The organism is Undibacterium sp. RTI2.2 (genome assembly GCF_035018705.1).
Lineage (GTDB): Bacteria > Pseudomonadota > Gammaproteobacteria > Burkholderiales > Burkholderiaceae_D > Undibacterium.
Genome location: NZ_JASJXN010000012.1, coordinates 57,672 through 115,342 on the forward strand (window position 1 = coordinate 57,672; position 57,671 = coordinate 115,342).

The following is a 57,671-nucleotide window of genomic DNA, read 5'->3' on the forward strand; positions in this document are numbered from 1 at the left end:
CGCCCAAGGTCGTCAGTGCGTGGATGTCAGAACGCGCAACACGGCTATGCAATACATCGCCGACAATAGCGACCGTCAGATTAGTAAAATCTTTTTTGTAGTGACGGATAGTGTACATATCCAACAAACCTTGGGTCGGATGCGCATGACGTCCATCCCCGGCATTGATCACATGTACATGATTTTGCTTAGTGTCATTGAGATGTTTGGCAATCAGAAACGGTGCGCCGGAGGTGGCATGGCGCACAACAAACATATCGGCATGCATCGCAGCCAGATTGTCTATCGTGTCTAATAACGATTCGCCCTTGCTGGTACTGGAGGCGGAAATATTAAGATTGATTACATCAGCAGACAAACGTTTTGAGGCAATCTCGAACGTGGTTCGGGTACGGGTAGAGTTTTCAAAGAACAGGTTGAAGACACTTTTACCGCGCATCAGAGGGACTTTTTTAACTTCTCTGTCGCTGATACTGACGAAAGAGGAGGCGGTATCCAAAATATGATTGACGATGGATTTTGGCAAGCCGTCAATCGTCAGCAGGTGCTGGAGTTCGCCATTTTTATTGAGTTGGGGATTATGCATGATCGATTGAGAAGCTAAGTTGTCCTGAATCTGCACGTCGCAGATTGACGGATGAAGAGGGTTCAAATTCGGCAGTGTGGGCGACGAAATCAGCGGCGATCGGTAGTTCGCGGCCACCACGATCCAGTAAAGCAGCCAGCATGATTTTTGCGGGGCGACCGTAATCAAAAAGTTCGTTAATCGCTGCCCGCGTGGTGCGACCGGTGTAGAGCACATCATCGACCAAGATAATGCTGGCACCGTTCACATCAAACGGAATTTGGGTCGGCTTGACCTCGGCGTGCAAACCTTTTTCGGCATAGTCATCACGATAAAACGAGACGTCGATAAATCCAGGTTTGATCTGCAGCCCCAAGTCGCCGGTAAGTCGCTCAGCAAGCCATGCACCACCTGAATAAATACCGACAATCGCAAGATGATCATCGTTGGCAACACGCGCCTTAATTTGTGCCAGCAATTGCTGGTAGAGCATCTCTGCTTCTGGTAACTGCTTCGTAGTGGTCATGGCAAGATTTATTTAGTAGAGTCAATTAGTGAGGTTAATTCGTGGCATCAAAATATTGTTGCAGTATGAGTGCCGCAGCTTGTGCATCAATACGCTCACCACGTTTAGCATGGATGACGGCGGAAGAATAGCGTTCATCAACCAACTCCACCTGCACGGAAAACCGGCCATGCAGTTGATTAGCAAACCGCCGGCAGCGCTGCGTCATTTCATGTTCGGCACCGTCGGGATGCATGGGTAAACCAATCACACATAAAATAGGTTGCCAGGATTTGATCAGCGCAGCAATTTCATCAAACTTAGCATCATTGGTAGCAGCGCTGATTATGGAGAGCGCCTGCGACTGTCTGAGCACGGTATTACCAACAGCAACACCAATACGCTTCAAACCAAAATCAAATGCCAATATCGTGCCTGTAAGAATGTTAGAGCAAGGTGCAGAACCGGGAACAATAACGGAGGAAGTAACGGAAGAATTAATCGATTCTGGAGCAGACATAGCGAGACTTGTCATCAGGCGTGTCCTGCCTCGGAGGCGAGCATCAGCGGATCAATGCCGAGTAATTTTATCGCTGCCAGAAATCGCTCTTCTATCGGCAAGTCGAATAAAATTTTGGCATCTGCTGCTACCGTCAACCAGCCGTTGGCTAAAATTTCTTGTTCAAGCTGACCCGCACTCCATCCGGCATAACCAATACTGACCATGACTTGTTCCGGCCCATCGCCAGAAGCTACGGCTTCCAGTACATCGCGCGATGTGGTGAAAGCAATCTCGTCGGTTACCTTGAGTGAGGAAGAAAACTTGCCAACCGGAGCATGCAATACAAAGCCCCGGTCATCCTGCACGGGGCCGCCGAACATCACAGGCTTCTCACGCATGGGATGGGAATTGGGGATAATTTCTAACTTAAGATCAATCCTGTCAAACAGGCCCGCGACTGTCAGATCAGTCGGCCTGTTAATCACTAAGCCCATAGCGCCGCGCTGATTATGTTCGCACAGGTAAATCACGGTTCCACCAAAAATCGGATCGAGCATGGATGGCATGGCGATCAAAAAATGATTGGTCAGATTTAATTCCGCTGCAGATTTTGCTTGCGGTTGGTGTTGCGGCTCAGAAGAGTTTGGAGCAGATGCGCCAGAAGACGCAGGAGACACTTGATCAGGCGCAATAGTAGCCTCGGGCTCTTGTCGCACTGGATTGTCGGACTTCGGGGGTTTAATTTGCTTCGCCATGGCGACATTTTAGCATTTTTGGCGTGCTTTTTCGATGTGTGCTAAGGTGCGCAAACACTCGCATTGCCACCTGAAAATCATGTCAATTAATTCATAAAATGACCTCTTCTTCCCCGACAACCCATCCTGCTTCCACCGATATTTTGCCCGTTTCTTTAGTCTGGTTCAGACGTGATTTACGCAGCTTTGACCATGCTGCCTTATATGCCGCGCTGAAACACAGCGCAGCGGTATATTGTGTTTTTATATTTGATGCCACGATTTTGCAAGGACTGCCTGCCAACGACAGGCGCGTCTGGTTTATCTACGAAAGCATCAAAGAATTAGCGAAAGAGCTGAAAAAAATGGGCGGGAGTCTGATAGTCCTGCATGGCGACTCTGAGGAAGAAATACCCAGACTGGCAGCGGAGTTGCGTGCCTCTGCCGTGTTCGCTAATCATGACTACGAACCGCAGGCAATTGCACGGGACAACATTGTTAAAACTCGGCTAGCCAGTTTTAACTGCGCACTCCACACCTGCAAGGATCAGGTGATTTTTGAAAAAAACGAGGTCTTGTCCTTGGCTGGCACAACTTTTTCAGTATTTACGCCTTACAAAAACGCGTGGCTAAAAAAATTCTATGCAGAAGGCAGCGACTTTTATAGCAAGCCTTATCCGCTTGAAACCTATGCTGACCGATTAAGAGCATTTCTGGATGAAAGCATACCAAGCTTGCAGGCAATGGGGTTCAGCGACACAAGCGACTCCCATATGAATATACCGGCAGGCATGTCCGGCGGAGCCAAATTGCTTGAGGATTTTTTACATCGAATTCATCGATATGATGTGGCGCGGGATTATCCGGCAGTTAAAGGTCCCTCGTATCTATCGGTACATTTACGGTTTGGGACTGTCTCAGTGCGCCATTTGGTCAGAGAGGCGATGGCTTGCGTGCGTACAGTGGCAGACCAATCGGGCGCACAAACCTGGTTGAATGAACTGATCTGGCGGGATTTTTATTTCATGATCCTGAATCACCATCCGCGCGTAGTTGGTCATGCTTTTAAACCTGATTATGACGCCATCCAGTGGGAAAGTGGCGCTCGCGCAGAATCCTTATTCGCGGCCTGGTGTGAGGGACGTACTGGCTATCCATTAGTCGACGCTGCCATGCTGCAACTGAATCAAACTGGCTATATGCACAACCGCTTACGAATGGTGACGGCCTGTTTTCTGATCAAAGACCTTGGGATAGACTGGCGCTGGGGTGAGCGTTATTTTGCGCAACATTTAAATGATTTTGATTTGTCGGCAAATAATGGTGGCTGGCAGTGGGCGGCCTCTTCTGGCTGTGATGCGCAACCCTATTTCCGCATCTTTAATCCTGTAACACAATCAGAGAAATTTGACGCAGAAGCTAAGTTCATTCGCAAGTATTTACCCCAATTAAGCAAGCTCAGTAACAAGCAAATTCACGCGCCCTGGACACAGACAACTGAGGTCTTGGAACTTGCTGGTATCCGCTTAGGTAAAAATTATCCTATGCCGGTGATTGCTCATGATCAGGCGCGTAAGGCGACACTGGCACGCTATGCCGTTGTGAAAAAACCGGACGAAAAAAATGCACCTGATTAGGGTGCATTTTTAAGACTCGTCAGAACATTTTTACTGAGAAGTTTAATCAAGAAGCTGATCTAAAATTGAACTTCTCAGGTGGAGAGAATTAAATGACAACGGCTTCTTTACCTACGAAGCGCACAATCGCTCCCAATAAATCATCCTCGCGGTACGGCTTACCAAAATATTCATTTACACCCAACTCCTGCGCGTAATTGCGATGCTTATCCGCAGTACGTGAGGTAATCATGATAATAGGGATATGACTGGTACGTGCATCACTGCGTACGTTGCGCGTCAAATCGAAGCCATCCATGCGTGGCATTTCAATATCTACCAGCATGACATCGGGAGTAACCGACTGCAATTGTTCCAGCGCATCAATGCCATCTTTTGCCAACACAACCTGGTAGCCTTCACGCGTCAACAAGCGTTGTGTCACCCGGCGTACAGTCAACGAATCATCCACCACCATAATGGTGTGCTGAGTCCGCAAACCTTGTACTGGGACCGATTGGACTTTACTTGGCTCGGTATTGAGATTAGCGACGGCACCCATTTCTGGATTTTCTGGCGTTGGTGTTGCACTAGGATGGCGAGCATGTTCGTGCTCCATTCTATATGCCAAAGGCACAGGATTAAGGATTAAAACAATTTCGCCTGAACCCAACACCGTTGCGCCAGCAATACCTGCCATACGCGCTAATTGTGGTCCAATATTTTTAACCACAACCTCGCGGTTACCGACGATATCGTCAACATGAATTGCGACGCGCTCAGCACCACTCTTCATAATCAATAAAGGAGTGTATTGTTGAGAAGTCGGTGCAACTTCATTCTCACCAAGCAAGGTAGACAAATAATGCATGGCAACGCGATTGCCTTGCCACATGATTGCGCCGTCGTTATAGGCATTAGCTAATACAGCCGATTTCAGTTGCTGTACTTGCTCTACCAAGACGGACGGCACTGCAAATGTTTTTCCACCTGACTTCAAAATAACCACTTGAGTCACAGCCAAAGTCAGTGGTAAGTGAATAGTAAAGTGCGCACCTTTACCCTCGACAGAAGTTACTTCAACCCGACCGCCTAAGGATGCCGCTTCGGAGCGAACTACGTCCATGCCAACACCACGCCCGGCTAACTCGGTTACTTCGTTGGCAGTTGAGAAGCCAGGCTCAAAAATCATGTTGACGGCTTCAGCATCACTAGCGCTTTCGTCATAGCCAAGCAAACCTACCGTTTTGGCTTTTTCGCGGATACGTGCCAGATTCAAACCTTGGCCATCATCAGTAAAGTGGATCACCACTTCGTTACCTTCCTGACGAATTTCAACTAGCAACTCACCTGTTTCTTCTTTTCCATTTTGACGACGTGATTCGCGTGACTCAATGCCATGGACAATAGCGTTACGTAACAAATGTTCGAAAGGTCCAACCATTTTTTCCAACACGCTACGATCGATCTCAACTGAGGTGCCACGAATATCTAAATTGACGCGCTTATCAACCTCTTTTGAAGTCTGACGTGTCACACGATATAAACGCTCAGAGATACTAGCAAAAGGAATCATACGAACACGCATCAGATCCTGCTGCAAATCACGCGTCAGGCGCGCTTGCACATGCAAGTCATTGGATGCATTGTCAATCGTACGAGTCAAGTTATTTTGCACAGTAGATACGTCGCTGACGCTCTCTGCCATCATCCGTGTCAGTTCTTGCAAACGGGTAAACCGGTCGAATTCTAATGGATCAAATTCACGATCACCGGACATCGCCATACGCGATGTAATTTGCGTTTCTGCCTGAATTTCTACTTCACGCAATTGATCGCGCAAGCGATTTACGTTATCGGTCAATTCAGTTAACGAAGTACGTAAGGTGCTTACTTCATTTTCTAGTTTGGAGCGAGAGATAGAAACTTCACCGGCCTGATTGACCAGACGATCCAGAATATCTGCCCGTACCCGCACCAACGGCACCGGTGCTGCGGGTGTTGTAGCCGCTGGCACAGTGGTACGAGGCGTGGAACTGACCGCTTTATTAAATGACGGACTGGAAGACTGCAGCGGCAAAATCGAGGTCAGGCTTACCAATTCTCTTGGTGTTTGCACTACTTCAGCAACTGGCGCACTCAAAGTCTCTTGGAACTGATCTAGCTCTTGCGCTGCTGTAAGTGGTGCTGCTGGCGCTTGTACTTCGACCGCATTTGGATTTTGCAAACGGTCAAACAATTGCATGCTGTAATCGTGTCGCATCAGCAGATCATCCATCAAGGATAATCGTGCCACCCCGCCAGCACCTGCGTGCATCAGGTTTTCAAGGCGAGTTTCCATATCATGAGTGTGCTGACCCAATTCCATCGCACCAGCCATCCGAGCACTACCCTTGATTGTATGCATCAAACGCAGAATAGATTGTGGTACCGCGATCTCTTCTGGTTGCTGCTTCCAAGTACGCAATAGCTGCCCAACCATAGGCAACAAATCGTGACCCTCTTCGATAAATACTGGCAGCAAATCAAGATCGAGATCATCTTTAATGCGTAGATCAGGATCTGAGCTCAATACCGCAGGTTCGTATGCGCTGGCAACAGTAGCGTCTACCAATAAATCTGCAGGCGCTGGGGTCTCCAGCGGCTGCGCTATAACTTCTATGATTTGAACTTCCGGCTCTGGGTCTGGCTCGCTCCACTCTAGAACTGGAGGTGAAGCCAAGGTAGCTTGATGAGTATCCTCAACTACCGGCATCTCAGCAACTTCTAACACGGGGTGCTCAGTAGCAACTAAGTCTTGATTGCCTAAAGATGCAGTTAATTCAGGGACATCATGCTGCGAAATATCAACAAGAGAAGTATCTGCATTTTCTCCATGTACTTCAGAGGCTTCAAATTCAGTGGTTTCAGCAGAAACATCCTCTGCAGTATCGATTGAATTTTCTACGAAAGAATCGGACTGAGCAGCTAAATCCTTAGTCTCAACAATATCAGGTGATTCGCTAAGGTCGTTTAAATCAAGTTTTTCATTTGTGGATGTAATGAACTCATCATCGGCACCAGCATCTGACCGCCCGATAATTGCTTGCAGCAATTTCTCTAATTGACGTACTTCAGTTGGCGCATGCTCAGCCATTTCTGATAAGGCAAACTTTTGCAGCATCGATTTAACAGCATCGACGCTGTGATCTACTACGTCATATTCAGCATTATCTAAAGTGACAGGGTGGCGTTCCAAGCGCTGCAAAACCATTTCTAAACAATGCGCTAATTCTTGCACCGCTTTCAATCCGACAGTAGCAGAACTACCAGCCAAAGAATGTGCTGCATGAACTGCGTGCTTAGATACTGGGCGATGTGGCTCGTGTCGCCATTCTGCAAAGTCCTGCGCCAAGAAACGAACAATTTCATCCGTCTCTGCCATGTAAATCGTGTGTAATGGCAAACTAATTTCGATATCGCCAATACGTTTGACATTATCATCTTGCGTCGATAAAGGCTTGGACAAATCAGGGAATTCAATAATTTGAGCACTGCTAGTGCCGATCAAATTATCAGTCAATGCAGTGGCATGAGCTGTATCTGCAGATTCGCTAACTTGATTAGTATCTTGAGTATCGGCGACCTGATCAGGAGCATCTAAATTCGTTACGTCTAGGTTGGCAGAATTTAAGCTTGTCGAATCTAACTTACTGTCGTCCAAGTGTTCGGCTAGTGGCAAAACAGGCAAAACATCGTCAACATTTAAATCAGGAAGATTGTCCGCATTCGGAGACGCAACCAGCAAATCATGCGAAGGCTCGTCTAATATTGGACTGTCCTGCTCTTGCAACTCGGCATGTGCAGGTATTTCTGCCACAAAAGCGGCCAAGTCAGCATGCTCAGTCAATGCCTCACTATGTAAATCGTCCGCCTCGTCCTCGAGTGCGATCGCTTGGATTACTTCCTCTACTGACTCGTGTTCAGTCGCAGAGGTATTTTCCTCTACAACCTGAGTAGCTACTATCTCAGAAACTTCAGGCTCAGCATCGATACTTTCTTGTAACGCTGGGGTGCCAACTACTTCATTTGCTATTTCACTTAATGGCGTAGCTTGCCGCTCTTCTATATATGAATAATCTTGTCCCGCCTTCATCCTCTCAGCAGCGGCAATAACAGCATGACCATTTCTCGTTGAGTAGCCAGATTGCTTTAAATCTTCTACCCATACAGTTAATTCATCCGCAGCTTTATCAAGCAATGCATATAAATTTTCATTACCGTTTCGCGACTCAGATAGCCACAGATTCATCACCTGTTCTATGCTCCAGGCGGCCTCACCAAAGACGGTCACACCAACCATCCGCCCACTTCCTTTTAGAGTATGGAAAGAGCGACGCAAGCTAGTCAGGTCTTCTTGATTATTTGGATTGTGTCTGGAGTGAGGCACAGTCTTGCGGACAAACTCTAATACTTCATCCGCTTCTGTCAGGAAAATTTCCAATAACTCGGCATCAATTGCCTCATCACCTTCAGGCAATTCAGGTACATAAGTTGGCGTAGATTCAGTGACTGTATGCGTCGTCGCTGCAACGATGTCGTTCAAAGAATCTTGCGACATCGTCGCACCGGCCTTATCTAACAAATTAATCGCAGCATTGGCTCTAGTATTCGCATTTGCATCGTCCAACAAAGCAGCAACCGAACGCTCAGACTCCAGTGAGTCTTTTAATTGTGCTTGAAGCTCGAAATTACTAGGCTGCTCCACCAAAGAAGCAACTAGCATGTCGGATTGATGCTGTTGATTTAACAGCTCTTGTTCCGCAGTAACGACGTCAGCTAAATGACTTGTACTATGATTGATTTCAGCAACTTTAGTTGAGTCAGAAGACGACAGAGCTATATTGAGTGAGGTAGGTAGTAATTCTTTGTCAGAATTTTTGTCTAGCAGTTTCGTACGCAGTAAACCTGCATCCGGATCGAAATTGAATTTTTTCTTTGCGGTATCAGGCTGCGATTGTAATATTTCGATAAAAAATGACAAGGCTCCAATGTTTTGAGCCACATTTTGATATGCATTCTTAGCATGCTCAGTGCCAGCAAGTCCGGCAAATTGTCCTATCACTTTACGCGTATGCTCTACAGCAAGCATCACATCATCTTGATCCAAAATAGCTAACGCGCCACCGATCTGGTGCAAAATTGGGTCTACTGGAGTCAGTGCCTCTAAACTATTAGGATCGCGGAAATATTCATCCAAGACTTTTTCAACCTGGCGCAAACTGGACTGCATCTCGGCAACCAAGACTGACATCGTCTGTCTTTGTTGGGCCTCTCTAGAAATCTCACCCATCCATGCCGCTTGGGTAGGTGGCTCGTCTCCAGACACTAACGACAATAGGCGCGCCGTAATTTCATCTGCACGCTCTGAGAAGTGAGCCGGTAAGCGAGTAATATGGTCTAAAGCATTCTCAACAAATAACAAGCTTGTAGCTAACTCAATGCCAATCTTACTATTATCTGAAGTATGCGCGGCGTGACGCGAAATACCGCTCAATTCGCGTAACAGCTTGGACAGTGAAGACGAATTAAGCTGCGAACAGCTATCCGCTAGATCTTTCATTTTTTGTGAAAAGCGATCCGCAACGCTCATGTCACCGTTAGCAATTCTGCTCCACAAATTTTTTAAATTTGCAACTTGTTCTTTGGCCGTTACCAGAATATTTGCAGGAATTTCCCCGTAGTTCTTTTGATCATAATCGAGCGGAACTTGATTATCTAATTGGTAGGCACGACGAATTTGCGCAACAAATTCAGAGGGCTGATCAACCTGCGCGATGAAAAACAGGGCATCGCGTAATAAGCGCTCAGGAATGCTAGAGACACCGTCAACCAAGCGACGTATCTGTAAATTAATACGTCCGAAAATTTGTTTTACATACTGTTCATTTTTTATCAGGCCTTTAGCTACCGCTTCTGTAAAGCCGCGCATTACCAACCAAAAGGCTTTCGTCTGAGGAGTTGTTTGTACTCGCTCTACCTCAGCAATCAAATCATGCATGGTTTGCACAGCTTGCAACTGCTGTACATTATCTTTGTTGGTTAATACCACAAGCAAAAGTTTCTCAAACCGCTGTCTGAGATGACTGTAATCAACCTTAACGATGTTAGAGCCTAGCGTCAGCTCAGGAATATGTTCTTGAACTGACAATGAAGGAAAAAACAAATCAGCAGGATGGATTCTTTCAGCACCTTTTAGTTGCAGCAAAGCACGGTAGTATGGAAACAAGCGCACAGGTTGGTGAGCACCGCCAGATAATAAGTCTTCCAGATAACGCAAAATAGCATGAAAAGCGTCGTTGATCACATCAACGTGCGGTTGTGACATACCTAACTGTCCTGTTTGCAGTCGTTCGACCAGGTCTTCTATTGTCTCCGTAACGATAGAGACACCGTCGATATCAACAATTTGCAAAGCGCCATGCGCCTGATGCAAGTAGCTTTTAGCATGCAAGAGCATAGTGGATTTGCTGTCGCTATCTTGGACAACCGCATCCGACAGTAATTTTCCAGCACTGGTTATGGCTTCGCGAACTTCCCCCATCACCCAAGATAGTGGGCCAATGTCAAACTGGTCATGGGAAGTTTCTTGCGAATTTGAAAAATCAGATGTCATGCGTACCCCGCAAACTCAAAGGGAGATAAACCTTCGCTTATCGCCGTGCATTTATGATTTGACTGCATATGCACATCAATACACATATTTATAAAACAGCCATTAGCTGAAGAAGTTAGCGAACAAAATTAGTTACGTAACTAAGCAGCAACTCGGAAGCGAGATACCGAGTTTCTAAGTTCTTCAGCCAACATCGACAATTCACTAATAGAATGCGCAGTTTGTTGCGTACCGCTCTGAGTTTGCTCTGTGATCGTCAAAATATGTTGAATATTTTGCGCAACGCCATTCGCAGAAGTCGCTTGCTGCTCGGTCGCCAAAGAAATGCCTTGAATCAGTTCCGCTAAACGATTAGAAACGCTCCGAATTTCAGACAAGGCCGTACCAGCAGCATCGGATAGCTTCGCTCCCTCAACCACACCTTGTGTTGATTTTTCCATCGCAGCAACCGCATCATGCGTATCCGTTTGAATCGTACGAACCAGCGCACCAATCTGCTTGGTCGCTTCAGCTGAACGTTCCGCCAGTCGCTGAACCTCTTCCGCAACCACCGAGAAGCCTCGACCTGCCTCACCTGCTGAAGCTGCCTGAATCGCCGCATTCAACGCCAAAACATTAGTTTGTTCGGTAATATCGGAAATCAGCTCTGTGATCTCACCAATCTCTTGTGAGGATTCACCCAGTCGTTTAATTCGTTTGGATGTTTCTTGAATTTGCTCGCGAATCTCGTTCATACCTTTGATCGCATTTTCCACCGCATGGGAACCTTGCTCTGCCGCAGCAACGGATTGACGCGCAACCTCGGCCGATTCATTAGCTGAGCGTGATACATCAGTAATATCCTGCGCCATTGTCACAACGATTTGACCCGCATCAGAAATCTCACGTGATTGTTGCTGTGATGCTTCCAGCAAATCGTTTGAAATACCTTGCGCATGATTCGATGCTGAAGTAACTTGCGCTGCTGTTGACGTTACACGACCAACCAGACCGCGCAACTCTTCCACCGTGTAGTTAACCGAATCGGCGATCGCGCCAGTAATGTCCTCTGATACCGTTGCCTGAATCGTCAAGTCACCATCCGCAACTTCTTGCAATTCATTCATTAACCGTAAAATCGCAGCCTGATTTTGGTCATTTGCAGCTTTTGCTTCTTCCTCTTGCTTTTGCGCCTGCAACATTTGTGCCCCAGCTTCAACCCGACGTTCATTCGCTTCTTTTGTACGATTACGACTATCTTGCAACAGCACTAACGCAATGCCAGCAGCCGATAACAACGCGAATACCGCACTAATCAACATCAATATAAAATAGATACTGGTTGAATCTTGCTGTGCGGTGTACGTTTTTTGCAACTTAGTAAGCTTTTGTTTTAAGTCTTCGTTCTCATTAAACAATAATTGCTCTGACTGTTTAGCAGCAATAAAATTTTGCAGATTACCTAGAATGCTGGAAACTGATGCTTGGTACTCCGCAAAAGATTTTTGCAGCTCTAGCAGTTTCTCATGTGTATCTGCATCTTTTGTTGCTGTAAGGCGTAAAACCTCACTGCCGTTCAAAAATCCATCCACTAGGTCGCGGAAAGTATTGGTATCTTTACTTAACAAGAATGCTGTTTCGGGATTAACACCCTCGGAGGTCAAGAATTCATTTGCGCTACGGGCAAGACGTTGCGTCAACATCACTAACTGACCAGAGGCAGAAATTTCACGGGAACTACCACCACCTTGCACTTTTAATGTAGAGATTTGTTCAGTTAATTCCAATAAACCACCAGATAACCCATTCAGTTTTTGTAACGTCTGGCCGAAACCTGTCAGCTCTTTACGCAACTTCATAATCGTATCAGCGGCTTTATCGGAGTTCTTCCAAGCTTTTTGAGTATCTTTCAATACCGGCTCAAGCGTTGAATCTGGCCTACTCACGTCACGGCCTTGATAAGAACCACCGTTCAACAAAATATTCAAATCGTTATTTAATTCCCGGCGGCTTTCATCCAATTGCTTAAACGCAGCTGGATTACCTTGGATCGAGTTTGGTGCGGCTTTACCGATACGCTGGGAATGCATCAGCGCCTCACCCGCAATTTGCGCTTGAGTAGAAATCAATGTCGACTGCGTGGAGTTTAAGTACACGAAAAGAGCAACAGCTAAGAGTGATGCAATCATCAAAATCAACAATACGCGAATCTGTCGTTGCAGAGGCAAACCACCAATCAGAGGCAGTCTTATATCGCCACCTTTTTCAATTACATCGCCGATAAAAGTTGCATCAGCATGCGCTACCGCAGATCGCTCAGCAGGTGCTACAGCGACTTGATCCGGCTGTAAATCTTCTTGCAAAGTTTCTGCAGTATCAGACGGGAGCATTTTTACATTACTTGCCTCTTCAATCGAATCGGCAGCATCATTTAACTCCCGAACGCCCGATTCAGCTAAGTCAAGCTCTTGATCTTGTTTTTTCTTTGACAAGGACGGTAGTTTAAATGCCATTACTAGGTCTCCTAAACGATTGAGAAGCGGCCAGCTATACTTTATGAGAGCTGACGAATTACAAAATTACAAACCAACCTGCAGAAATTCTTGGCTCTGGACCAAGGCAGCAAGACTCAGCGAGATCCAGACATTTGCATCTTTGTCACGATATTTCTTTACTACCCATGGTTTATCGCCGGGTTCACCACCATTATCTAATACCAGTTGCTCTTCCATATCAGTAGCGTTGCGCAAGCCCAACACTTGTGACACTAATAGCCCGCTATTGAAAGATAAGCTAGGTGCAAAAGCGACTACACGGCAACTATTATCAACATTGGTAACATCACGACCTTCGAACCGCCCCAAGTCGACGACACTGGTCAAGCTACCCCGTATGTTTGACAAACCCAAATACCAGTCTTTAGTCAGCGGCACCTTAGTCATCGTGCCAGCGGACACGATTTCACCCGCCTCACGCAGATCTAGCAAATAGCGTACCTGACCTATCATAACGCCCAGTTGACTAGCGCTGGTGCGAGTGCCAGTTTGTGCGGCTTGCATACGCTCAACCAACTGAGCTTGAAACTCCCGCAAACGGGTACGGCGTAAGGCCTTATCGGGTCTTACACCATCTAAGCGTGTCACCGCTGCAGGCGGGTCTATGTCACGAGGTGTTTGGTCCATAAATTTCTAAGGTGATTATCGGAAAAGTTCAATAACGTGAACGATTAACCAAGAGCGGCGATTTTCGCCAATAACTCTTGTGGGTCGATAGGTTTTACCAAATAGTCACGCGCGCCTTGGCGCAAACCCCAAATGCGATCGGTTTCTTGATTTTTACTAGTGCAAATGATCACAGGGACGTCTTGTGTCTCAGGATCGCGGGCAATTGCGCGCGTGATCTGAAAACCATTTTGACCTGGCATCACCACATCCATCAAAATCAATTGTGGCTTGTCCGCCTTGATTTTTGTCAGAGCTTCTTCGCCGTTTTCTGCGGTAGAAACTGAGAAGCCGTTTTTGACTAGAATATCAGTCAAGAAATAACGCTCAGTTGGAGAGTCGTCCACTACCAGAATTTTTTGTATAGCCATTTTATTTCTACCTCAATATTCTTACTTTGAAATCATTTGGATGGAGTACCAGAAGTGTAGTTACGAACTGTCTTGAGCAAACTGTCTTTCGTAAAAGGTTTGGTCAGATACTCATCGGACCCCACCATAGCGCCACGCGCCCTGTCAAACAAGCCATCTTTAGAGGACAGCATGATCACTGGCGTGTCACGGAATCTGGCACTTTTTTTGATCAATGCGCAAGTCTGATAACCGTCCAGTCTTGGCATCAAAATATCGCAAAAAATCAGATCAGGGTGTGAGTCATTAATTTTAGCTAAGGCATCGAAACCATCTTCTGCCAAAACAACTTTGTAACCCACTTGCCCCAAAAAAATCTCTGCCGACCGGCGAATCGTACTGCTATCGTCGATCACCATAATTTTCAAGCTTTCATTACCTGTCAAGGTTGACATAAGATTATCTCTAATAAACTGCGTTAAAAATCATCTACCACTGTAACAAAAAATAAGAAACTTGCGACACTTTTTCCGTGAATAAACATTCAACTACAACAGCAGGCGCCAAATGATTCAAAAATTTATCTTTTAAATAATTTTAAGTTAAGCTTGAGTAGCTTTACATCGCCACCATTTCGAAATCTTCTTTACGGGCGCCACATTCAGGGCAAGTCCAGTTCATCGGCACATCGTCCCAACGTGTTCCGGGCGCTATGCCCTCGTCAGGCAAACCGGCTTCTTCGTCATACACCCAACCACAAATCAGGCACATCCAAGTCTTAAATTCTGCAGTTGTTGTTTGTTTATCGCTCACGACCAAAACCCTTCAATCAAGTAAAATACGAGGACTGCCGTACGAATCTTTTGCTACTAAAGCACATCAAATACGTGCCATGAGTACAGAATATCGTGCAATCATCTCCACAAAGTCGCCTATATTAATCTACCCACCGTGCAAAACCAAATTTCTCCTCTCATTCTTACGTTTGGTGCTTCGGATCCCGTATCTGGTATCGGCATACAAGCAGATTTAGCCTCATTCGCTGCGATGGGCTGTCACGGCTTGCCTGTGATCACTGCGATTCTGGTTGGAGACACCTCACAAATTGACGATGTTCACCCGATGGAAGCCGATCTGGTGGTTGACCAGGCACGGACGATTTTGGAAGATATGCCAGTTATCGCGTTTAAAGTTGGCCAAATCACCAGCGTAGAAAATGTCACCGTCATTGCGGAGATCGTGTCTGATTATCCCGCCTTGTCATTGGTACTTGATCCGTTTAATTCTGGCATGCCAGACGACCCAGAAGCTGAGGATCTGTTATTAGCCATCCGTGAATTGTTGATACCTCAAGCGACCGTACTAGTGCTTTCCGCAGTAGAGCTATCTCGTTTAGCAGAAACCTGGCGCGAGCCAAACGAAGTAAGCGAATCCGTTGAATACGGTGGATCTGGTGACTCGAATACCGAAACTAATATCGACGACGAGATGTTCGCCGATGTCATGACCTTGATCGAATCCGGTTGTGAATACGTGTTTGTCACTGGCACACCGACCACCACCAATGAAGTAGCTAATATTTTGTTTAACGACGCAGGCATTGTCCGTAATGACCATTGGCAGAGGGTCACTGGCTCACACGTTGGCGCAGGTACGACTTTGTCAGCCAGTATTGCCGCGTTGTTAGCGAACGGACTTGAGATCCCCGAGGCAGTTTTAGAAGCGCAAGAATTTACGCTAGCTGCCATTAGTCACGCCCAACGGCTGGGTATGGGCAGGTTAATTCCAGATCGTTATTTTTGGGCTAAAGAGCCTGAATAATCTGAGGTCTTGCCATAACTTTCTTACGTCTGGATTTTACTGACTCACCATTTCTTTTTAATTGCGGCTCGCTTACCTCACATTAAATATTTTTTGCAGTAATCGCCGCTAACCTAATTACACCCTATTCATCTTTTTACGCAACTATGACAAATACCAACGACAGTCTCTTTTTACGCGCACAAAAAACCACTCCCGGCGGCGTCAACTCCCCTGTGCGTGCGTTCAAATCCGTGGGCGGTACACCACGCTTTATCAAACGTGCAGAGGGACCCTATTTTTGGGATGCAGAAGATCAGCGCTATATCGACTACATCGGCTCTTGGGGACCCGCCATCGTTGGTCATGCACATCCGGCTGTCGTCAAAGCGGTACAAGAAGCTGCTACACGCGGACTCAGTTTTGGTGCTCCAACCGAAGGCGAAATCGAGATGGCAGAAGAAATCTGTCGCCTCGTGCCCTCAATAGAACAAGTGCGACTGGTCTCCAGCGGCACCGAGGCAACGATGAGCGCATTGCGTCTGGCTCGCGGTGCGACCAAGCGCGATAAGATTATTAAGTTTGAAGGCTGCTATCACGGTCATGCCGATTCACTTTTGGTAAAAGCTGGCAGCGGCCTGCTCACCTTCGGCAATCCGACTTCCGCCGGCGTGCCAGAGGATTTCACCAAGCATACCTTGGTGCTCGACTACAACAATCCGCAACAGCTGGAAGACGCCTTCAAAGCCTACGGTAAAGACATCGCCTGTGTGATTGTTGAGCCGATTGCAGGCAACATGAATCTGATCAAAGCCACGCCAGCATTTTTACAAACCATGCGTCGCCTGTGTACCGAATACGGCAGCGTATTAATTTTTGATGAAGTCATGTGCGGCTTCCGTGTTGGCTTGGGCGGAGCACAAGCGCTGTACGGCATTGACGCAGACATCACGGCCTTAGGCAAAGTCATTGGCGGCGGGTTGCCAGTGGCGGCGTTTGGTGGACGCGCAGATTTAATGCAACACATGGCACCGATTGGCGGCGTTTATCAGGCAGGCACTTTGTCTGGCAATCCGGTTGCTGTAGCTGCCGGCATGACTACACTCAAACTGGTACAAGAGCCTGGCTTCTATGAAAATCTGACCGCGCAAACCCGCAAATTAGTGGAAGGTTTAAGCGCTGCGGCGAACGAAGCAGGCATCTCATTTTGTGCAGATTCAGAGGGCGGCATGTTCGGCCTTTACTTCGCCGCCGAGGTTCCAACGACTTATGCTGCGATGATGGCCAGCGATAAAAACCGCTTCAACCGCTTCTTCCATCTGATGTTGGACGCCGGCGTCTACCTGGCACCGTCAGCTTTTGAAGCAGGCTTTGTGTCAGCACAACATGACGATGCGGTCATCGCTGAGACGATTGCTGCGGCGAAAAAAGCGTTTGCGGAACTAGCGAAGTAATGGCCTCCGAGGTTACAGCCTTTGTTTAGCAAACTGAATAAAGTTAATATAAAACAGAACACTAAAATAAAAAGAGGACTAGGTTCATGCAGCATCCTGAAAACCTAAAAATCCAGGAACAAACACGCCAAAAGCGTATTGTCTATGTCATTACAGGCTTATTCGCTGCTGTAATGCTGGGTTTAGGTTTACTGGCGATTTTTTCTGGTCATTTTGCGGGTACTACTAAACGCGGCCAACTCTTTAGCGCGGATGGATTGACTGCCCAATGGATGGGCGGTGTGCAGATATCCTTGGGCATGATGATATTAACAATTGTTATGCCGAATAAAACCGCAGCATTGCGCTGGGGAGTTATTTGGGCAATATTATTTTTAAGCTGTTTATTTGCCGCGATCTGTAGCAAATGACATCGAGACAGCAATGAAGTATTAGTTTATTTTGTCTACTAAAAGCTAGTAATTCGATGTGGATATGTAGGTGAGGTTTTAACCCCCACGCGTTACACTCACAAAGGGAAATTTGAGTTAAACCGAGAATCCCCTTTTGTGTCGACAAAAAAATTAAGTCTCGCGTCAATCTGCATTACACAATAGATTAAATATATACTCCTAGTATGTATTTATTAGTTGTCCATATATTTACTGGACAATAAGGCATTTTTAGAAAAAATAATGGGGAGTATATTTAAATGACGCTAGATAGGTCCTTCGCATTTTGTACAAAATTCTTCAGTGCTTGATATAGAAAACCTCATATAAGTCTCTCAACCCTGGGGCCAACCATTTGTCTCTACGCAGCACGTTCCCACATACCCTCTGCAAACTAGCATTGCTGTTGCTCGCTTGCAGTGTGTTGCTGACGGTGAGTGCCCTTGATTTTCCGCGACTGCAATCTACGCTACGCGACATGGGTGGCAACCAGCAACTGCTGCTGGAATGGCGCAACCTGATTCAGACAAACATGGCGCTTGCGACCAGTGCCAAATTAGAAAAAGTGAATGATTTTTTCAATCAAAAAATCACTTATACCGAGGATCAGGAAGTCTGGGGTGTTGAGGATTATTGGGCGACGCCAATGGAACTTTTATCGAAAGAAAAAGGCGATTGTGAAGACTACGTCATCGCCAAGTACTTCACCCTGCTGAACATGAACGTACCCGAAAATCAGTTACGCCTGATTTACGTCAAAGCAAAAATCACCAATGCCGATGGCACTAGCACACAACAGGCGCACATGATCCTCGCTTACTACCCATCAAGTAGCGCCGAGCCATTGATACTTGACAGCCTGGTCAACGATATCCGTCCAGCATCACGCCGACCGGACTTAATCCCGATCTTCAGCTTTAACAGTCAAGGGATTTACTCGGGCGTTGCAGGTAATACCAAACCTGGTGCCAGCGGCACTAGTCGGCTATCGCGCTGGCAAGATCTGTTAGAACGTGCCAAACGAGAAGGTTTTTAAAGGAAAATTTATGTCCATGTATCGTCAACTCTGGCTCGCCATTATCCTCAGTACCGTGCTGGCATCGGTAGGAAGTTTGCTTGCCTCCACGCTGAGTTCACGAGCCTATCTAAATGAACAGTTACGCATGAAAAATGCCGATAACGCCAGCGTCTTAGCCTTATCACTGAATCAAAAAAACATCGATACCGTTGAGCTGGAACTGATCGTCACAGCTTTATTTGATCGCGGCTATTACGAAAATATCAGCATCATTAATCCAGAAGGAAAAAAGCTGGTTGAACGCGTTGCAGAACCCGAGCGAGCAAGTGTTCCGAACTGGTTTATCCGGTTATTCCCGATCAGCTCATTCCCCGGTCAGGCACAAATCAGCAATGGTTGGAAACAAGTCGGCACCATTTCTATCGTCACGCAAAGTGGTTTTGCTTATCAAGCGCTATGGGATTCTTCCTGCAAAATGCTGGCAGCGATTGGGCTGGCCGGTTTGATTTCTGGCTACCTCGGCACCCGTATTTTGCGCCGCTTGAAGCGGCCTTTAGATACCGTGATTGAACAAGCTAATGCATTATCTGAAAGACGCTTTGTCACCACGCCAGAATCCGATGTGCCAGAACTTCGCCAGCTCACGATAGCGATGAATGCCTCCGTCAATTTACTCAAATCCATGTTCGCAGAAGAAGCGTCCCGACTGGATGCATTGCAACGCGAAGCCAATACCGACGCCATCACAGGCCTAGCGAATCGTTCGCATTTTATGGCGCGCCTGCAAGTCATGATCGAAGAAGAACATACCGCAACTGGTAGTCTGATACTGATGCGACTGGCGAATTTTTCACAACTCAATCAACAACTGGGACGCGAGAAGACAGATTCCTTGTTAAGAACAATCGGTGGACAATTGACGGATAGCTTATCGGGATTACAGGAAGGATTTGCCGCCCGCTTAAACGGCTCGGACTTTGCAATACTGTGCAGGGAAAGTAATGCCGAGCCGCTGGCAACGACCCTACTGAAACGGATACAAGATACGGTCAACGCGGTCGCCGAAAACTCCTACACAATTTGCGTCGGCTATGGTGAGTTTAATTTTGGCATCAGCTCTGGCAAACTCTTATCCCAAATCGACAGCGCCGTCGCCAGCGTAGAAAGCACAGGTATCAGCGGCACCCATCGTGCGCTGCCTTTAGACATCACGCAGGCACCGAAAACTAAAGAAGAATGGACTAACTTAATCCAGCAAGCCTTACAGCAAGAGAAAGTCAAGATCGCGCTATTTCCTGTAGTGGATTTCCAGCAAAACATCGTCCATCAGGAATCAGCTTTACGCTTGATGTTTGATGATATCTGGTTTGCAGCGGGACGTTTTTTACCCGTTGCAGAACGCTTGGGTTTGAGCACACAGTTAGACCTCGCGGCGATGAATCTGGGCTTAAACGAGTTAAGAAAAAATCCAAGTTTGGCGGGGGTTGCCGTCAATTTATCCGCATTATCAATCCGGGATACGACATTCCGTGCAGCAGTACAAACGCTGTTGAAAAACAACACAGAACTATGCAAGCGCTTATGGCTGGAGATTCCAGAAAATGGCGTCTTCAACCATCTGGATGCCTTTAGAATTTTTGAACAAATCGTCCATCCTTATGGCTGCAAAATTGGCTTCAAACACGCCGGCCATCAACTCAGCCGTATGAATTTGATCCACGACATTAAACTGGATTACCTGAAAATTGATGCCAGCTTTATCCGCAACATTCACGCCAATGCCAGTAACCAGGCATTTATCAAAGGCATGGCAAATATCTTGAATCGTATCGATATCCAGGTATTCGCTGAAGGTGTTGGCTCTGCTGAAGAGATGCTGACTCTGACTAATTTAGGAATTGCCGGAGCGACGGGAGTTGGAGTAGTGGCGATATAGTGGCAAAGGAGCGCAGCGCCGCATGGGACGTTACACCGAAATTTTCCATTAAACCCAGATTTTCCATTGGAACAGCTGCAAGTGTGCCTATCGCGGACTGACTTGCTAGACGCAACGACGACGCAAGCTGCCTCTTGCCAGAAGGAGCAACGCCAGGCAGTTCGCCGCACGTACAATTGTCGCTGTAGCGCTCCCACTCAAATCGACGTGGTGCTATCACTCTGAACACCGCATGCCGTCTGCGTTTTTTGCGAAGTGCTAGCGGTCTATTGGAGAATCTCGGTTAAATGCGCGGTGTTTGCAATATCCAACAATGTGGCTTTTAGTGAAACAGCCTTGGCGGGATCATCTATTTAATTTTACCAATTTCTTCAGATTCGCTACTATGGTAGGAATTATTCATACCACTTGCATAAAAGGTGCTTCGATGACGACTAACGCAGAGAAAATAAGTATTGCCCTACCGCCAGAAATGGTGCACATCGTGCGTACCGCCGTCGCGACCGGTGAATACGCATCGAGCAGCGAAGTGATTCGTGACGCCTTGCGAGACTGGGCGCACAAACGCAGTTTGCGCATGCAAGGCATTGCCGAGCTTCGCGGGGTCTGGCAGGAAGCCTTAAGCGACAAGACACCAGGCATCTCGGCTGACGAGGTATTGAACCGACTTGAGCGCAAGTACCAGGCAATCGCCAACGCTGCGGATTCGTCTAATTGATGCAAATAGAACTATCACGCTACATCGAAGGAGATCTGGATGTTATTGCTGATTTTATCGCGCAAGACAATCCGAGGCGCGCGGTAACATTCATCCACGACATTCGCGGAAAGTTTTATCAGATCCAGCGCGAACCGTTAATTTACCAACTACGCCCGGACATTGGCGAAGACGCTCGCATGGCTACAGTGGGAAATTATGCAATCTTATTCCGTATCATGGGGAACGTCGTACGAATCGAGCGCGTTGCCTATGGCGGCCGGAACTTACCACGTGTTTTTGATCCATCATGAATCATATTTCTCCCTATTTTACGGTTGGTTTCACGCACGGTTTTATTTGCAGTTAATGAGAGCACGAGCGGTTTTTAGATCCATCGCTGAAGATGTCGTCTTTACTGCCACAGCAGAAAAAGGTATTCCTGCGTTTGTTCGCGCTGATGCCGGTGTGAATCAGTACGGTGAAACCAATGCCAGTATTCTGGAAGCGTTATCAGTGATAGTGACTGACAGCGAAGAAAACCGCCTGCCTAACGCCAGCGTAGTTTTTACGATAGAAGAGGGCGATGCCATTTTTATAGATGCAAATGGCAATAAGAATAAAACACTGACACTCAGCACGGACAAAAATGGTATGGCGGCAGCGCGTCCAGTTACGGGTACGCAAGCAGGTTTGGTGCTAGTCACGGCACAAGCAATGAATCCGCTAACGCAAACCAATATAAGCGGCGCCACCTATCAAATCCAAGTACTGCAACAACAAGACGGTCCTACCCAGTTCAGTGGCAAAGTCCTCAACCATACAGGTACGCCATTGTCGGGTGTTCGTGTTTCGATTGGTAGAACCAGTCTAGATGTTACAACGGACGCCACCGGATTTTTCCACTTCGACGATCAGGTACCACCCGGCAAACTAGACCTGTTTATTGATGGAAGAACAGCAGATATAAAAACGAATCAATATCCTGCGCTGCACTTTGAAGCATTGGCCGTTCGCGGACAAAATAACGTATTGCCGCATGCAATCTACTTACCACCTCTGCTGATGAGTCAAGCCAAAATTGTGGGTGGAGATCAGGATGTCACCCTCAAGATACCGGGGTTTGAGGGATTTGAGATGGTGGTTAAAGCCAACAGTGTGACGTTTCCAGATGGTTCCAAAGTCGGTCCATTGGTGGTCAGCCCTGTTCAACAAGACAAGTTGCCAATGGTACCTCCTAGTGGATACAGCGGATTCATGGCACCTGCTTGGACAATACAACCGAGCGGCACTCGATTTGATCCGCCGATTCAGGTCAAAATCCCCAATAGTATTAACTTGAAGCCAGGTGAAACGCGGGAAATCTACCAATGGGATCACGATCTCGCAACGTTTGTCGCAATGGGTAGAGCCACTGTCAGTGAAGATGGGGCGCTGCTGATTAGCGATTCAAATAGCGGCGTTACTAAGGCTGGTTATAGTGGTCAAGTTATTTCGAATCGCACTCCTAGCGATCCGAATTTTGATATCAATTCCTACATCAATGTTTATATGCAAGGCGATCTGGTTGCATTCAATCAAAAGGTAACGGGGATTCGTTTACAAGTACCAGTGTTCGTTAACGGAAAAGCATCCGCCAGGATATTGATCCCATGAGTCGAGCCCCAAAATTATCTTGGTCTCCCTTTTTTTTCATTGCTTCGACAATGGCTTGTTTTTTATTTGGGCGACTGTTCAAAACAATCGAGAGATAGCACAGCGCAGACTGATACAGCCAGTTCTCAGCGCAGGTAAGCTAGTTTCCTCTGAGTGCACAACTTTTACGCGTGGTTCCAGAGGAGGAGCGCCAAAACCAATACTTGTTATGACATATCAGTATTCTGCTAGCCCCCATGATATTAGTCGTTATGAATTAACTGCTACCAAGTGGTTTGATACCATCGAAGCATGTGCAGAGTTTAAAAAAACGAATCCTATAAATACAAAATTATGGTACGAAAAAAACAATCCAAGTAAGGCAAGTATGTTTGAAACTGAGCATGATTCATGGGGATTTTTGAATGGTTTACTTTTAGCCACATTTTTTTTAATTTGCGGGTTATTTCACCAAAAATCTTTAAATAAGGATTTTACTGTTTTAGTAAAAAAATTTAAAAGAAGAAAATAAAGGAAGCCTCGTGGAAATCGCCCGCCTTGTGTTTAAAAATTGTAGTTTCGCGTTGCTCGGTTTTCTAGCTTGTAATGTGCATGCACAGACATCAGATTTTGTTCCATCAATGAAGACATCAAGTCCGAAAATTAAATCTTTAATTGTTGCCTGTTCAGGCGCAAAATCTGATCCAGCCATCGGTTGGTGCCTCTTGCACGATTAGCGCACTTAATCGCAATGCTGCGGTTGCTCCAGATAGTAGTTTTACAATCTACAACATTCCTGGCAGTAGCGGGCCATTTCGCGCTAGAGCGACCTGCTCAGATGAACACACCACACCTATTTGATAGACTTATTTACTCATCTCTTTAAATTGAACTGGCATGCTTTCCAGCTCAGCTTCGGCGACGTATTACTGCAATTTACTTCAGCATTTTACTCAAAACTTTTTCACGTAAATCTTGTCCAGCCAGATCATTGCTGTCTACTGCTGATGCAGGGGCTTTCGGTGCGTCGGACTTATTGTCGTGCAGCTTGAGCGTTTTAGTCGTGGGGTTACTATCCAGACACAAAGTATCGGAATAAACCGTCTTGCCGTTAACGGTGCAACGACGCACACCAGCATCTATCGTTACAGCTTGCTGCATATTGGCATTTGGCGTGCTGCTTGTATCTTGCGAACTAACGGACGATTGCATGCCACTGGCATTTTTTAGTTCAGTTGAAATCACATTCGCTGATTTACTCCATCTGGCCCGAGCCTGTGGAAAAGGCAATTCACCATAACGCGCCATGTATAAAACACTCAAGCCTACTGCAGTTAATAACATCATCAAGAAGGAAATAGTCCATAAGCTCATGGAGCCAGATTGTTTTTGATTGATCATGGTAGTTCAGCAGAATTCATTCGTCTTAAGATCAGTTCACTACGCCTTTGCAGGTAGCCGGATCCAGTATTTTTATCAAAGTATCTAGGCTTGGGTAACATGACGGCCAGCCTTGCCGCCTGGGTTGGACTGAGTGCCGCCGCCGTCACACCGTAATAATGCTGGGATGCTGCCTCTGCACCGAACACGCCGACGCCCCACTCCACTACGTTTAAATAAATTTCTAAGATACGTTCTTTATCCATGCAGAGTTCTAGCATGTAGGTAATAATTAATTCTTGTCCTTTGCGCAGGTAGCTGCGCTGGCCGGACAAGAATAAATTTTTAGCCAATTGCTGGGTGATGGTGGAACCACCAGAAACGACCTTGCCCTTCTTCTGATTTTTCTCATAAGCCTTTTGCAAGGCTTCCCAATCGACTCCTTCATGATCGACAAAAGTATCGTCCTCTGAGGCAATCACGGCACGCTTTAGGTTATTAGAAATCTTAGCGTACGGCACCCACTTCTGTTGAAGTTTGGCGTCGGGATTTTTCTCTTGTAGCAGATCTAATTGATGTCGCATGAAACTAGTAGATGAGGGATTGAAATGTACCCACCAGCAAATTTGCAATAAGAAATACGCCTGCAACAACACAAATAATAATAGTGGCAACAGGATCAGCCATAAAAGGACGCGCTTCATGTTGGCTCCGGTGCTGTTGTCGATACAGGTGCAGTTGCATGTGCAGGTACAGCTAAAGCCATGCGTAAATCAGCTAATATTTTCTGCGTCTCTGGTTGCACGCCGCGCCACAACTGGAACGCAGCGGCGGCTTGTTCCACCAGCATACCCAAGCCATCTCTGGTCTGCGCACCTTGCCCAGCGGCATAGCGCAGAAACGTCGTTGGTTGCGCGCCATACATCATGTCGTAGACCAAGGTATGGGACGCAAATACACCGGCAGGAACAGGCGGCAGATCGTCCTGCAAACTGGCTGAGGTGGCGTTGATGACGACATCAAAGATGCCCGCTGCGTCAGCAAATGGCACTGCCTTAACTCTGCTATTGCTCGCCGCATCGGGATTGTACTGATGTGCCAGTGCGACTAACTCTCGTGCGCGTACCAAGCTACGATTAGCAATGATGAGTTGTGCCGGATGTTGTTCTAATAAGGGAAGAATTGCACCGCGCGCTGCTCCGCCTGCGCCCAGTAACAAAATACGTTTTGCTTTTAATACTATGCCTGCGTTTTGCACAATATCAGTGACCAGGCCTTGTCCATCGGTGTTATCGCCGATGATCTCCTCACCATCAAACTTGAGCGTATTTACCGCACCGGCGGCTAGTGCGCGCGGTGTCAGTTGGGTGGCTAATGCAAATGCTTCCAGCTTAAAAGGTACGGTGACGTTGGCACCTTTACCGCCCGCAGAACGGAATGCCTGCACACAGTCCGCAAAACCATCTAGCGGTGCCAGCAAACGCTGATAGTCGATATGTTGCGCAGTCTGCATCGCAAAGCTGGCATGAATAGACGGCGATTTGCTATGCGCAATCGGATTGCCGATCACCACATAACGATCGGGCTCTGACGGAGCAATCAATTGCCACCTCCGCGCAATTCGGTTTCTAACTGCTGGTCACGGGTAAATTTAAAACGGGTGATCACTATCCACAAATCGTCTTTATCATTCGAGCGCATATTGGGTGGGAATTTACCAAACGGCGCTGCACGTCTGACGATACGTAAAGCGGCGGCGTCTAATGCGGGATTACCTGATGACTTCTCGACTTTTGGACCGCCATCTTTTTCATAAATAGTGCCGTCCTGAAAAATCGGAATGTACACAATCAACTCGCCATATAATTTTTTGCCGTTTTTTTGCGGAAAATCCAAGGTACCAATATCTTCCACTCGCTTTTGCAAAGTCTTGTAATACACCGCGTAACCAACTGCCTGGGTGCTGGGTGTAATAAAAGTTTTACGGGGGCGCTTATTCTGGTCTTCTATACTTTGCGAAATTTCAGCCGCCATGCGTGCCAGCGCCTGCGTGCTGTCGACATGATCTTGTCCATTGCTGGTCGGTTTAGCGTCGTTTGGCTTGTTGTCGGTTGGGGGCGGTGTGTTGACGCGGGTTTTTAAATTGACTTGATCCATCAATTTTTTTTGCTGCTCTTCTAATTCCTCTACTTTGCGCTTGGCGACCATGATGCTGTCGCCGTTTTCAGTTTTACGCATATCAGGCAAAGGTGATTTAGCACGTCCGCTGTCGTTGGCGCCGCCACCATCCAGATCGGCTTGCGCCAATGCTTCTGCTTTGAGTGGCTTTTTATCGTGTTTGGCGTTGACCAAGATGACTTCTAAACCAGGGTCAGCGGCCACGACTTCTGCCGGATGTGGCGCGACAAAATGCAGTAGCAATATCGTCCCATGCAATACCAACGAGACCATGATAGCGATGGAGAGAATCAGATTGTCTAAGATGGATTTCACAAATAATATCGTCGTTTTGAAAGAGCTTTGTTTTACGTTAGTCAGAACTATGAGCTTCCAGGTTCTGACTAATTTTTTATTAATTATCTGCCACCAGATCTGGATCTGATTTTACATCGGCCGTTACCGTATCGGCTTCAAGTTTCTGATCTTCTGAGGTATCAGCGTTGTTATCGATGCTGCCAGACTGATCCAGTGATTCGTTTTCTGGTGCAGTCTGAGTTTCAGTATCAACCTCAGTATCAACCGCAGCGGCAGTATCGTCATCGCTCTCATCCATCTCACCCAAACCTTCATCGGTGACGCTGGAAAGCATTTCCAGAACCCGCGCCTCGACGCTGAGATCAACTTCATCCCAACGCAGAATATCCAGTTTGACTTGTGCACCACGCGCCATTTGCGGCATACCCGGCAAGCGGATAATCAATGGAATATCGACCAGACGCAGCACTTCATCCTTCAAGACGACTGCCTCAACCTGACGTGCGTTCTCTTGCCCTAACCAACGCAAGCACCAATATCTTTCCATATTATTTTGGAAATCGGCATAGGCGGCATAGGCGGCATCAAAACCGGACACAATCGCAAACAGGTCGGCGTCTTTTGGCTTGAACGGCGCAACCAGCGGCGCAGTAACACCATGCTGGACGCAGGCAATGATCTGCCATTGATTGACCAAATCGGTATAGCGACGCAGTGGTGAAGTGCTCCAGGCATATTGATCCACGCCCAAGCCCTGATGCGGCGCAGCATGCGTGACCATGCGCACTTGCATCTTGGCCGCCCAACCACCGGAGCCACCACCCTGCGCTCGGTAAATACCGGGGATACCATGATCTGCCATGAATTTACCCCAGGTACTATTGGCAAAAATCATCAGCTCGGCAACCATCTTATCCAAAGGCGCGCCACGCTTGCGGCGGACGATGGATACGACATCATCTTCTACATAAAAATTGAAATCGACGCGATTGGTTTGTTCTGGCTTTAAACCAAAACCTTCGCGCTTCGCCATGCGACCTTTTTCCAATACTTGCGCCCATTGCCAGATCTGCGCGATCTCGGCTTTATGCGGATAGTCACCAGCATCATTGGCGAGATTCTCTTCGGTGACTAAGGCGTCCAGATCATTGTGGCGCAAATTGGATGCCATCGGAATGGCTTCCAACTTGGTTTCCGTCGAGATCACACTCCAGTCGCTGGTATTGAGCGTCACATATAAGGACAGCGCCGGACGAGTCTGCCCCTCGCCCAAGGTATAAGTCTCTACCAAGGCATCTGGCAACATGGTGATCTTATCGCCAGGCATGTACACGGTCGACATACGCGAGCGCGCAATCATGTCGAGTGCATCATTGCGTTGTATGCCCAGCGCTGGTGCCGCTATGTGGATACCGATACGTATTTGATCATTAGCCAGCATGACGACGGAAAATGCATCGTCAATTTCTGTCGTGGTCACGTCATCAATCGAAAACGCTTGCACATCCGCTATGGGCAAATCCACCGGCAAGGCAGGAATAGGCGCTTGCGGGAAGCTAATACCTTTCGGGAAGTTCTCAAACAAAAACTTGGAGAAATGCAAATCTTTAGCGCTCTTCACGCCACCGCAAGCCAGCATCAAGCGTTGTGGCGACATTTGCAGTGCATCGCAGGCTTCGGCAAAGGCTTTATATTCGATGCCATTTTTTTCTGGCTTAAACAGCAGTTGCAAGGCCAGTGATTTGAACGCATCTGGCAAGCGATGCTGCTTTAACTCTTCTACATAGCCTGCCTGGATAATCGCTTGCTGCTTTTTCTTCTCTATCCCAGCCAATGCGGCTTTTAACGACGCCTCTGGCGCCGCCTTATAACGACCGCGACCTTTTTTGTAGAAATAAACCGGTGCACCATGCAAGGCCAAGATCAGACCTGCGGCTTCTTCCGGTTTGGGTGCATGCCCAAAATATTCGGCACCAAGTTCGGCAAACCCAAACTCCTCCTCGCCTGCGACTTCCCATAAAAATTCCAGATCAATTTCTGCCGCCAAGGTTTTTGCCTGTGTGAACAAGCTGCTGGCATCGGGTGAAGCAAATTGCAGTAGCACATCTTTAACGCGCACTTTGCTGCGCTTGCCGCTGGCGAGTTCTACCTGATATGCCTCGCCGGTTTGGGACATCACACTACCCGCTTTAAAATCACCGGATTCTTCAAAAAATAAATTCATGCAATACTTCTTTTCTCTACAAAATAATCATTTTTATGGGAGTATCTGAAAAAATACTACTTAACGTCCAATGATTCTCTGGACGATTAAAAATACACCCTACTAGTATCTATTCTTTAAATTAGCAATCGCAGGTAAAAATACCTCCGTCACCAACAAACAACCACCTTTGCGCCGGAATACCGAGCGACGCGCTAACAGGCTGAGACTGGCAGATTGCTCCAAATCTAATCCATCTACGGCAGCGATTCTGCGCATCAGCGGATGTGCTTTCCGCAAACGCGCATACGTCAAATCACCACGCTGCACCAAAGGATCATTAAACAAAGTTGAGCCCAAAGAGCGCTCACCAAGCGAACTAAATAATGGCCACTGACTGGCAGTTGCGGTCAACGGTAGCACAGTGTGTGCGTACACCACCGCCTCGCCATCGCAGCGCAACAACACTTCCCGCTCATATACTTTGGCGCGGCGCGGCAAACCAATCTGCATCGCCTCATCTGTCAGATAAATTGCCCGACGCTGATGCAAACGCTGTACTCTAAATTGCTCTGAACAGGCTACTAGCTTGGCCGTCAGCGAGGAGCGATTGGTTAGCCAATCAACCATTTTTGCGGAAGCCTGAACACCATTAACATGCGATAGCCAATGGGCAAAAGCAGGCGAATGACTACGTAAAATGGTAGCGTTCAAAGTAGCACTACTCACGCCGCCGTCACTCATATCGTTGATCGCAAACACAGTAAACCAAGATCAGATTCCCGCGTCACAAAACAATAAAACCTGATCCAGATAATCGACAAAATCCGCCATGCCATGATCACTTCCTTCGATCACAATTTGTTTGGCAGCCGGATAATGCGCTGTCATTTCGCGCCAATCCAACACTTCGTCACCGGTCGCAGCCAGCAAAAAATAACGCTCGGCTTGTGTGATTGCCGCCACTTCGTATGCGCGCAATTGCGGCACGTATTCCGCTTTAAACTCAAACACCTCGTCGCTGTGATAAGCGGTCGTGACACCCACATACTTTTCCAGATCACGTGGCGGCTTGACGGCTGGGTTGAGCAAGATCGCCTTGCAGCCATATTTTTCTGCCAGCCAGGTCGCGTAAAAACCACCAAGCGACGAGCCAATCACGGTGATATCTTCTGGAGCATAAGCTGACATCAGTTGCTCTGCCTGCTGAATCGCCAGCAAAGGCGATGCCGACAATTGAGGACAAACATATTCGTCTGCACGCCCCAGGCTGTGCATGTATTCCGCCATTTTTCGCGCTTTAAATGATTGCGGAGAGGAGCGAAAGCCATGCAGATATAAAATCATACGGTGACCGTTTTGCTTGCCAGCGCATCCAGCAATTTTTGATGAATTCCACCAAAACCGCCGTTGCTCATCACCAGAATGTGATCACCCGTTTGCGCTTGCTGGACGATAGCACTAACCAACTTATCCAGATCATTGAAGGCAGATGCTTTGGCGCCCAGCGGGCTCAAGGTTTCTGCCAGATCCCACCCTATCACCGGCTTACCTCCTGCAAAAGTAGTTGGAGCTGCGTAGGCAAACACCAAATCAGCCTGCTCCAGACTACCGGGTAAGGCTTGCTTCATACTACCCAACTTCATGGTGTTGGAGCGCGGCTCCAGTACGGCCAAAATACGCCCGGCGCCGACCTTGCGACGCAAACCCGCAACCGTTGTCGTGATTGCCGTAGGATGGTGTGCAAAATCATCAACGACAGTAACTCCACCCTCAACCCCACGCACTTCCATACGGCGCTTGACGTTGACAAACTGCGCCAGCGCCTCAATCGCAATCGCAGGAGTGACGCCGACATGGCGTGCAGCAGCAATCGCGGCTAAAGCATTCAGACGATTGTGAGCACCGTTAAGCTGCCACTGCACCACACCTTGGGATTGACCATTGAAAAACACCTCAAAATCTTCACCTTCTTGCAGCGACAAGAACCAGCCTTGCTGGTCTGCCGACGCGTCGGTCGCAAAGAATTCTTTCTCACTCCAGCAACCGCGTTGCAGCACGTTTTGTAAAGTGGCTTCCTGCCCGTTCACAATCAAGCGCCCGACACCGGGCACGGTGCGCACTAAATGATGGAACTGGGTTTCGATCGCCGCCACGTCAGGAAAAATATCTGCGTGGTCGTATTCGAGGTTATTTAAAATCGCGGTCTTCGCATGGTAATGGACAAATTTACTGCGCTTATCAAAAAACGCTGTGTCGTACTCATCCGCCTCAATCACAAAAAAATCCGAGGCTTGCGAACCGGAGAGTCGGGCAGAAATACCAAAATTGAGCGGCACTCCCCCGATTAAAAAGCCTGGCGCATAGCCAGCAGACTCCAGTATCCAGGCCAGCATCGCCGACGTTGTGGTCTTGCCATGTGTACCCGCTACCGCCAGTACCCACTTGTCGCGCAAGATATGCTCGCCCATCCATTGCGGACCAGAGATGTAGGGCAAACCGCGGTTTAATATTTCTTCCATCAGCGGATTGCCGCGTGTGACCACGTTACCAATCACAAACAAATCCGGCTCCAGCGCGATTTGATCCGCAGCAAAACCTTCCGTCAATTCGATGCCTTGCTCTTGCAACTGGGTGCTCATCGGCGGATAGACATTGGCGTCGCAGCCAGTAACTTTATGTCCGGCCTCCTTCGCCAAGACCGCCAGACCGCCCATAAATGTGCCGCAGATACCTAATATATGAATATGCATGGTTTTTATCGCGCTATTGAAGCGCCTAAGCGAATAAGTGCAATACAGGAATTAGCGAGACCGTGAGAATAATTCCGTGTGATCAAAACGATCAAACAGACTAAAACGATTTGGCACAAATCCTGCAAATTTTAGAATCCCGCAATTCTACCTGACAGACGACCGCCTCAAGACATCCGTCAAGAGATTCCGTACGACTGGAAACATCACAAAGTATTTTGGTTTATGATGCCCCTATGATGATGAGCAGCCTAAACGAACCCGACTCCCTGCGCGCTGAAATCGCTGCGCTGGCAGCCCGTATGATCGCTGAGGATGGTGCAGACTATGGATCTGCCAAGCGGCGTGCTGCCAAACAGTTGCTGGGCAACCAAAAAATTCGTGGCGATGTGATGCCAGATAATCAAGAAATTGAGCAGGAAGTCCGTGAATACAATGCGATTTTCTTTGGTGACACACAGCCGCAACGTTTGCTGGAATTACGAAAAATTGCTGTTGAGGTCATGCAAGAACTGGAGAAGTTTAATCCCTACCTGGTCGGTGCCGCGCTAAATGGCACCGCCGGCGAGCATTCTGATATTCATTTGCATTTATTTACCGACAATAGCAAGGATGTCACGATTTTTTTGCTGAACAAAGATATCCGCTTTGAAGTATCCGAAAATAGTACGGGGAATCGTGCCCATAAACGTAGTGAACAAGTTGAAACACTCAGCTTCATGTACAAACAGGAAGGTGTTCATCTGGCTTTATACAACCAGGACGACATCAAACATGGCGGACGCAATGAGCGCGCCTCTATCGCCGCAGTTAAAGCATTGATCACAGAAAGTCAGGAATGAATAAACGTTTTCTTATCGCAGCAGTACTGATCGCGATTGCCTCAGCAACTGTAGGCGTCGTCGCCGCCAATAAGCAATTGGCGCCCGTAGCACCTAAAAATACCAGTGTGGCGCAATTGATGGGGCTCACACTATCTGACAGCAAAGGCCAGGCTCAGAAACTGGCGCAATGGCAGGGTAAGTTTTTAGTCGTTAATTTCTGGGCGACCTGGTGCGGTCCTTGCGTACAAGAAATGCCTGAGTTATCTGCGCTACAAAAGGAGCTATCTGGAAAAAATGTTCAATTACTAGGCTTAGGCATCGATAGTCCGACCAATATTGCTGAGTTTGCCAAAAAATATCAGATTACTTATCCAGTATTTTCGGCTGGGATGGAAGGCACAGAATTATCGCGCCAGCTAGGCAATCAAGGCGGTGGATTGCCATTTACAGTGCTGATTGCGGCGGATGGCAGTATTGCAAAACAGTATCTGGGACGCTTAAAAATGGAGGAATTGCGCGCTGATATTGCAAAACTATCTAACGTAGCAAAATAGTTTTCCTTGCCAATACCAAGTAAATAGCGGCAAAATGTGTTATCTTCGTGAAAAAGAATTGATAATATGGCAAGCAAACTGCTGCTGCTGAATGGTCCGAATTTAAATTTGCTCGGGACTCGTGAGCCGCATATTTATGGTTCAGTTACCTTGGCAGACGTAGAAAGTGCAGCAAAATTGCAAGCCGCGGAAGCTGGGGCGGAACTGCAAAGTTTTCAAAGTAATCATGAAGGCGCTTTAATTGACCGCATTCATGCAGCAAGATTAGAGCAAGTTAACGCGATCATTATTAATCCCGGCGCACTCACACATACCAGCGTCGCTTTGCGCGATGCTTTGGTTGGTGTGGCAATTCCGTTTATTGAGGTGCATATTTCCAATGTGCACCAAAGAGAAAACTTCCGGCACCATTCCTATCTGTCCGACGTCGCCACAGGCGTGATCCTCGGACTTGGCACTGAAGGCTATCGATTAGCGATTGACTTTAGCCTAAAAAATCTTTAAATTCTTGCATCTTCACGCAATTTACCCATATTATCTTTGATATGACATATAATTATGTCCATTCAATGCTTGTTTTCTGAGCTAGTTATTGCGCTGATGCGCTTGTTCTAATCACGTTTTCTGAGCCATTTTGCTCGCTCAGAAACATCTTCACTAGGGGATTTCACATGGATTTAAGAAAACTCAAGACCTTGATCGATCTCGTCGCCGAGTCAGATATTGCAGAACTCGAAGTCACTGAAGGCGAAGGTAAAGTCCGCATCGTTAAATCTTCTGCAATGCCGCAAAATCAAGTTGTGATGATGCAGCCGCAACATATGCAGCAAATGCCTCAACAAATGGCAGCAGCGCCAGTAGCAGCAAGCGCACCGGCAGCACCGGTAGTTCCCGATGGTCATGTAGTCAAATCCCCTATGGTTGGTACTTTTTACCGCTCCTCTGCGCCTGGTAATGCCGCGTTTGTAGAAATCGGAAAAAGCGTTAAAGAAGGCGAAACTCTTTGCATCATCGAAGCAATGAAACTGTTGAATGAAATCGAAAGCGATTTTACTGGCACGATCAAACAGATTTTGGTGGAAAACGGCCAACCTGTTGAATACGGTCAGCCCTTGTTTATCGTAGGATAGTTGTAAGATCGCCGCAAGATCACTCTCGGCGAACACTACGATTACTCCTGGCTAAATTTACAGCTAAAGTCTCACAGCTAAAGCCACAGCTAAACCCAGTTTTTTTATATGATCTCATTAAAGAAATCAGTGCTTTATAAAAATACTGCCTGCAACGCTGCAAGCACTGCCACCGTAAAATTCATATCATGTTTGAAAAAATTCTAATTGCCAACCGGGGTGAAATCGCGCTACGTATCCAGCGCGCCTGCCGCGAAATGGGTATCAAAACCGTCGTCGTTCATTCCGAAGCCGACCGTGAAGCCAAATACGTCAAGCTAGCCGATGAGTCCGTCTGCATCGGGCCAGCGCCATCCAATCTGAGCTATCTCAGCATGCCAGCGATCATCAGTGCAGCAGAAGTGACCGATGCGCAAGCGATTCACCCTGGCTACGGCTTCTTATCTGAAAATGCAGATTTCGCTGAGCGGGTTGAGCAATCCGGCTTTGTCTTTATTGGACCGCGTGCGGAATCCATTCGCCTGATGGGTGATAAAGTCTCTGCCAAGCAAGCCATGATCAAAACTGGCGTGCCTTGTGTGCCAGGCTCTGAAGGCGCTTTACCGGATGATCCTAAGGTAATCGTACAAACAGCGCGTAAAGTCGGCTATCCGGTCATCATCAAAGCTGCTGGCGGCGGCGGTGGGCGCGGTATGCGCGTGGTACACACCGAAGCTGCTTTGCTCAATGCAGTGACAATGACCAAAGCAGAAGCAGGTGCGGCTTTCGGCAATCCTGAAGTGTATATGGAAAAATTTCTGGAAAATCCACGCCATGTGGAAATCCAGATTCTGGCCGATCAGCACGGCAATGCGATCTGGTTAGGCGAGCGCGATTGCTCCATGCAACGTCGCCACCAAAAAGTAATTGAAGAAGCACCGGCACCGGGTATTCCTCGCAAGACTATAGAAAAAATTGGCGAACGTTGCGCCGCTGCATGCCGCAAAATTGGCTATCGTGGCGCTGGTACGTTTGAGTTTTTGTATGAAAACGGTGAGTTCTATTTCATCGAAATGAATACTCGCGTGCAAGTAGAACACCCTGTGACAGAAATGATCACTGGTGTCGATATCGTACAAGAGCAGATTCATATCGCTTTCGGCGAAAAATTGCGTTTCCGCCAGGCCGACATCGAGTTCAAAGGCCATGCAGTTGAGTGTCGTATCAATGCAGAAGATCCGTTTAAGTTTGTCCCGTCACCAGGTCGCATCACGTCATGGCATACACCGGGCGGCCCTGGGATTCGGGTAGATTCACATGCATACGCGGGCTACTTTGTACCGCCAAATTATGATTCCATGATCGGCAAAGTGATTGCTTACGGCACAACGCGTGAGCAAGCCATCCGCCGCATGCAAATCGCCTTATCCGAAATGGTAGTAGAAGGCATACAAACCAATATCCCCTTGCATCGTGAATTGATGGTAGATGCCCGCTTTATTGAAGGCGGCACCAACATCCATTATCTGGAACATAAGCTGGCAGAAATGCCGGATCTGTCCAAAAAAGCGAAGTAAATTAGTAAGCAGAAAGATTCAAACATGGCCTGGATAGAAATTCTCATCGAAGTAGCGCGTGAACACGCTGAAAACCTGTCAGACGCCTTGATGGAAGCGGGTGCTTTATCGGTGTCGGTAGAAGATGCGGATGAAGGTACCGATGCGGAGAAACCGTTATTCGGTGAGCCAGGTATGGAGCCGGAAGAAGCGGCTTGGGATCGTAGTCGGGTGGTGGCGTTAATTGCTGCCGACGCCGATGCTGCCGCAATTTTGGCAGAAGCGTCAGCAGCGATTGCATTGACAACAATTCCAGCCTACACGACTCGCCATGTGGAAGATCAGGATTGGGTGAGATTGACCCAATCGCAGTTTGAGCCTATCCACATCGGCAAAAATATTTGGGTAGTACCGAGCTGGCACGAGATTCCCGACCCTGCGGCTTTGGTACTGGAGCTGGATCCCGGTCTGGCGTTTGGCACCGGTAGTCACCCGACTACTCGCCTCTGCATGGAGTGGCTAGAGGCGCACGCGCCAAAAGAGTTATCTGTATTGGATTACGGTTGCGGTTCTGGCATTTTAGCGATGGTGGCAAAAAAGCTGGGTGCGCAAGCCGTTGTCGGCGTGGATATTGACCCTCAAGCGATCGAGTCAGCCAACTTTAATGCTGAACGCAATCATTGCGATATTACTTACACACTGCCTGAGCAATTCTCCTCATCCCATCCAGTTGGAACGCAATTTGATGTCGTAGTCGCGAACATTTTATCCAGCCCATTAAAGGTGATGGCACCGATGTTATCTGGTCGAGTTGCGGCTGGTGGCTCTTTGATTTTATCCGGTGTTTTAGCCCGTCAGGCAGAAGAAGTTGCCGCAGCTTATGCGCCGTTTATTGCACTCACAGTCTGGGCAGAACATGAGGGCTGGGTAGCGCTCTCCGGAAAAAAACCTAGCTAAGCCCCACAAAGTAATTTAATCAGTAAAAACTAAGCATCGACATCACATGGCACTCGCCACCCAATGCCCCCACTGCCAAACGACTTTCAGAGTCGCCAATGATCAGTTAAAACTGCATGGCGGGCTGGTGCGCTGCGGCTCTTGCCAGCAGACGTTTAACGGGATCGAGCATCTGCTCGGGCCGACGGTGCAAACAGCGCCAACGGTCGCACTCGAGGTGCAAGTTGCGCCGGTAGTGCTTGTCAATGTTGATAGTGATTTAAATACCGACGTCAATTCTCATATCGCTGAGCATCATGAAATCACTACAACAGAGATAAAAGCAGAATCTAGCCTGCTCCAAACTGCTGAATTGAATACAGCAGTTTCTGTAGCAGATTCGTCGTCTGGCATCGATCAAACACCGCCTCAGACACCAATCAGCGAGGTAGTCAGTACCGCAGTCACTACCGCAGCCAACACCGCGCTGGTGACCGAATCTCCAGCAGCAGAAATTAGCGCTGACTCCTTAGATTTTGATCTCGGGATGGATGAGGACATCAGCTCACCTGCCAAGCACGATAAGACCACACTCTCTGACGACACCAATTTAGATGATGAAGCAATCGGGCAAGTAGAACTACAAACTCGCATTGCCTTGATGGATGAACCAGGATGGTCTGCGACAGAGGCGGAAGAAGAGACTGGCGCCGCAGACCACAAGCAAGAACCTTATTTGTATGAGCCTGCAAGCGCCGACATTACCGTCAACGCAGATGAGCCTGGACACTCAAACCCCGAAGCTGATGATTATGCTGGTGAACCAGAGGCTTATTTGCATGACGGCCTGGCTTTTGACACGACTGGTAAAGCAGATTCCATCACTGACGATTTATCAGACGGTACATCGCCAGCGACGGATGCAAGCGCAGAGAGTGATCTCGAAACACCGGGCTTTATTTTAGCGGCGGAAAAACGTAAAGGACGTAGCAAAATCCTGCGCGGCTTGATGATTACTTTGTCGTTAGTCCTGTTTGTCGGGCTGCTGGGACAAGGCGTATTTATTGCACGCAATCACATCGCAGCCTGGGTGCCGCAAACTAAACCGATGCTGGCCGATGCCTGCAAATTACTGCATTGCCAAATTAGCTTGCTCGCCCAAATCGATCAAATCTCGCTGGAATCAAATGAGTTGCAAGCCTTATCAACGGATAAGAATGTCTTTTCGCTAGCGATACAGTTACAAAATAAAAGCGCCACCGCACAAGCATGGCCAATGGTGGAACTGATTTTAAATGACGCTAAAGATAAACCTGTCTTGCGTAAAGTATTTAAGCCCGAAGAGTACTTGAGTGACAAAAACAATAGGCTCGACACTAAGTCAGATAGTAATAAATTAGACTCCAAGCTCGACAACAAAACTGATTTAGCAAACCAGTTGAGTAAAGGCTTTAGCGCCGCCAGCGACCAGCAAATCAAACTGTATTTCGAGTTATCTCAGACCAAAGCATCCGGTTATCACCTCAGCATCTTCTATACCTAATTCTATTTTTTTGCGTTGAATGCGGTGTTGCGACACAACGCCGGGCTAGCAATATTCCCGCTCAATTAAAAAAATACTCCCATTGGTATATCTAAAGTATCCATAGGATCATTGGACATTAAGGCATTTTCTAAAAAAATAACGGGGAGTATATTGAACCCAGATTTCCCATTAGACCGCTACCACTTCGCAAAAACGCAGACGGCGTGCGGTCTTCAGAGGGATAGCGCCACCGCGATTTGAGTGGGAACGCTACAGCGACAATTGCACCTTTGGCGAACTGCCTGGCGTTGTTGCTCCTCCTAGCAAGATGCAGCTTGCGTCGTCGTCGCGTCTAGCCAGTCAGTTCGCCAAAGGCACACTTGTCGCTGTTCCAATGGAAAATCTGGGTTGAATTACCATAATCGTAGTCTGCAAAGTTCTTGCTAAAAAACGACTTCAACTTGCGTCAAAGTATCAGCGCAATGCAGCTGATCAACCATTTTTCAAAGCCAAAGCCAAAGCGGCACCGACAATCGCATTGTTTTTTACCAGCGCGATATTCGTCACCAGACTGCGGCCGTCTGTCAGTTGTTTGATTCTATTTAATAAAAACGGCGTCACTGCTTTGCCATTAATACCTTGCGCGTCCGCCTCTTGCAAAGCCTGCTCCGTGATGCTGTCTATCTCTGCTTTTGGCATGGCGTAAGCTTCTGGAACAGGATTGGCAATCACCACGCCGCCACGCAAACCCAGCGCCCATTTGCAACGGATAAAGTCGGCTTGCCCGGTCGCTGTATCCAACTGAAAATCGGCTTTAAAGCCACTGCCGCGAGTAAAAAATGCGGGGAATTCAGCTTGGCCTACGCTCACTACCGGGACGCCATGGGTTTCTAAATATTCCAGGGTCAAGCCCAAATCCAAAATCGATTTTGCGCCGGCACAGACCACCGCGACCGAGGTTTGCGCCAGCTCTTGTAAGTCAGCAGAAATATCAAAACTGGTTTCTGCACCGCGATGCACACCACCAATGCCACCGGTGACAAACACGGCAATTCCTGCCAACTCCGCACAAATCATCGTTGCGGCAACGGTTGTTGCGCCCAGTTTACCCGTCGATAAAACATAGGGTAAATCACGACGACTGACTTTCATTACCTCTGGTGCACTGGCTAATTGCTCTAGTTCTGCGTCAGACAAACCCACGCAGATTTTGCCGCCAATAATCGCAATCGTCGCGGGTACTGCGCCGTTATCACGGATCAATTGCTCAACTTCGCGTGCGGTCTGGACGTTTTGCGGATAAGGCATGCCGTGCGAAATAATCGTGGATTCTAAGGCCACAATAGCTTTTCCGTCCGCTTTGGCTTGGGCGACTTCTTTTGAAAATACGAGGTAGTTTTGCATGAGATTTCCTAAATGTTGGCGTAGTTTTTATTGAGTTAAATTCGGCAGTAAATTAAGTGAGTGCCATCAGCGTATCCGGCGTCAGATCGGGGCAAACCGTGCCTGCACTTTGCAAAGTCAAGGCCGCCAGATGCAAGCCGCGCTGCGCTGCTAATAACAGATCTGCATTGTTGTGATACAAGGACCAGCACACTGCTGCCGCAAAAGCATCGCCCGCACCCGTCACATCCACAACATCGGATGCCACTAGCAACGGCGCTGGCAAACGGTGCCAGTCCGTACCGCTGGTCAGCATCACGCCAGCATCGCCCAAGGTGACAATCACATCCTGCGCGCCTTGCTGTTGTAACTGGCGACAGGCGCGCTGTATTTTGTCCTCGTTGATTTTTTCCTCACCATCTGCGCTCAGACGAGAGCCGACGCGAGTCTCCAATTCACCCAAGTTGAGTATCAGCAAACGCACGCCTTCCAATACCTCCGGCAGGCGCGCCATTTTGGGTTGAGATACAGCGACCAGTATCAGTGGACTGGCATGTTGATTGGCTTGCGTTATCAGGTATTGAATACTGCTTTGCGGTAAATTTAAGTCCGCCACCGTCATCAGCGCAGTATTTAATTGCACCTGGCGACTTGCTAAAAAAGTGGCATCCAGAGACTCGCACAAAGTCATATGCGACAACGCCAATAACATCTCGCCATCCGCATCCAGCACGGCGGTATAACTACCGCTGCCCCGCCCTGGCAATTGCAAACTGGCACTGGTATCGATGCCCAACGCCTGGGCTTGTGCCAGCAAATCAGCGCCAACGGCATCATCTCCGGTCGCGCAGAGTAAGGCAGTCACGCAACCCAAACGCGCCAGATTCTCAGCGATATTGCGTGCCACTCCGCCAAAGCTTTCATGTTGACTGACAGGATTTGAGGTACCCATTTGTAAGGTCGCCAAGGTGCGCACCTTACGATCGATATTGGCGCCACCGATGCACAGGACTGGCCGGCGCTCGGGCAATACGTAGGCACGACCCAGCAAGCGCTTTTCACGGATCAGACTGGCGATATGTCCTGCCACCGCCGACCGTGATAACTGAAGGCGCTGCGCCAGCTCTTGCTGCGACACAAAGGGATGGGCGCGGATGATATCAAACAACTGATCTTTTTTCGAAATTTCGGACATGGGCTGTAGGCTGAGGTACGGATAGGCGGAATGAAAGCAGAAACAAAGGTAATCGTAATTTAGGGAATTCAAAAATAGTGAGAGACTTAAAATGAAGCTTTGCTCACGATTAAATCCATATACTCCCCAGCTCTTTTATGAAAATTAAGATGAAGGCCAATAAACATATAGACAATAAATAATACTCACCGTGAGTATTATTTATTCTTAATTTATTACCTTACTAAGCTTCATTGAAAAGAGCGTTGTTTCAGACAGGTGTACAGGCCAAATAACGAACAAAAAACAACAGCATGGCAAAACTAAAGCCAGTCTTATTAATCTCGGGCAAGACGCTTGAATTCAAACCAAAACAAACATATGTTTTAAATTATAAACATATGTCTTATTACAATCAAGGAACTATCCAAAAATACGGATTAATTTTGCAATGAAGTTTTCCTATTAATCACAAAATCGCTTTAATTTGCTCAAATTCGTTCACATAAGACAATTGCCTTGATTGGCATTTGACAACAAAAAAGATAGCGTCCAAAATTTGCCACCATTTTTAAAAAATCAAAATGTCATCGCTTTGCAGATTAGTTCTTGACTTGCATAAGCGCACCATAGTTAAATAGGAAATCGGTTGCGCAAACGATTGCGCAACCATTTTTTTACCAAGAGATCGTCAAAATGAAGCCACGCATTACCGTTGTTGGTAGCGTCAATATGGACCTCGTGTTCCGCACACCGCGCATGCCTGCAATCGGTGAAACGATGCATGGTCATGAATTCCGTCAAATTCCCGGTGGCAAAGGTGCCAACCAGGCCGTCGCCGCTGCACGACAAGGCGCTGATGTCAGTTTTGTCGGCGCTGTTGGCAATGATGGCTTTGGCGATTTCTCAAAACAATGTCTCGCGACTGAAGGCATAGAGCTAGCCAATCTGGCGACCGTACAAGGCATCGCCACCGGCGTTGCAGGTATTTTGGTGGACGACAGCGGACACAACAGCATCGTATTGGCCGCAGGTGCCAACGCTAGCGTCTCAGTTGCCCAAGTAGAGGCGGCGACCGCCAGCATCGCCACAGCAAAACTCTTGTTGTGCCAGTTAGAAACCCCCTTAGCTAGTGTCACGCGCGCCATCCAGATTGCGCATCAGCACAAGGTCGGTGTGATCCTCAATCCTGCGCCTGCGCAAGATTTAAGCGATGAGTTATTGGGATTGGTCGACTATCTGATTGTGAATGAAACCGAAGCGTCTCAATTGAGCGGCACTACGGTCATCGACCAGGCCAGCGCTAAATTGGCATCGCAACAGTTATTAAAACGCGGCGTCGGCACAGTATTACTGACCATGGGTGAGCACGGTGTCGTGATTACGACTAAAGATTCGAGCAACTTTTTGCCTGCTATTAAGGTCGAGGTGGTTGACACTACGGCGGCAGGCGATACTTTCGTGGGTGCGCTGGCAGTCGGCTTGGCGAACGGATTAAATATAGTAGACGCCAGCAGCGAAGCGCAATACACAGCGGCTTTAACGGTAACTAAACTGGGTGCTCAAACATCAATTCCGCACCGGCATGACGTGCTGGAATTTATGCACAAACAGAAGGCTGCCTGAAGGTTCAGAGCAAGCTAAAATTCGATAAAGTTTTTTTATTAGTAAACTACTGAAATAGTTAGACCATGTTAGGCTTGCTGGCCCTTGATCCTTTATTTATATCAGTGGTGCTCAGCAGCCGTTATTCAAAACAGCGGGTAATACCGAACCTTGAATAGCAAGGCTGAAAAGCACTAACATCAATGACCTGATACTTTCAATATTTTCGACACTTCCGACACAATTGCGACCGACAAGGAATCACCATGAAACTCAAGCGTCTCTGCCTTACTATAATGAGCTTGTTTGCTGTTGTCAGCGCTGCCAGCGCTGTTGCAGCCGATCCTAAGTTAGCCGTCATTTATGATGCAGGCGGTAAGTTTGATAAATCCTTCAATCAATCCGCATCAGAAGGTGCAGAACGCTTTAAAAAAGAGACCAAAATCTCTTTCCTGGAAGTCCAGGTCGCCAGCGATACACAAACAGAGCAAGTGTTACGTAATCTGGCACGCAAAAAAATCGATCTGATCGCAGCGATTGGTTTTGCCCAAAGTCAGGCAGTGCAAAACATCGCCAAAGAATTCCCTAATACTAAATTCGTCGTGATTGATGGCGTTGCCACAGGCAATAATGTCAGCTCAGTTCTGTTCAAGGAACAAGAGGGCTCTTATCTGGTTGGTGTTGCTGCGGCAATGGCTAGTAAGTCTAAAAAAATCGGCTTTGTCGGCGGTATGGATATTCCGTTGATACGCACCTTCTCTTGCGGCTACGCACAAGGTGCTAAAGCAGTTGATGCCAAGGTTGAGGTCACCAGCAATATGGTAGGTACCACCACTTCCGCCTGGAATGATCCGGCCAAAGGTGGCGAGTTAGCGCGCGCGCAATTCGAACGCGGTGTTGATGTCGTTTTCGCAGCAGCAGGCGGCAGCGGCATGGGTACGTTGCAGACAGCCAAAGAAAAAGGCAAGCTCGCCATCGGTGTTGATTCCAATCAAAATTATTTGTATCCGGGCACGATGCTGACCTCGATGGTTAAGCGGGTTGACCAAGCGATTTACGATAGCTTTATGCAAATCAAAAACGGTGACTGGAAGCCTGGCATCATCAACAAAGGCCTGAAAGAAGGTGGCGTTGATTGGGTTGTTGATAAAGATAACCGCGCCCTGATCACGCCAGAAATTGAAAAGCGTGTCAACGCAGCAAAACAAGACATCATCAGCGGCAAAGTCAAAGTGATTGACTCGCGCGACGGAAGTAAATGCCCGGTTTAGTGTCTTGTCTTATCTTGTCTTGTTTCAGTTTGGTTTTGCGCTCATGCTCTAATTGAATTTTATTCTCTACGTTTTTAAGCTAAGCGCAAAACCAAATGATGTAAGCAGACCTCAGCGCAATCAATCGTCGCGTCAGGTCTCTATCATCTAGCAATTTCAGTAAGTTCAGCAAGTTCGCTGAGTTCGTTAAGTTCGTTAACATCGCCGATCAAACCCTAGCTAATTTTTATCCCGCCTCCGTATGCAGCCAGCCGTAGAATTCCAACAAATCTCCAAACGCTTTGGCGCCGTACACGCCAACCGCGATGTGAGTTTTTCTATTGCGCCCGGTAGCATCCACGGCGTTATCGGAGAAAACGGCGCAGGCAAATCAACCTTGATGAGCATCCTGTACGGCTACTACCGTGCGGATAGCGGCAAGCTCTTGATCAATGGTCAGCCACAACATATTCGTAATAGTCAGGAAGCAATCAAACTTGGGATCGGCATGGTGCATCAGCATTTTATGCTAGTAGAAAATATGACGGTTCTTGATAACGTCATGCTGGGCGCAGAGGGTGGATTCAGACTCGCCGCTCATCGCACCGATATTGAGAAAAAGCTGCGTGAAATTTGTCAGCGCTATTCTTTAGATGTTGATCCGCTGAGCAAAATCCAAGACTTGTCGGTTGGTTTGCAACAGCGGGTAGAAATTCTCAAACAAATCTACCGTAGTGCCAATATTCTGATACTCGACGAGCCAACCGCGGTGCTGACCGTGCAAGAAACGGCGTCGCTATTTGAAGTCTTGCGACTGTTCAAAGAGCAAGGCAAGACCATCATCCTGATTACCCACAAGCTGCAAGAAATTCTCGACATCACCGACCAGGTGACGGTAATGCGCGCAGGCACAGTGGTCGGCTCCGTTGCCACCGCTGGCACCAACAAAGAAGAACTAGCCAATCTGATGGTAGGTCGCCCGATACAAACGCAATTGCCACGGGCTGCCTATGCGCCGGGTGCGTCTGTGCTTGAGGTAAAAGGATTGAATTTGCGTAGCAAGCAAGCGGTCGATCTGCTGAAAGATATCAACTTCAACATACGCGCTGGTGAAATCGTCGCCATCGCCGGCGTCTCTGGCAATGGTCAAAGCGAGCTACTAGAAATTTTATCCGGCATGCGTTTGCCAAGCAGCGGCGAGATACAAATGCAGGGACAGTTGCTGCCAATCGCAAAACGCAAAGATGCCGACGGTTTGCCTGCCATTTTTCGTAAGCTTGGTATCGGTCATGTACCAGAAGATCGACTGCGTGATGCCGTAGTTAAAAACTTTTCGGTCATGATGAATAGTTTTTTTGGTTATCAGCAACAGACTAAAAAACGCTTTGGTTTACTCGACTTCGCCAGCATTCTCAGCAAATGCACCGAACTATTAAAAAAGTTCGATGTACGTCCGTCCGATCCACATTTACGCATCGCCCTGCTATCCGGTGGCAATCAGCAAAAGGTCGTCATCGCTCGAGAAATTGCTGCAGCACCAAAACTCATGCTGGTAGGCCAGCCTACCCGTGGTGTTGATATCGGCACGATAGAAAGCATCCATGCGCAGCTACTCGCCATGCGCGATGCGGGCGTTGCCATTCTGCTGGTATCGGTAGAACTGGAAGAAGTTCGGGCATTGGCCGATAGAATTCTGGTCATGTCTAGCGGCTGTATCACGGGCGAATTGATGGCGGAAGAGTTTGATGCCACACGCATAGGTTTGCTCATGGGTGGACTACATAAATCATCAGTATGACTAATTCAGAACTTCCACGCTGGGCAACTGCCATAGCACTTCCCTTACTCAATTTGCTGTCGGCACTGCTGGTTGCTGCGCTGGTGATTTATTTGTTGGGCGAGAGTCCAATAGAATCGCTGGGCATTCTGGTCAACTCCGCCGTATTGAACCCAGAAGGGTTGGGCTACACATTATTTTATGCAGCGACCTTTATTTTTACTGGTTTGTCGGTCTCCATTGCGATGCAGGCGGGTTTGTTCAATATCGGTAGCGAAGGACAGATGTATGTCGGTGGCCTTGGGTTAACACTAGTTTTATTGTTGCTCGATTCCAGTCTGCCTGGCTGGTTGTTAATTCCACTAGCGATTATTGGCAGCGCCGTATTTGGTGCAGCCTGGGCTTACTTGCCAGGTTATCTGCAAGCTAAACGCGGTAGTCACATCGTCGTCACGACGATTATGTTTAACTTCATCGCTGCCAGTTTAATGAACTTTTTGATTGTGACTTATCTGATCCCGACCGGCCAGCAAAATCCCGCCAGCCGCGTATTTGCAGAAGCGTCGTGGTTACCGACGCTGAATAAAATATTCCCGATTCTGGGTGAGACGCCGTTGAATATCAGTTTTATTCTGGCACTGATTGCGCTGGCGATTTACGGCATTGCAGTGTGGCGTTCGGCCTGGGGTTATCAGTTGCGCGCTACGGGTTTAAATCAGCATGCGGCACACTACGCAGGCATTTCCATCACTAAAACGATCATCGTTGCGATGTTGATTTCTGGCGCGCTGGCGGGTCTCGCATCGGTCAATTCCTTGATGGGATCAACGCACTACCTGAATCTGAATTTCCCCGCGGGCGCTGGTTTTATCGGGATTGCGATTGCGTTAATGGGGCGCCAGCATCCGGTCGGCATTTTGCTATCATCCATTTTGTTTGGCGCGTTGATTCAGGGCGGCTTTGATTTGTCGCTGGAAAAACCGAATATCCCGACTGAAACTTTTATCTTCATCCAAGGCCTGATTATCTTGTTTTGCGGTGCCATGGAAAATCTATATGCGCCAGCCTTAGCGCGTCTGCTGAAACGAAACTAAATCGGAGTTAATGATGTTTGATGATTTTCATTTCGCCAGCATACTGGTTTCCACTATCCGCAATGCGCCGGTATTGATTTTTGCCGCGATGGCGGGATTGTTTGCGGAACGCAGCGGTGTAGTCGATCTGGCGTTGGAAGGCAAAATGCTGGCGTCGGCATTCGTCTCCGCTGCGGTCGCATTCACTACGCAAAATCCATGGCTTGGCATTTTGGCTGGTGTGGGCGTATCTGTCGCTATCGCATTGCTGCAAGGCTTTGTCAGTATTACGCAAAAAGGAAATCAGTTAGTCGCAGGGATTGCAATCAATATTGCCATGAGCGGTCTGACATTTGTCTTGGCGCAGTTTTTCTTTTCTCAGGGTGGGCGTACGCCAGATCTTGGTCAGGCTCGCTTGTTTGATATCGTCTTGCCAGGTACAGCTGCGTTAGAAAGTATTCCATTTGTGGGCTGGTTCTACGGCAAATTAATCGGCGGCCACAGCGCACTGGTCTATCTGGCGTTTGCACTTATACCTGTCGTGCATTGGGTGATTTATCACAGCCGTTTTGGTTTGCGTCTGCGTGCGGTGGGCGAAAATCCTCACGCAGCGGATGCTGCAGGCATCAATGTTGAACGTACCCGCTTTCTAGCGATGTTATGCGCTGGCGTATTATGCTCATTTTCCGGTGCATACCTGTCTATTGTGCAAAGCGGTTTCTTCTTGCGTGATATGTCGGCAGGCAACGGTTACCTAGCCTTAACCGCGCTGGTGTTCGGCAACTGGCGTCCGCTCTACACGGCGATGGGTTGCCTGATGTTTGGCTTCTTTGCAGCGCTGCAAGTGCAGATCGAAGGTATCGTCTTCCCGGTGATCGGCAAAGTGCCAGGCTCATTGATACAGATGATTCCCTATGTTGTGACCGTCATTGTATTGGCAGGTTTAATGGCAAAATCAGTCGCGCCAAAAGCGATTGGTGTGCCTTTTGTCAAGTCTCGCTAAGTGATCAAAATAAGACATTAAGATTCGGCCTCCTTGAACCGGGCCAACCGCAATAAGTCACTTCGTCTGGGTTCTGTTAATGGCCAGGCGAAGTAATTTTGGAGAACCTCCATGACCACCAACTCTAGTCCTGCAAAACATAAAGTCATCTTTGATACCGACCCTGGCGTCGATGATGCGATGGCGTTGTACTTTGCACTCGCCCATCCGGATATCGACGTGATCGGCATCACCACCACGTTTGGTAATGTCACCGTAGAACAGGCCACTGCCAATGCACTGTACTTAACCCGGATCGCTGGCCGCAGTATTCCGGTAGCTCAAGGCGTACCTGTGCCTCTGGCAAAAGATCCTGGCACACCGCCGGCGTTTATTCATGGCGCAGATGGCTTGGGCAATTTAGCTAGCCGGGTAGAAGCGGGTGGCGTAGCAGAAGTTGAAAGCGCGGCAGAATTTATCGTCAAAATGGCGCGCCAGCATCCGGGCGAAATCACACTGGTTGCGGTAGGTCCGTTTGGTAATCTAGGACTGGCATTAAAGCTAGAACCACAATTGCCTAAGCTCTTAAAGCAAGTCGTCTTGATGGCTGGTACCGTGGATGAACCAGGTAATGTATCGCCAGTGGCAGAAGCCAATGTCTGGAATGATCCAGACGCGGCTGATTTGGTCTTCACTGCGGGCTGGGATTTGACAATGGTTGGTCTGGATGTAACGCATCGCGTGGTTTTGCCATCGACTTTCTTCACAGGTCTGGCGAAACAACATCAACATATCGCAACAGATACCTTAAGTCACGCAGTCAATTTTTACGCGAATTTCTACCAAAGTATCCGCCCTGATCTGGGCCATGCTTGCTACGGACATGATGTCCTGGCGTTTGTCTGGCTGGTCGCTCCAGAATTATTTAAAACCCAATCCGGTCGCGTACGCGTTGCCAAAGAAGGCATCGCCAATGGTCAGACCATGATGGCAAAACTGGCGATTCCGTATCCACAATCTGGATGGGAAGCAGATAAACCTGAGACGCGTGTTTGCATGGAAGTCGATGCCAAGGCATGCGCCAGTCTGATTGATACGATATTAAGCAGCGACTGGTTATTGCCAGCCTTGCGTTAATTCATCACGCCCATTGAGGAGAAATTATGTTTATCGAACCAGTTGATTATCGCAGCCCGGATGCGGCACAAAAATTTACCGAGAGTCTGCATCGCACTGGCTTTGGCGTGTTGACTAACCATCCTTTATCGCAACCTTTGCTAGAGACCATTTATAAAGAATGGTACGAGTTCTTCCAGACTGACGCAAAGAATCAATACAATTTTGATGCAGTCAAAATGGATGGTTATTTCTCACCGAAGGTATCAGAAACCGCCAAGGGTAATACCAAGCGGGATCTGAAAGAGTTTTATCATATCTATCCGGGTGGCCGTTATCCCGCTGAAGTATCTGATGCTGCAAGTCAGTATTACGAGCAAGGTAATAAGCTCGCTACCGAATTACTGCAATGGGTAGAAGATCACACACCAGCCGATATCAAAGCCAAGTATTCTATGCCGCTGTCGGACATGATACCGGGTAGCGATCACACTTTACTGCGCGTCTTGCACTACCCGCCATTGCGTGGCGATGAAGAGCCGGATGCAGTGCGTGCAGCAGCCCATGGTGACATCAATTTGCTGACCTTGTTACCTGCCGCAACGCAAGCCGGTTTGCAAGTCAAAGGTAAGGATGATGAATGGCATAACGTCCCTTGTGACTTCGGTATGTTGATCGTAAATATCGGCGACATGCTGGATGAAGCATCGGAAGGTTACTACCCATCCACTATTCACCGCGTGCTAAACCCAACAGGTGAGGAAGCGAAAAAATCACGCATCTCGCTACCGCTGTTTTTACACCCAAGACCAGAAGTCGTCTTATCGGCGCGCCACACAGCGGGTAGTTATTTGAGTGAACGGCTGATCGAATTAGGCGTAAAGAAATAAATCTTAAGAGGCATGTCCAATACTTCTGCGGCTTACGGGCTATTTTTGCTCTGTAAGCCGCAGAATATATGGACATCCAATTTCAATAATATTGAATCATTCGTAGTTTTCTCTGTCGGTTACTAGCAACCTACAACCCAATTACAAATACGTTGAGAATTTCCCATGACGACCCAAGACATCATCCCTAATCTGATTGCAGAAGCGCACAAAGCACGCGAGTTGGCTTATGCGCCCTACTCCAAATTTAAAGTCGGTGCGGCGGTACAAACCAAAGACGGTAAAATTTTCCATGGCTGCAATATTGAAAACGCCTCCTACGGTCTGTGCAATTGCGCAGAGCGTACCGCCTTGTTCAGCGCACTCGCTGCCGGATATCGTCCGGGTGATTTCGCCGCCATCGCCGTCACTGGCGACACCGACGCTCCGATCGCCCCTTGCGGTGCTTGCCGCCAGGTCATCATCGAATTGGGTGGCCCTCAACTAGCTGTTGTACTGACCAATTTAAAAGGCGACATCAAACAGACTACCGCTGGCGAGCAATTGCCAGATGCGTTTTATCTGGTGCCACAAGCTGATTAAACCAGGCTCGAGCACTGTTGATGCGTGACGCACTTATGACAACGGGGCAAGGCGAATGCTTGTCCCCGATTATTTAGATTTGCAACAATTCACCGGCTATTCTGGGCACCGATCGGCTTCCCCCGCCATTCGCCTCGCACGCTCTCGCTAGCGCTGCCAATCACATCAGGTTTCGCCCTCCGAGCTATCTGGTAACTAGTTAGGTCTACAAAATTTACTTCACGCCCGCTAAATGGTGGAATATGCTGGTGTTAATTGGTGCTGCTATCTAAGTGCAAATCTCTTACACTTAGAACTTATCGTCGTTACATAAATTGGCTCCTAAACGCACTATTCGTAGCATTCTCAATATCGTCGCGACAACTTGCTGAAGTAGTTTTACATCGCCCTTCATTACAAAATTAATCGATTCCACACCATGTCAAAATCAGAGACCACGCCAGAACCCGATCCACGGAAAAACCGCATACTGGCTGCTCTTCCCAAATCTGAGTACGAAAGACTATTGCCGGATCTTAAATATGTAGAAATGCCGCTAGGCTGGACCGTGTCTGAATCAGGCGATCATGTGGATTTTGTACATTTCCCTATCGGTGGCATCGTCTCTTTGATTTATGCCTTAGAAAATGGCTCTACTAGCGAAACCGCGCTGGTCGGCGACGAAGGTATGGTCGGCATCTCGATTTTTATGGGCGGTGAAAGCATGCCCACCAGTACCGAAGTACAAAGTGCTGGCGCTGCGTTTAAATTGAGTCGCAAAATCATGAAGCAAGAGTTTGAGTCGGCTGGTGAACTACAGCGACTTTCCCTCTTATATACCCAGGCGCTGATTAGCCAAACTTCACAAACTGCTGTGTGCAATCAACATCACTCACTAGATCAACAACTCTGCCGCTGGATATTAATGACCATCGACCGGCTGCATGATAATGAAATCATCATCACTCAAGAAATGGTAGCCAGTTTGTTAGGTGTACGGCGTGAAAGCGTTACTGAAGCAGTTGGACAATTACAGAAAGATGGCATGGTCGAACGTGCCCGCGGTCGCATCACCGTCACCAATAGAAAAAAATTAGAGCAACGTGTCTGCGAATGTTATTCCGTCGTCAAAGAAGAGTACGAGCGGCTACTTCCCTCAGATAAATAATCTAAATAATCCAACTTGCGCAAAACCATTCCAGTCTCATTGAATGGCATGCGCACTCTCAATACGATATCTGATTTTGCGGTATGCTAATTGCTGTTTTTTCCACAACCACAATCATTCCATCAGGAGATACTCATGCAGAATCAACAGGATTTCGATAGTCTGGTAGGCAAGTCAAAATTAAGCGATGGGGTTGACCGTCGCACCTTTATTCAAACTGCGGTAGGCGTCGGTTTTGCCGCTGCAGCGATGCCTGTGATGGCACAAACTATGATCAAAACCGATACGGCCGGTTTAACTGCCGGGGTTGTGATGGTCGAAGTCAACGGACAAAAAGTCCCTGTCTATCGCGCTCAGCCAGAAGGCAAAACCAATCTGCCTGTCGTTTTGGTCATCTCAGAAATTTTTGGTGTACATGAGCATATCGCCGACGTCGCCCGCCGCTTCGCCAAACTAGGTTATCTGGCGCTGGCACCAGAATTATTCGTACGCCAAGGCGATCCAAGCAAATACCCCAATATTGGCGAACTGATCAAAGAAGTCGTCTCCAAAGTACCCGATGCCCAAGTCATGTCTGATCTGGATGCGGTGGTTGCCTGGGCCAAAGCCAATGGCGGCAACACCAACAAATTAGCCATCACCGGCTTCTGCTGGGGAGGACGCATCACCTGGATGTATTCCGCGCACAATCCCAATGTAAAAGCCGGCGCTGCCTGGTATGGCCGTTTGGTAGGAGACTCGACTCCGTTATCGCCAACCAATCCTGTCGACATAGCAGCGGGCTTAAAAACACCGATCCTTGGTTTATACGGTGCCAAGGACACAGGCATCAACGCTGAGTCTATTTTTAAGATGGAAACCGAACTCAAAAAAGGCACCAGCAAATCAGTCTTTAAAGTCTATGCTGACTCAGGTCACGCTTTCCACGCCGATTACCGCCCGAGCTACGTAGAGGCAGATGCCAAAGATGGCTGGATGCGTTGCTTGACCTGGTTTAAAGAAAATGGCGTAACCTAACTGCCATACCAACTGCAAGCTCCAAGTTGGGCTAATGGCTTTTCAGCCCAACCTTCAATGCTGGTGATTTTAAAGAAAATGAGTACACAATGATCTCAATCTTACCCGCCAAGTCAGATAGCGATAGCAATGAGGATGTCAGAGGAGCTTGTGTTGGCTGTCAAAGTAACGAGCCTTTTGAAATCGAATTTGAATATGCTTATCAACCGATAGTCAATTTCGCTACCCGCTCCATCGTCGCCTATGAGGCATTAGTGCGCGGCCCAAACGGTGATTCCGCCGCCAGCATTCTGGCGCAAATCAACGATAACAATCGCTACCGCTTTGATCAGTTATGCCGCATGAAAGCAGTCGAGGGTGCAGCCAAACTGGGTATGAGAGAATTTTTATCGATCAATTTTTTACCGAATGCAGTGTATCGCCCTGAAGTCTGTATCCGTACCACGCTTGAGGCTGCACGGAAATATAATTTTCCGGTAGAGAAAATTATATTTGAGGTTACCGAAGGAGAGCGGGTACAAGACCGGCCGCATCTGGTACATATCATCCGTGAGTATAGAAACTTTGGTTTTCAAACGGCGATTGATGACTTTGGCGCCGGTTACGCCGGCCTCAATTTACTATCAGAGTATCAACCGGATTTTGTCAAAATCGACATGGATTTAATCCGTGGTGTAGATCATCACTTACCGCGTCAGGCCATTGTTGAGGGAATTGCCTCTATCTGCAAAAAACTGAATATTAAAGTTCTAGCTGAAGGGATAGAAACCCGCGCTGAGCGTGATTTTTTGTTCGCTTCCGGCATTGAATTGATGCAAGGGTATTGGTTTTCTAAACCCGTGTTTAAGGGACTCGCCAACATTGATCCGTCAGTATGGGAATAACAGATTCATCCTCCAATTTATGTAAGGAAATGACTACCCCAACCTTAAGAGAGGTAGTCTACATCCGGAAGTTACTCAGCTTTGAAGTGGGTCTTACCTCAGAACATTAAAGTAAATCCAAATTCTCCAACATCCCCGCAGCCTGCGTCTGAAAATCTACAATCGCTCCCTCGTCCATTTTTTCTAACTGCCGGTAAGCCATACCGATACGTGGATTCTTCGCCAGCGTCTTCTCATTGCGATGGAAAAAATCCCAATACAATGCGTTGTAGGGACAGGCGTTTTCACCAATCCGTACTTTTTTATCGTAGTGACAACCTTTGCAATAATCGCTCATACGATCGATGTAGGCAGCGCTGGAAACATAAGGCTTGGTGGCTAATAATCCACCATCAGCGAACTGACTCATACCAATGGTATTGGGTAGTTCTACCCACTCAAATGCGTCGATGTAGATACCCAAATACCAGCGATGGACCTCCGCCGGATCTAAGCCTGCCAGCAGCGCAAAATTGCCGATTACCATCAGGCGTTGAATGTGATGTGCATGTGCTTGCTCCAGCGATTGCGTGATCGCATGCGAAAGACAATTCATCTTGGTTTTACCATCCCAAAACCAGCTTGGTAACTTACGGTTATGACCAAAAAAATTCTTCTCAGCGTACTCCGGCATATTCGTCCAATACACTCCGCGCACGTACTCTCGCCAGCCTAATATTTGCCGGATAAAACCTTCTACCGCAGCCAATGGCGCATGACCTGCATGATGCGCCGCCTCGGCTTTGGCAACGACTTCGCGCGGATTCAGCATTTTTACATTTAAGGCAAACGATAATAATGAGTGAAATAAGCGCCACGCTTTGACGTTCATCGCATCTTGAAAATCCCCAAACTGCGGTAGCGCATTCTTGATAAATGCGTCTAGTTGTTGCAGGGCTTCATCACGGTTGAGTGCCCATGCCAATTGATCAGCTTTGGGATTACCAAAGCTCTTTACTCCAGTATCGACAATAGTTTTCCATAAAGCAGAATGATCATGCAAGGTGCGTGCATCTTGTGGCTCTGCAGGCGCGCCACGCCAAGGCTTGCGGTTATCGTGATCGTAGTTCCATTGGCCGCCGACTGGCTTCTTGGCGTCTTCCATCAGTACTTGATGCTGTACCCGCATCTGGCGGTAGAAAAACTCCATCAACCATTGTTTGCGTCCGGTGAAGATGTCTGCCGCGTGATTGCGTGTCGTATAAAAATGCTCGCTATCGACCATCCTCCACGGAATGTGCGAACGACGGCCATGCTGGTACAGCTGCTGATCCAGACGCCATTCGTCCGGAGCCTGATATTCAAACGCCGTGGCTTGGTAGTACGCGATCAGCGCATCAATATTGGCTGGCATGGATTGCAGATTGCGCGCATCATCGATGGCGAGGTAATGTACACGATGACCAGCCTCACGCAACTGCCGCGCCAGATCGCGCATCCCGGCAAAAATAGCCAGAATCTTTTGTGCATGGTGCAGCACGTAATCGGTCTCTTGCCGCACCTCCATCAAAACATAGACGGTGGCATCATCAACCTCTCTAAACCAGCGATGTTGCAAGTTAAGCTGGTCGCCGAGTATCAATCTGAGCGTAGTTTGGGAATCTATTTGCGTTGTGGTCATCGTCATTCTTTATAGTGCGTTCCAGAGTCGTTGATAAATACCGTCCCTATCATGATCATGGGCTTGTTTCTGAATATTAAATCGTCGTCCGTTGCGGGGATCGGTACCTCGTCCAGAGATATATAGCCAATTACCCTGATTGCTATAAACATCGTAGTCAATCAATTGCGCCTCAAACCAGGCAGCACCAGCACGCCAGTCGCAGCCTAGATCGTGGATCAGATAACTGGCAACAATCTGGCGCAAGCGATTAGATAAATAACCGGTAGCGGCCAGTTCTGCCATGCCAGCATCGACCAGCGGCTCGCCAGTTCTGGCCTGGCACCAGGCATCAAATCTACGTGCACTATGCGTTGGCGGCGGCAAGCTGGTCAGACCTTTTGCAAGGTAAAGTCGCCGTCCATATTTCAGGTGCAACAGCCGGAAATAATCACGCCACAACAACTCAAACCAAATCCAATATGTGCTGTCGTTGGCGCCGTGAGTTGCTTCAAATTCTTTCAACGCCAGGTAAGCACTGCGCGCCGACATTGCGCCAGACGCCAGCCAGGGAGAAAATTTAGTGGAATAATCTGTTCCCGTTAAACCATTGCGTGTCAGCTTATAAGTGTGCGCCAGCTTACGCTCAAAATACTGCTGCAAATGTGCAGAGGCCATAGTTGCGCCACCAGCAAATGCAGGTAAAAAATACGGGAAAGATGAGCGGCTGTCTGCGTAAATTTGAGTTTGAAGTTCAGCTTGAAGTTCAGCTTGAAGTGCAGACTCTGTGTGCGTCGTAAGCATCGGCGATATCAACAGATCGGCCTTATTCCATTGTTCAAGTACAGCAGCGAAAGCCGGTGGCAAGGCCGGAATCTTCTCCGGTCTTGGCAGCGGCAATGGTGGCTGCACTTCATGCCGCTCGACCAAGGTACGAAAGCTGGTAAAAACGTCTGGTAAAGCATTACATGAAAACGGTAAATCGGAGGGGTCAAGCAGGCTGGATTGCCAGATCGTATGCACTGTCAAACCGGCTGCGCGCAAAGCGGCAACTTCCTCTTGCTCTTCCGGCGCGGCGATCTCTTCGCAATAAATTGTGGTGGCACCGATATCACGTGCGAATACGGGCAGGCGTTCTGCGGCGCTACCCTTAATCTCTAGCAATTGACTGTCTTGCAAACTGAGTTGTGCATTTAAATCAGCTAAGGCCGATGCTAAAAAATACTGGCGGTGCTGGCTAGTGCGCGGCACATTCCAGCGTGTCATTTTCTCCATGACGGGATCGTGGCAATACACGAGGACTAAGTTACTCGCATGATGACAGGCTTGCGTCAACGCGGGATTATCGTCCAGGCGCAGATCGTTGCGAAACCAGTAGATCACGGTCGTCTCTGGCGCTGCTTTTGGTGCGGAAGTTGGAGTGAATGATGTACGGATCATGGGGCAGCTTTGCTATCACGGCGGCAGCGTTCGGAACAATATTTCACCTCATCCCATACCTTTTCCCATTTTTTTCGCCAGGCGAACGGGCGATTGCATTGCGGACAGAGTTTGGTCGGCAAATCCGATTTTTTGCGCATGCGCATGTGATCTTTCCTTGTTGAGCGGATGAAGAAAAACGGTATTACTAAGTTCACTTGCCAGGGTGACTTTCTGCTAGTACTTTGCTTCACTGATTGCAGGGGGAATTAATATACTCCCCATTATTTTTAATAAATATGCCAGATTGTCCAATTATTATATGGGCACTTAAAATATACTTACCACCAGTATATAAATTACATTAAGTTATTTTTACGTTTTTTTAGACTTTATTCCCCTCTGCCGCTTGCGGGAGAGGCGTTAAAATCCTGCCCCGATATGTACCGCCATTGGCTTTAACAAGATCAATTTCGTCTGGAGTAAGCACTGCAATTCTGTAATTGTCTTCCTGCTTCAAAATCCTAAATCTAACTGGCTGTTCTGCTGCGCCGCATTGGCCGCTGATTTGCGTCGCGTTCTGCCGGTATCTTTTTTGCGTGAACCATGTTTTTCTACAATCGCTGCCTTGGCTGATTTCACACCGGGCTGGGCGCGTAAGGCAAACAGACGTGCTTTGGCTTCGCGGGTGGCGAGATCAATATCGACCACCGGCATGGCGATATCGACACCCACCTGTACGCCGCAAGCCGCCTGCACATCGGGCGGCATACGCCACGGTTCAAACAACCATGAGTCGGGTACGCGCCGCATTGCAGGTAGCCAGCGGCGTACAAAGCGCCCATGCGGATCATGGTCGCTGGCTTGCTTAATCGGATTGTAAATACGCGGCACATTGATACCGGTCGTACCAGACTGCATTTGCATCTGGCTCCAGTGGATGCCCGGTTCGTAATCCAAAAACTGCCGCGCTAGCCAATGTCCTACTGGCCGCCAGTCCAGCCACAGCGGATAAGCGGCGACCGAAACTAGCATGGCCCGCATTCTGAAATTAAGCCAGCCAGTCTGATGCAACATGGTCACGCAAGCATCGACTAGAGGCCAGCCAGTGCGCGCCGAGGTCAGTGCCTCGAAGTGCGCCTGATTCCAGTCATGCTCACGCAAACCGTCATAACCCCGATGCAGATTGCGGTACTCTAGTTGCGGCTCGCTCTCTAGTTTTTGGATGAAATGACAATGCCAATATAAGCGACTGACAAAGGCATTCAAACCTTGTTTTTGGCGGCTGGTACCGGGCGATAATGGTGACAATGGCGATAA

The 57,671-nt window shown here is 48.0% G+C and carries 52 protein-coding genes (2 of these 52 cut by a window edge); 28 read left to right on the forward strand and 24 right to left on the reverse strand.

All coding sequences use genetic code 11. The features are described 5' to 3' along the window. The 4 genes in view from QN395_RS08660 to QN395_RS08675 are tightly spaced (at most 34 nt apart) and all read right to left on the reverse strand, a layout consistent with a single transcriptional unit that may run on beyond the window. A protein-coding gene (locus QN395_RS08660; protein ID WP_322121374.1) for an aspartate carbamoyltransferase catalytic subunit crosses the window boundary here: on the reverse strand, nt 1-586 show its 5' portion. The gene continues 374 nt to the left of window position 1, outside the view; only the first 586 of its 960 coding nucleotides appear in the window; the start codon lies at nt 584-586; its stop codon lies off the left edge, out of view. Further along, entirely contained in the window at nt 579-1,091 is a 513-nt protein-coding gene (gene pyrR / locus QN395_RS08665; protein WP_322121373.1) for a bifunctional pyr operon transcriptional regulator/uracil phosphoribosyltransferase PyrR, read from the reverse strand. The genes QN395_RS08660 and pyrR overlap by 8 nt, the downstream gene beginning before the upstream one ends. Nucleotides 1,092-1,125: 34 nt before the next feature. Continuing rightward, nucleotides 1,126-1,605 (reverse strand): Holliday junction resolvase RuvX, encoded by a 480-nt coding sequence (gene ruvX, locus QN395_RS08670; protein WP_322121372.1) that lies wholly within the window; start codon nt 1,603-1,605, stop codon nt 1,126-1,128. Then, entirely contained in the window at nt 1,605-2,327 is a 723-nt protein-coding gene (locus tag QN395_RS08675) for a YqgE/AlgH family protein (protein WP_322121371.1), read from the reverse strand. The genes ruvX and QN395_RS08675 overlap by 1 nt, the downstream gene beginning before the upstream one ends. Before the next feature lie 98 nt (nt 2,328-2,425). On the opposite strand from QN395_RS08675, the gene QN395_RS08680 reads away from it, so the two are divergent. Then, nucleotides 2,426-3,943, forward strand: coding sequence for a deoxyribodipyrimidine photo-lyase (locus QN395_RS08680; protein WP_322121370.1), 1,518 nt, complete (start codon nt 2,426-2,428; stop codon nt 3,941-3,943). An 88-nt stretch (nt 3,944-4,031) separates the two neighbouring features. Here the strand turns inward: QN395_RS08680 and QN395_RS08685 are convergent, their stop codons facing one another. From QN395_RS08685 to QN395_RS08710, 6 genes are all read right to left on the reverse strand, one after another. Further along, nucleotides 4,032-10,577, reverse strand: a complete 6,546-nt coding sequence (locus QN395_RS08685; RefSeq protein ID WP_323492021.1) for an Hpt domain-containing protein — start codon at nt 10,575-10,577, stop codon at nt 4,032-4,034. Nucleotides 10,578-10,717: 140 nt separating this feature from the next. Then, nucleotides 10,718-13,069, reverse strand: a complete 2,352-nt coding sequence (locus QN395_RS08690) for a methyl-accepting chemotaxis protein (protein ID WP_322121368.1) — start codon at nt 13,067-13,069, stop codon at nt 10,718-10,720. Nucleotides 13,070-13,135: 66 nt separating this feature from the next. After that, on the reverse strand, nt 13,136-13,738 hold the full coding sequence (locus tag QN395_RS08695) for a chemotaxis protein CheW (protein ID WP_323492022.1): 603 nt from the start codon (nt 13,736-13,738) through the stop codon (nt 13,136-13,138). Nucleotides 13,739-13,782: 44 nt separating this feature from the next. Then, nucleotides 13,783-14,148, reverse strand: a complete 366-nt coding sequence (locus tag QN395_RS08700; protein ID WP_262837714.1) for a response regulator transcription factor — start codon at nt 14,146-14,148, stop codon at nt 13,783-13,785. A gap of 32 nt (nt 14,149-14,180) precedes the next feature. After that, on the reverse strand, nt 14,181-14,582 hold the full coding sequence (locus QN395_RS08705; protein WP_322121366.1) for a response regulator: 402 nt from the start codon (nt 14,580-14,582) through the stop codon (nt 14,181-14,183). Nucleotides 14,583-14,745: 163 nt separating this feature from the next. Next, entirely contained in the window at nt 14,746-14,898 is a 153-nt protein-coding gene (locus tag QN395_RS08710) for a rubredoxin (RefSeq protein ID WP_322121697.1), read from the reverse strand. Nucleotides 14,899-15,078: 180 nt separating this feature from the next. On the opposite strand from QN395_RS08710, the gene QN395_RS08715 reads away from it, so the two are divergent. The 9 genes from QN395_RS08715 (at nt 15,079) to QN395_RS08755 (ending at nt 23,630) form a co-directional block, all read left to right on the forward strand. Further along, complete coding sequence (locus tag QN395_RS08715; protein ID WP_323492023.1) at nt 15,079-15,948, forward strand: hydroxymethylpyrimidine/phosphomethylpyrimidine kinase; 870 nt, start codon at nt 15,079-15,081, stop codon at nt 15,946-15,948. Nucleotides 15,949-16,094: 146 nt separating this feature from the next. Continuing rightward, nucleotides 16,095-17,381 carry a glutamate-1-semialdehyde 2,1-aminomutase gene (gene hemL, locus QN395_RS08720; RefSeq protein WP_323492024.1) on the forward strand — a complete coding sequence of 429 codons (1,287 nt, stop codon included), beginning with the start codon at nt 16,095-16,097 and terminating at the stop codon, nt 17,379-17,381. A gap of 86 nt (nt 17,382-17,467) precedes the next feature. Further along, nucleotides 17,468-17,791 carry a hypothetical protein gene (locus tag QN395_RS08725; protein ID WP_322121363.1) on the forward strand — a complete coding sequence of 108 codons (324 nt, stop codon included), beginning with the start codon at nt 17,468-17,470 and terminating at the stop codon, nt 17,789-17,791. Between the two features lie 376 nt (nt 17,792-18,167). Then, nucleotides 18,168-18,848, forward strand: coding sequence for a transglutaminase-like cysteine peptidase (locus QN395_RS08730; protein WP_323492025.1), 681 nt, complete (start codon nt 18,168-18,170; stop codon nt 18,846-18,848). Between the two features lie 10 nt (nt 18,849-18,858). Next, nucleotides 18,859-20,766, forward strand: coding sequence for an EAL domain-containing protein (locus tag QN395_RS08735; protein WP_322121361.1), 1,908 nt, complete (start codon nt 18,859-18,861; stop codon nt 20,764-20,766). 427 nt (nt 20,767-21,193) lie between these two features. Continuing rightward, entirely contained in the window at nt 21,194-21,484 is a 291-nt protein-coding gene (locus QN395_RS08740) for a type II toxin-antitoxin system ParD family antitoxin (protein ID WP_322121360.1), read from the forward strand. After that, on the forward strand, nt 21,484-21,777 hold the full coding sequence (locus QN395_RS08745) for a type II toxin-antitoxin system RelE/ParE family toxin (RefSeq protein WP_322121359.1): 294 nt from the start codon (nt 21,484-21,486) through the stop codon (nt 21,775-21,777). The genes QN395_RS08740 and QN395_RS08745 overlap by 1 nt, the downstream gene beginning before the upstream one ends. Before the next feature lie 55 nt (nt 21,778-21,832). Next, nucleotides 21,833-23,119, forward strand: coding sequence for a hypothetical protein (locus QN395_RS08750; protein WP_323492026.1), 1,287 nt, complete (start codon nt 21,833-21,835; stop codon nt 23,117-23,119). A gap of 55 nt (nt 23,120-23,174) precedes the next feature. Then, the gene (locus tag QN395_RS08755; RefSeq protein ID WP_323492027.1) at nt 23,175-23,630 is read left to right on the forward strand and encodes a hypothetical protein; all 456 of its coding nucleotides are present in this window, start codon (nt 23,175-23,177) and stop codon (nt 23,628-23,630) included. Between the two features lie 404 nt (nt 23,631-24,034). Here QN395_RS08755 and QN395_RS08760 read toward each other — a convergent pair whose 3' ends face one another. The 8 genes from QN395_RS08760 to mpl all read right to left on the reverse strand — a co-directional run bounded on the left by QN395_RS08760 (nt 24,035) and on the right by mpl (nt 31,909). Beyond that, entirely contained in the window at nt 24,035-24,499 is a 465-nt protein-coding gene (locus QN395_RS08760) for a hypothetical protein (protein WP_323492028.1), read from the reverse strand. Then, nucleotides 24,496-25,182, reverse strand: a complete 687-nt coding sequence (gene mtgA, locus QN395_RS08765) for a monofunctional biosynthetic peptidoglycan transglycosylase (RefSeq protein ID WP_322121354.1) — start codon at nt 25,180-25,182, stop codon at nt 24,496-24,498. The genes QN395_RS08760 and mtgA overlap by 4 nt, the downstream gene beginning before the upstream one ends. Beyond that, entirely contained in the window at nt 25,179-26,081 is a 903-nt protein-coding gene (gene aroE / locus QN395_RS08770; RefSeq protein ID WP_323492029.1) for a shikimate dehydrogenase, read from the reverse strand. Before aroE ends, mtgA begins: the two co-directional genes overlap by 4 nt. After that, nucleotides 26,078-26,971 (reverse strand): TonB family protein, encoded by an 894-nt coding sequence (locus QN395_RS08775; RefSeq protein ID WP_416200139.1) that lies wholly within the window; start codon nt 26,969-26,971, stop codon nt 26,078-26,080. The genes aroE and QN395_RS08775 overlap by 4 nt, the downstream gene beginning before the upstream one ends. Before the next feature lie 79 nt (nt 26,972-27,050). Further along, nucleotides 27,051-29,177: a ribonuclease catalytic domain-containing protein gene (locus QN395_RS08780; protein ID WP_322121352.1), complete on the reverse strand. Its 2,127-nt coding sequence runs from the start codon at nt 29,175-29,177 to the stop codon at nt 27,051-27,053. Nucleotides 29,178-29,279: 102 nt separating this feature from the next. Further along, nucleotides 29,280-29,918, reverse strand: coding sequence for a chorismate--pyruvate lyase family protein (locus tag QN395_RS08785; RefSeq protein WP_323492030.1), 639 nt, complete (start codon nt 29,916-29,918; stop codon nt 29,280-29,282). A 12-nt stretch (nt 29,919-29,930) separates the two neighbouring features. Next, complete coding sequence (locus QN395_RS08790) at nt 29,931-30,503, reverse strand: YqiA/YcfP family alpha/beta fold hydrolase (protein WP_322121350.1); 573 nt, start codon at nt 30,501-30,503, stop codon at nt 29,931-29,933. Continuing rightward, nucleotides 30,500-31,909 carry a UDP-N-acetylmuramate:L-alanyl-gamma-D-glutamyl-meso-diaminopimelate ligase gene (gene mpl / locus QN395_RS08795; protein WP_322121349.1) on the reverse strand — a complete coding sequence of 470 codons (1,410 nt, stop codon included), beginning with the start codon at nt 31,907-31,909 and terminating at the stop codon, nt 30,500-30,502. The genes QN395_RS08790 and mpl overlap by 4 nt, the downstream gene beginning before the upstream one ends. A 236-nt stretch (nt 31,910-32,145) precedes the next feature. Here mpl and QN395_RS08800 point away from each other — a divergent pair, with 236 nt between their 5' ends. The 7 genes from QN395_RS08800 to QN395_RS08830 all read left to right on the forward strand — a co-directional run bounded on the left by QN395_RS08800 (nt 32,146) and on the right by QN395_RS08830 (nt 38,431). After that, nucleotides 32,146-32,751 carry a hypothetical protein gene (locus tag QN395_RS08800; protein WP_416352048.1) on the forward strand — a complete coding sequence of 202 codons (606 nt, stop codon included), beginning with the start codon at nt 32,146-32,148 and terminating at the stop codon, nt 32,749-32,751. After that, nucleotides 32,748-33,287, forward strand: a complete 540-nt coding sequence (locus QN395_RS08805; RefSeq protein ID WP_322121347.1) for a TlpA disulfide reductase family protein — start codon at nt 32,748-32,750, stop codon at nt 33,285-33,287. Before QN395_RS08800 ends, QN395_RS08805 begins: the two co-directional genes overlap by 4 nt. A gap of 66 nt (nt 33,288-33,353) precedes the next feature. After that, nucleotides 33,354-33,791, forward strand: a complete 438-nt coding sequence (aroQ, locus tag QN395_RS08810; protein WP_322121346.1) for a type II 3-dehydroquinate dehydratase — start codon at nt 33,354-33,356, stop codon at nt 33,789-33,791. A gap of 167 nt (nt 33,792-33,958) precedes the next feature. Further along, nucleotides 33,959-34,417: an acetyl-CoA carboxylase biotin carboxyl carrier protein gene (gene accB / locus QN395_RS08815; protein WP_322121345.1), complete on the forward strand. Its 459-nt coding sequence runs from the start codon at nt 33,959-33,961 to the stop codon at nt 34,415-34,417. A gap of 188 nt (nt 34,418-34,605) precedes the next feature. Beyond that, nucleotides 34,606-35,973, forward strand: coding sequence for an acetyl-CoA carboxylase biotin carboxylase subunit (gene accC / locus QN395_RS08820; RefSeq protein ID WP_322121344.1), 1,368 nt, complete (start codon nt 34,606-34,608; stop codon nt 35,971-35,973). A gap of 24 nt (nt 35,974-35,997) precedes the next feature. Then, on the forward strand, nt 35,998-36,909 hold the full coding sequence (prmA, locus tag QN395_RS08825) for a 50S ribosomal protein L11 methyltransferase (protein ID WP_322121343.1): 912 nt from the start codon (nt 35,998-36,000) through the stop codon (nt 36,907-36,909). Between the two features lie 46 nt (nt 36,910-36,955). Beyond that, a complete protein-coding gene (locus tag QN395_RS08830) occupies nt 36,956-38,431 on the forward strand; it encodes a DUF3426 domain-containing protein (protein ID WP_323492031.1) in 1,476 nt (491 codons plus the stop codon). A 474-nt stretch (nt 38,432-38,905) separates the two neighbouring features. Here the strand turns inward: QN395_RS08830 and QN395_RS08835 are convergent, their stop codons facing one another. Both QN395_RS08835 and QN395_RS08840 read right to left on the reverse strand, forming a co-directional pair. Further along, nucleotides 38,906-39,817, reverse strand: a complete 912-nt coding sequence (locus QN395_RS08835) for a pseudouridine-5'-phosphate glycosidase (protein WP_322121341.1) — start codon at nt 39,815-39,817, stop codon at nt 38,906-38,908. 52 nt (nt 39,818-39,869) lie between these two features. Further along, entirely contained in the window at nt 39,870-40,991 is a 1,122-nt protein-coding gene (locus QN395_RS08840) for a carbohydrate kinase family protein (RefSeq protein WP_323492032.1), read from the reverse strand. Between the two features lie 675 nt (nt 40,992-41,666). Here QN395_RS08840 and rbsK point away from each other — a divergent pair. The 11 genes from rbsK to QN395_RS08895 all read left to right on the forward strand — a co-directional run bounded on the left by rbsK (nt 41,667) and on the right by QN395_RS08895 (nt 53,293). Continuing rightward, nucleotides 41,667-42,596, forward strand: coding sequence for a ribokinase (rbsK, locus tag QN395_RS08845; RefSeq protein WP_322121339.1), 930 nt, complete (start codon nt 41,667-41,669; stop codon nt 42,594-42,596). 245 nt (nt 42,597-42,841) lie between these two features. Next, entirely contained in the window at nt 42,842-43,846 is a 1,005-nt protein-coding gene (locus QN395_RS08850; RefSeq protein ID WP_322121338.1) for a BMP family ABC transporter substrate-binding protein, read from the forward strand. A 241-nt stretch (nt 43,847-44,087) separates the two neighbouring features. Beyond that, nucleotides 44,088-45,623: an ABC transporter ATP-binding protein gene (locus QN395_RS08855; RefSeq protein WP_322121337.1), complete on the forward strand. Its 1,536-nt coding sequence runs from the start codon at nt 44,088-44,090 to the stop codon at nt 45,621-45,623. After that, nucleotides 45,620-46,696 carry an ABC transporter permease gene (locus QN395_RS08860; RefSeq protein ID WP_323492033.1) on the forward strand — a complete coding sequence of 359 codons (1,077 nt, stop codon included), beginning with the start codon at nt 45,620-45,622 and terminating at the stop codon, nt 46,694-46,696. Before QN395_RS08855 ends, QN395_RS08860 begins: the two co-directional genes overlap by 4 nt. 10 nt (nt 46,697-46,706) lie before the next feature. Further along, the gene (locus QN395_RS08865; RefSeq protein WP_322121335.1) at nt 46,707-47,678 is read left to right on the forward strand and encodes an ABC transporter permease; all 972 of its coding nucleotides are present in this window, start codon (nt 46,707-46,709) and stop codon (nt 47,676-47,678) included. A 111-nt stretch (nt 47,679-47,789) separates the two neighbouring features. Continuing rightward, nucleotides 47,790-48,794 carry a nucleoside hydrolase gene (locus QN395_RS08870; protein ID WP_322121334.1) on the forward strand — a complete coding sequence of 335 codons (1,005 nt, stop codon included), beginning with the start codon at nt 47,790-47,792 and terminating at the stop codon, nt 48,792-48,794. 26 nt (nt 48,795-48,820) lie between these two features. Next, a complete protein-coding gene (locus QN395_RS08875; RefSeq protein ID WP_323492034.1) occupies nt 48,821-49,663 on the forward strand; it encodes a 2OG-Fe(II) oxygenase family protein in 843 nt (280 codons plus the stop codon). Nucleotides 49,664-49,828: 165 nt separating this feature from the next. Beyond that, a complete protein-coding gene (locus QN395_RS08880) occupies nt 49,829-50,245 on the forward strand; it encodes a cytidine deaminase (protein WP_322121332.1) in 417 nt (138 codons plus the stop codon). A 418-nt stretch (nt 50,246-50,663) separates the two neighbouring features. Next, nucleotides 50,664-51,392: a Crp/Fnr family transcriptional regulator gene (locus QN395_RS08885; RefSeq protein WP_323492035.1), complete on the forward strand. Its 729-nt coding sequence runs from the start codon at nt 50,664-50,666 to the stop codon at nt 51,390-51,392. A 135-nt stretch (nt 51,393-51,527) separates the two neighbouring features. Next, nucleotides 51,528-52,409, forward strand: coding sequence for a dienelactone hydrolase family protein (locus tag QN395_RS08890; protein ID WP_323492036.1), 882 nt, complete (start codon nt 51,528-51,530; stop codon nt 52,407-52,409). Between the two features lie 89 nt (nt 52,410-52,498). Then, on the forward strand, nt 52,499-53,293 hold the full coding sequence (locus QN395_RS08895) for an EAL domain-containing protein (RefSeq protein WP_323492037.1): 795 nt from the start codon (nt 52,499-52,501) through the stop codon (nt 53,291-53,293). A gap of 106 nt (nt 53,294-53,399) precedes the next feature. Here the strand turns inward: QN395_RS08895 and QN395_RS08900 are convergent, their stop codons facing one another. From QN395_RS08900 to QN395_RS08915, 4 genes are all read right to left on the reverse strand, one after another. Next, a complete protein-coding gene (locus QN395_RS08900) occupies nt 53,400-54,953 on the reverse strand; it encodes a cryptochrome/photolyase family protein (RefSeq protein WP_323492038.1) in 1,554 nt (517 codons plus the stop codon). Between the two features lie 9 nt (nt 54,954-54,962). Next, a complete protein-coding gene (locus QN395_RS08905) occupies nt 54,963-56,372 on the reverse strand; it encodes a DASH family cryptochrome (RefSeq protein WP_323492039.1) in 1,410 nt (469 codons plus the stop codon). After that, nucleotides 56,369-56,518 carry a DUF2256 domain-containing protein gene (locus QN395_RS21605; RefSeq protein WP_416352049.1) on the reverse strand — a complete coding sequence of 50 codons (150 nt, stop codon included), beginning with the start codon at nt 56,516-56,518 and terminating at the stop codon, nt 56,369-56,371. The genes QN395_RS08905 and QN395_RS21605 overlap by 4 nt, the downstream gene beginning before the upstream one ends. 349 nt (nt 56,519-56,867) lie before the next feature. Next, a protein-coding gene (locus QN395_RS08915; protein WP_323492040.1) for an FAD-binding domain-containing protein crosses the window boundary here: on the reverse strand, nt 56,868-57,671 show its 3' portion. The gene runs 771 nt beyond the window's last position; only the last 804 of its 1,575 coding nucleotides appear in the window; its start codon lies beyond the right edge, outside the window; the stop codon is at nt 56,868-56,870.

What these genes read in the sequence shown, in the direction of transcription:
- pyrR (WP_322121373.1), bottom strand. Translation starts at nt 1,091, where the DNA reads ATGACCACTACGAAGCAGTTACCAGAAGCAGAGATGCTCTACCAGCAA.
- ruvX (WP_322121372.1), bottom strand. Translation starts at nt 1,605, where the DNA reads ATGACAAGTCTCGCTATGTCTGCTCCAGAATCGATTAATTCTTCCGTT.
- QN395_RS08675 (WP_322121371.1), bottom strand. Translation starts at nt 2,327, where the DNA reads ATGGCGAAGCAAATTAAACCCCCGAAGTCCGACAATCCAGTGCGACAA.
- QN395_RS08680 (WP_322121370.1), top strand. Translation starts at nt 2,426, where the DNA reads ATGACCTCTTCTTCCCCGACAACCCATCCTGCTTCCACCGATATTTTG.
- QN395_RS08685 (WP_323492021.1), bottom strand. Translation starts at nt 10,577, where the DNA reads ATGACATCTGATTTTTCAAATTCGCAAGAAACTTCCCATGACCAGTTT.
- QN395_RS08690 (WP_322121368.1), bottom strand. Translation starts at nt 13,069, where the DNA reads ATGGCATTTAAACTACCGTCCTTGTCAAAGAAAAAACAAGATCAAGAG.
- QN395_RS08695 (WP_323492022.1), bottom strand. Translation starts at nt 13,738, where the DNA reads ATGGACCAAACACCTCGTGACATAGACCCGCCTGCAGCGGTGACACGC.
- QN395_RS08700 (WP_262837714.1), bottom strand. Translation starts at nt 14,148, where the DNA reads ATGGCTATACAAAAAATTCTGGTAGTGGACGACTCTCCAACTGAGCGT.
- QN395_RS08705 (WP_322121366.1), bottom strand. Translation starts at nt 14,582, where the DNA reads ATGTCAACCTTGACAGGTAATGAAAGCTTGAAAATTATGGTGATCGAC.
- QN395_RS08710 (WP_322121697.1), bottom strand. Translation starts at nt 14,898, where the DNA reads ATGTGCCTGATTTGTGGTTGGGTGTATGACGAAGAAGCCGGTTTGCCT.
- hemL (WP_323492024.1), top strand. Translation starts at nt 16,095, where the DNA reads ATGACAAATACCAACGACAGTCTCTTTTTACGCGCACAAAAAACCACT.
- QN395_RS08725 (WP_322121363.1), top strand. Translation starts at nt 17,468, where the DNA reads ATGCAGCATCCTGAAAACCTAAAAATCCAGGAACAAACACGCCAAAAG.
- QN395_RS08735 (WP_322121361.1), top strand. Translation starts at nt 18,859, where the DNA reads ATGTCCATGTATCGTCAACTCTGGCTCGCCATTATCCTCAGTACCGTG.
- QN395_RS08740 (WP_322121360.1), top strand. Translation starts at nt 21,194, where the DNA reads ATGACGACTAACGCAGAGAAAATAAGTATTGCCCTACCGCCAGAAATG.
- QN395_RS08745 (WP_322121359.1), top strand. Translation starts at nt 21,484, where the DNA reads ATGCAAATAGAACTATCACGCTACATCGAAGGAGATCTGGATGTTATT.
- QN395_RS08750 (WP_323492026.1), top strand. Translation starts at nt 21,833, where the DNA reads ATGAGAGCACGAGCGGTTTTTAGATCCATCGCTGAAGATGTCGTCTTT.
- QN395_RS08760 (WP_323492028.1), bottom strand. Translation starts at nt 24,499, where the DNA reads ATGATCAATCAAAAACAATCTGGCTCCATGAGCTTATGGACTATTTCC.
- mtgA (WP_322121354.1), bottom strand. Translation starts at nt 25,182, where the DNA reads ATGAAGCGCGTCCTTTTATGGCTGATCCTGTTGCCACTATTATTATTT.
- QN395_RS08780 (WP_322121352.1), bottom strand. Translation starts at nt 29,177, where the DNA reads ATGAATTTATTTTTTGAAGAATCCGGTGATTTTAAAGCGGGTAGTGTG.
- QN395_RS08790 (WP_322121350.1), bottom strand. Translation starts at nt 30,503, where the DNA reads ATGATTTTATATCTGCATGGCTTTCGCTCCTCTCCGCAATCATTTAAA.
- mpl (WP_322121349.1), bottom strand. Translation starts at nt 31,909, where the DNA reads ATGCATATTCATATATTAGGTATCTGCGGCACATTTATGGGCGGTCTG.
- QN395_RS08800 (WP_416352048.1), top strand. Translation starts at nt 32,146, where the DNA reads ATGATGATGAGCAGCCTAAACGAACCCGACTCCCTGCGCGCTGAAATC.
- QN395_RS08805 (WP_322121347.1), top strand. Translation starts at nt 32,748, where the DNA reads ATGAATAAACGTTTTCTTATCGCAGCAGTACTGATCGCGATTGCCTCA.
- aroQ (WP_322121346.1), top strand. Translation starts at nt 33,354, where the DNA reads ATGGCAAGCAAACTGCTGCTGCTGAATGGTCCGAATTTAAATTTGCTC.
- accB (WP_322121345.1), top strand. Translation starts at nt 33,959, where the DNA reads ATGGATTTAAGAAAACTCAAGACCTTGATCGATCTCGTCGCCGAGTCA.
- accC (WP_322121344.1), top strand. Translation starts at nt 34,606, where the DNA reads ATGTTTGAAAAAATTCTAATTGCCAACCGGGGTGAAATCGCGCTACGT.
- prmA (WP_322121343.1), top strand. Translation starts at nt 35,998, where the DNA reads ATGGCCTGGATAGAAATTCTCATCGAAGTAGCGCGTGAACACGCTGAA.
- QN395_RS08830 (WP_323492031.1), top strand. Translation starts at nt 36,956, where the DNA reads ATGGCACTCGCCACCCAATGCCCCCACTGCCAAACGACTTTCAGAGTC.
- QN395_RS08835 (WP_322121341.1), bottom strand. Translation starts at nt 39,817, where the DNA reads ATGCAAAACTACCTCGTATTTTCAAAAGAAGTCGCCCAAGCCAAAGCG.
- QN395_RS08840 (WP_323492032.1), bottom strand. Translation starts at nt 40,991, where the DNA reads ATGTCCGAAATTTCGAAAAAAGATCAGTTGTTTGATATCATCCGCGCC.
- rbsK (WP_322121339.1), top strand. Translation starts at nt 41,667, where the DNA reads ATGAAGCCACGCATTACCGTTGTTGGTAGCGTCAATATGGACCTCGTG.
- QN395_RS08850 (WP_322121338.1), top strand. Translation starts at nt 42,842, where the DNA reads ATGAAACTCAAGCGTCTCTGCCTTACTATAATGAGCTTGTTTGCTGTT.
- QN395_RS08855 (WP_322121337.1), top strand. Translation starts at nt 44,088, where the DNA reads ATGCAGCCAGCCGTAGAATTCCAACAAATCTCCAAACGCTTTGGCGCC.
- QN395_RS08860 (WP_323492033.1), top strand. Translation starts at nt 45,620, where the DNA reads ATGACTAATTCAGAACTTCCACGCTGGGCAACTGCCATAGCACTTCCC.
- QN395_RS08865 (WP_322121335.1), top strand. Translation starts at nt 46,707, where the DNA reads ATGATGTTTGATGATTTTCATTTCGCCAGCATACTGGTTTCCACTATC.
- QN395_RS08870 (WP_322121334.1), top strand. Translation starts at nt 47,790, where the DNA reads ATGACCACCAACTCTAGTCCTGCAAAACATAAAGTCATCTTTGATACC.
- QN395_RS08875 (WP_323492034.1), top strand. Translation starts at nt 48,821, where the DNA reads ATGTTTATCGAACCAGTTGATTATCGCAGCCCGGATGCGGCACAAAAA.
- QN395_RS08880 (WP_322121332.1), top strand. Translation starts at nt 49,829, where the DNA reads ATGACGACCCAAGACATCATCCCTAATCTGATTGCAGAAGCGCACAAA.
- QN395_RS08885 (WP_323492035.1), top strand. Translation starts at nt 50,664, where the DNA reads ATGTCAAAATCAGAGACCACGCCAGAACCCGATCCACGGAAAAACCGC.
- QN395_RS08890 (WP_323492036.1), top strand. Translation starts at nt 51,528, where the DNA reads ATGCAGAATCAACAGGATTTCGATAGTCTGGTAGGCAAGTCAAAATTA.
- QN395_RS08895 (WP_323492037.1), top strand. Translation starts at nt 52,499, where the DNA reads ATGATCTCAATCTTACCCGCCAAGTCAGATAGCGATAGCAATGAGGAT.
- QN395_RS08900 (WP_323492038.1), bottom strand. Translation starts at nt 54,953, where the DNA reads ATGACCACAACGCAAATAGATTCCCAAACTACGCTCAGATTGATACTC.
- QN395_RS08905 (WP_323492039.1), bottom strand. Translation starts at nt 56,372, where the DNA reads ATGATCCGTACATCATTCACTCCAACTTCCGCACCAAAAGCAGCGCCA.
- QN395_RS21605 (WP_416352049.1), bottom strand. Translation starts at nt 56,518, where the DNA reads ATGCGCATGCGCAAAAAATCGGATTTGCCGACCAAACTCTGTCCGCAA.